A 56,538-nucleotide genomic window follows, 5' to 3' on the forward strand; every position below is an offset into this window, starting at 1 on the left:
GCATACCGGGGACATCGGCAACATCGATGAATACGGCTACCTGAGGGTGACCGACCGGATCAAGGATGTGATCAAGACCGGCGGTGAGTGGATCTCCTCGCTCGCCCTGGAGGACATCATCGCCCTGCATCCGGCGGTCAGCGAAGTCGCGGTGATCGGCATCGCCGACACGAAATGGGGCGAGCGGCCGTTGCCGCTGGTGGTCAGGCAGCCTGGCAGTGAGGTGACCGAAGCGGAGATCATCGAACTGGTCGCTGCGCGAAGCCGCTCAGGGGACATCTCACGGTATGCGATTCCGGAACGGGTCAGTTTCGTGGAATCGATCGAGCGGACCAGCGTGGGCAAGATCAACAAGAAGAAGCTGCGTGGGTTGCATGACCCAGCGACTGGCTCGGGCCGTGGGTGATCTCCGCTTGATCGCCGAGATCAGTGTTCGCACGGCGAGGCATGAAGCGGCGCCCCGGGACGATGATCTCCCGGGGCACCACTGCTCTGCAGCAGACCTGGTTCAGTTCTGCCAGGACCGGTCACCCTCAGTCGATGCAGGGTCCCTTCGCAGCGATCTCCGTGCCGGATCCCTTCGCACCGATGCTGACCGGGCCCTGGCATGCATCAAAGCTGTACTTGATCAGCTTCCAAGCCCCACTCAACCATCGGTATGTCCACGACTCGGAAGCACCGCTCGGCAAGGTATTGGAGATCGAGATGACCTCGCCCTCCACACCGCGTGCAGGCAATGGAACAGGCGGGCCCGCCGCACCGGCCGGCTTCAGGCTACCAGCAGACTGATAGCTGTGCGAGATGGCCAGTTCGCCCGTCTGCAACGCCGGCGCGTAGGCGGGCGAATTCCGTTTGATCCAATCGACGATGTAGCCGGCTTCCAGCGAATCCGACGCGTACGTGGCCTTCGCAACTACAGTGGCGGTCGTGGTACCCGCGATCGGTCCTGCATTGACGCTTCCACCGGGGACTCCACTCAGTGCCAGCACCAATGGCAGCGCCGCGCCCAACAGCGAGAACTTCATACCCTGCTCCTTGTGTGTATGCAGCTTTCTCAACGGGCCGTCTATGACCCGCGGGCAGTGTAGGCATTGCGGACAGGCTGGGCATCGGCGCAGTCATGCCCATTTCTCATATCCATCAGGCTTCGAGCGCGAGCTGCCCTGCTGAAGGTCGCAGCGCCGATTGTGTTGAACGCGGCGCTCAGATCCGCGTCGTTGCCATGAACCGTTCGCGGTCCTGCTGCGTACGGCGGCGGATCTCCTCCAGCGCCTGGCTTTCGGTCGCCTGCAGCATGGCTTCAAACAGGCGCTGGAAGTGATGGCGCATCGCATTGCGCGCGGCCACCGGATCACGCGCGCGCAGGGCTTCGAAGATCGCCATGTGCTCGTCCGCACGGCTGGCGCCATCATCATGGCAGACCCGGGCATAGACCTCGGTCACCCGCGGCAGTTCGCTGCGCATGCGCCAGATCTGCTGCACGAAGAATTCCACCACCGGGTTGCCGGAAAGCCGTGCGATGGCCAGGTGGAAACGGCGGTCGTACTCGCCGGCTTCCGCGTCACTCAGGTCGCGACGGCACAGCGCTTCGGCCAACGCCTGCAGCTCGGCAATGCCGGCATCATCCAGATTGCTGGCAGCCAGAGCGGCGGCCTCGGCCTCGAATACCGCGCGGGCGGCGGTGAGGTCGAAGGCGCTGACATCCGGCAGCCCGCCGGACGCCTGCGTCGGGCGCGGTTTCACATGCACGCCCGAGCCGATGCGGATGGCGATCCAGCCCTGCGCTTCCAGTGCGATCTCGGCTTCGCGGATGGTGACCCGGCTGACACCGAACCGTTCGGCCAGCTCACGCTCGCCCGGCAGCCGCGAGCCCGGCGGAAATTCGCCGTCCTCGATCAGCTTGCGGAGCTTGGCAGCGATGGTCTGGTAAAGGCGGTTGGCGGACATGCGGCTGACCCTTGGCGATTCCTTCCGGGTCCCTGCCCTGCCACCGCGGCCGGCAAGGGTCCGGTTGGAGCGACGGCGCGACCACTGGCCGCGCCGCCCTGTTCAGAACTTGTATCGTACACCGAAATACGCACGCCGCCCGTAGGTCACCACTTCGCGGAAGTTCCCATAAAGCGGCTGGTAGGCCACGCGCGGCTCGTTGGTCAGGTTCATCAGCTCCAGCGACAGCGACAACTGCTTGTTCACCCGGTAGCGCAGGCGCAGGTCCACGCTGGTGTTGTCATCGTAGTAGCGGTTCTGCTGCGCGGTGTTGCCGGTGAAGTCCTGGTAGTAGTGCGAGCGGAACTTGCCGATGGCCTGGATGTTGAAGCGCCCGACGTCCCAGTAGATCGAGCCGGACAGCACGTGCCGCGAGAAACCACTCAGGCCAGCCGGTGGCACGATGGCCGGAATGATCGTGCCATCGCTGGCCAGCTGCTCGCCCAGTCGCGAGTCCTGGGTCTGATAGTCGGCATCGGCGTAGTTGTAGCTCAGCTTGAAACCCAGCCCGTCGAACGGCTTGGGCAGGAACGACAGTCGATGGGTAGCGGTCAGCTCGAAGCCGGTCAGCGTGCTGTTCTCGTCGGTGGTTACCTGCTGCCGCACCGGCACGGTCACGCTCTGGCCGTCGATGGTGTAGGTCTCCGGCACCAGCGCAGTGGCGGTGCCGCCGTTGAACTGCTTCCAGTACACCGCGCCGGCCAGCATCGTGTCCGGGTTCGGGTACCACTCCAGGGAAAGGTCGCCGTTCCAGGACATCAGCGGCTGCGCGGCGGGGTTGCCGCTGGCGCTGATGTCATCCAGCGCGTCGGCCAGGTTGCCGTAGGTGGCATCACTGCTCACGTTGATGGTGCGCCCGGCACCCAGCGCGGCAATGTCCGGCCGTGACATCGCGCGATATGCACCGACCCGCAGCAACACGTCCGGGCGCAGCTCGAAGGCCGCGTTGAGGCTGGGCAGCAGCTTGTCGTTGCCCGCCTTGAACACCTGCGTGCTGTACTCGCCGGTGGGTTGCAGGCGGATCGTCCCGTCACCGTTGTCCTCGATGCGCAGCCCGGTACGCACGCCTTCAGAACGAACATCGGTCTTGACCCAGCGCAGGCCGAGGTTGCCGGTCACCGGCAAGCCGAACAGGGTGCTGCTGAACTCACCCATCAGATAGAGCGCGCGTGTCTTCTCGGTGATATCGACATTGTTCGGATCCTGGAAACCCGGATCCAGCCCGCTGTCGAGGCTGCCGCGGAACGACTGGTACAGGCAGTTCGGATCGAAGTACGCCCACGAGGAGATCGTGTTGCCGCTGGCGGCATCCATGAAGTCATCCTGCGGGAAGGCTGCACGGCAGGCCTGGTTGGCGGCGATGATCCTCGCTTTGTCGGCCGCCACGCGCTGGTCGTAGTCGGTTACCAGGGTGTTGTCGCGCAGGCGGTAGTCGGCCTGGCTGGCGCGCACGCCGCCCTTGATGCGGGTGAAGAAACCGGACTCCGGCATGAAGCTGGCATCGAAGCGGCCGGCCTTGATCCTGTGGTCATTCTCGGTGGCGCTGGAGGTCACCCGCGCCGCGCCGGTGTAGGCGTCCCAGTTGTTGGGGTCGAAGTTCGGCGCCAGGGCAACACTGGGCACTTCGCCGTGCCAGTCCCAGTCATAGTCCACGTAGCCGGTGGCACCACTGCTGATACCGGGCACGACGGCATTGTTGACGTCGCGCTGGTTGGCGCGCAGGCGCGTCATGCGCTCGCTGTCGAGGCGATTGGTGTGCGAGTAGGAAAGATCGGTAGACAGCTCCCAGGCCGGGGTCGGGCGCAGGATCAGGTTCAGGCCACCCCCGGTGTATTCCTCGCCACGCCAGTAGCGGTTGGAGGTGGAATCAATCGAGGTGCTGCCGTGCAGGTGACGCACGATACCGTCTTCGTCAACCTCGCGCTGGGTGATGCCGCGTCGTGCGTTGGACAGGCTCAGATCGCTGCGGTTCTCATACCAATTGCGCTCGGTGTGCTCGAAATCGAGGTTCACTTCAACCACATCATTTGGCCGCCACTGCAGCGCGGCGAACTCGCTCTGCCGGTCGTTACGCTCCTGCTTGAGCCGGTAGATGCGGCTGCTCGGCACCAGGTAGTACGGCGCGCCGTTGGCGATGGCCTGCGCGGACACTTCGTTGCAGTTGGCATTGCCCACGTTCTGCGTGCCATCGCAGGCATACCAGGTGGAACCGCTGGTAATGCTCTCTTCCGGATCGGTGCCGTCCAGGCGCTGGAAGCCCAGCGAGATGCCCAGCTTCTGCCCGTTGCCGAACTCGAACTGATCGATGTAGCTGGCGGTGCCGCGATAGCCGATGCCGTCCTTGTCACGGTACTTGCTGTCGTACTCCGCCCAGCTGCCGCGCAGGTCCAGCTGCACTGCACGCTTGCCGTACTCCAGTGGGCGCACTGTTTCCAGGCCGATGGTGCCGGCCACGCCGCCTTCGATGATGTCGGCGCGCTGGGTCTTGTAGATGGCCACCGTGTTGATCAGCTCGGCCGGGAACATGTTGAAGTTCACCGAGCGGTCGCCGCTGCCGTTGGTGATCTCGCGGCCATTGAAGTTGGTGCTGCTGAGGAAGGCACCGAGGCCCCGGATCGAGATTTCCGAGGCGCCGGTCTTGTCGCGGGTCGAGGCGGCACCGGTCAGGGTCTCGATGGCATCGGCCAGCGACGGCGCCGGCAGGTCGCCGATGTCGTCGGCGGAGAGCACATCGGCAATGACCGTATCGTCGCGCTTCTTGTTGATCGAACTCTGCATGGACTCGCGGATGCCGGTGACCTGCACCTGGTCCAGCGTGGTGGGATCCTGCCCCGCCCCGTCCTGGCCGGACTGCGCCTGGGCAGTGGGCATGCCCGCCAATGCGGCGAGCAGCGCCACGATCAGCGGTGTGGGGGACAACGAGATGCTGTGCACTGCTCCGGCGGGTCGCCGCATGGTTTCCTCCTCCCAAAGGATCGCCTGCATGCCAGGCGTGGGACGCAGCTTCGGCACGGAGACATGAAAATGTCAACCAACTGGTATGCAATTATTCAAATGCCTTTGTTTCATACCACTTGGCCGCCATTTAATGTGCTTGTGCAGCATGACTTTGCGCCAAAGCTGGCTTACAAAGGACCCCGAAGTGGTATGCAAGTTCACCCTGAAACGACGGCACGGCCGCCTCTGGAAGGATTTCATGCGCATTCGCTCGCTCGTGCGACACCCACTCAACAATTCGTCACTGTTCTGCCTGGCCACTGGTCTGGCAATGTGCCTGACCACTTCAGCGGCAAGTGCAGCCAGCTGGCTCGTCCACGATGTCGCTGAGTTCACTACCGCCGCCTCGGCGCTGCAGCCCGGCGATGAGATCGTGTTGGCTGACGGCACCTGGACCGACGCGCGGTTGCTGCTGAAAGGCCAGGGCACGGCAGCCGCGCCGATCGTGTTGCGCGCGCAGACCGCCGGCAAGGTCGTCCTCAGCGGACGTTCGGACCTGCGCCTGGCGGGTAGCTACCTGCAGGTGTCCAACCTGGTGTTCCGCAACGGCTATACGCCGGGTGATGCGGTGGTGGCGTTCCGCGAATCCAGCAAGGCGGTGGCCCGCCACAGCCGGGTGACCGGCCTGGTGATCGATGACTACACCAACCCCGATGCCAGCGACCAGGACTACTGGGTATCGCTGTATGGCAGCAACAACCGGTTGGATCACAGCCAGCTGCGCGGCAAGACCAACGCCGGGCCCACGGTAGTGGTGGTGCGCGATGCAACCCAAGGCCTGGACAACCAGCACCGCATCGACCACAACTGGTTCGGGCCGCGCCCGGCACTGGGCGTCAACGGTGGCGAAACGATACGCGTCGGCACCAGCGACACCTCGTTGAGCGATTCCAACAGTACGGTGGAGAACAACTGGTTCGAAGGCTGCGACGGCGAGACCGAGATCATCAGCAACAAGTCCGGCGGCAATACCTACCGCGGCAACGTGTTCTACCGTTCGGCCGGCGCGCTCACGCTGCGCCATGGCAACGGCAACCGGGTGATCGACAACGTGTTCCTGGGCGACGACAAGGCCGGCACCGGCGGCGTGCGCATCATCAATGCCGACCAGACCGTCAGCAACAATTACTTCGAACGACTGGCCGGCTCCAGCAACCGTTCTGCGCTGGCGGTGATGGACGCGCAGGCCGATCCGCCGCTGTCCGGCTATGCGCCGGTGGTGAATGCCACGATCAGCCGCAATACCTTCGTGGACGTGGCGAAGATCAGTTTCGGCGTCGGCCATGATGAAGCCAAGGGCATCGTGGTCGCCGCCAGCAACAGCCGCTTCAGCGCCAACCTGATCGTCAACCGCACCAGCAGGAACCCGCCGAATGCCGCCAGTTCGCTGGCCGGCATCGACTTCAGTGGCAACGTGCAGTCACCGGCAGCCAGCACCGTATTCCCGGGCGGCGTAGAGGGGCGTGGCGTCAGCCTGCAGCAGGCTGCCAGCGGATTGTGGGTGGCCGCGCCTGCCCTGCCCGCCGTGGGCGCCGATCCTGCCCTGGCGATGACCGCGCGCGAGGCGACCGGCATCGACTGGTATCCAAAGGTGGGCGAAGTTGCCCTGTCACGCACTCGCAATGGAGTTGATCGATGAGGTTGCAGCCGCTGTTCGTCTCCCTGGCCCTGGCCACCCCCTTTGCCCTGCTGCCGGCCGCGCCGCTGTTCGCAGCCCCCGCTGCCGCAGCGAGGCAGGCCGACACCGCGCCGGTGCTGGTGACCGCAGCGCAGTGGCAGCGGATGGCCAGCGAAGGCGGCCGCTACCCGTGGTTCGCCAAGGAACAGGCGCGCACGGAAAAATCGCTGAAGAAGATGATGAAGGCCGGCATCGACGTGCCGGTACCGAAGGACAAGGGCGGCGGCCGCACCCATGAACAGCACAAGCGCAACTACCAGGCCCTGATGGCGGCCGGCACCCTGTACCGGCTGACCGGCGACAAGGTCTATGTCGACTACGCGCGCGACATGCTGCTGCAGTACGCCAGGCTCTACCCCACCCTGGGCCCGCATCCCGAAGGCCGCGGACAGATTCCAGGCCGCGTGTTCTGGCAGGTGCTCAACGATTCGGTGTGGCTGGTCAACGCCATCCAGGGCTACGACGCGATCCGCGACGCGCTGTCCGCCGAGGACCGCGACACCATCGAATCGAAGGTGTTCCGGCCGATGGCTGAGTTCCTCGTCAGCGAGCCGAAGAACTACGACCAGATCCACAACCACGCCACCTGGGCGGTGGCCGCCACTGGCATGACCGGCTACGTGCTGCGCGACCCTGAGCTGGTGGAGAAATCGTTGCGCGGCAGCCAGAAGAACGATCAGTTCGGCTTCCTTCGCCAGATCGACCTGCTGTTCTCGCCCGATGGCTATTACGAGGAAGGCCCGTACTACCAGCGCTACGCACTGGCACCGTTCCTGCTGTTCGCCAACGCCATCGAACGCAACGAGCCGCAGCGCAGGATCTTCGCGCGCCGCGACGGCGTGCTGCTGAAGGCGGTGGATGTGCTGGTGCAGTCCAGCTATGACGGCCTGTTCTTCCCGATCAACGATGCCATCCTGGACAAGGGCATCGATACCGAGGAACTGGTGGCCGGTATCGGCATTGCCTATGCGCGCACCGCTGACGACCGCCTGTTGTCGGTGGCCCAGCAGCAGAAACGCCTGCTGTTGTCCCCCGAGGGACTACAGGTGGCGCAAGCACTGGCCGCCAACAAGGCCAAGCCCTTCGATTACCGTCCGATGCTGCTGCGCGATGGCCCGGACGGCGACCGCGGTGGCCTGGCGATCCTGCGCATGAACGGCGAACGCGGCCAGGCGCTGGTGCAGAAGGACACGATGCAGGGCATGGGCCATGGCCACTTCGACAAACTCAACTGGCTGTTCTACGACAACGGCAATCCGGTGGTGACTGACTACGGCGCTGCCCGCTTCCTCAACGTGGAAGCCAAGCGGGGTGGCATCTACCTGGCCGAGAACCGCAGCTGGGCCAAACAGACCGTGGCCCACAACACCCTGGTGGTGGACGAACAGAGCCACTTCAAGGGCGACTGGAAGCGCGGCGAGGAGCATGCCCCGCAGGTGCGCTTCTTCCAGGCCGATGCCGATACCCAGGTTGCCTCGGCGACCATGCGCGATGCCTACCCCGGCGTGGTGTTCACCCGCACCCAGGCGCTGCTGCGCCACCCCGACCTGGGCCTGCCGGTGGTGCTGGACCTGCTGCAGGTGCACGGCGACAAGGCCGCGCGCTACGACCTGCCGCTGCACTTCAACGGCCACATCGTCACCACCGGTTTCGAGGCAGAACACTTCCCCACCCAGCGCCCGGTGCTGGGCAAGGACAACGGCTACCAGCACCTGTGGCTGGATGCACGCAGCACGCCCGGCAGCGAACCGCGTTCCCTGGCGTGGCTGCTGGATGGGCGCTTCTACACCTACCGATTCGGCAGCAGTGCGCCTGCGCAGGCACTGCTGGTGGAAAGCGGTGCCAACGATCCGGAATTCAACCTGCGCCGTGAACCGGCCCTGCTGCAACGCGTGGACGGCCAGAAGGACGTGACCTTCTTCAGCGTGCTGGAGCCGCATGGCGAGTACAACGGCACTGCCGAGTACGTGCACGGCGCCGACAGCCGCATCAAGGACATCGTGCGCACCCGCGGCGGCGATGCCGAGGTGATCGAGCTGCGCCTGGCCAGCGGTGCACGCATCGCCCTCGGCGTGGCTGACGACAGCAGCGCCAAGGGCGAGCACAGCGTGACCGTGGACGGCCATGCCTACCGCTGGAGCGGCAGCCATGCGCGCATGGACCGCAGCAAGGGTGACGGAAAATGAACGGCCCTGCCGTGGTGGCCAACCTGCGCAAGGTGCCGGTGCGTTCAGCAGTGCGCTGGTTGATCGTGGGCCTGATCGCCGTCGCTACGGTCATCAACTACATCGACCGCAATGCACTGGCGGTGATGTGGCCGGAAATCGCCAGGGAAGTAGGCGCGACCAAGGACGACTATGCCCTGCTGGTAACGGTGTTCATGCTGTTCTACGCCGCCGGCCAGTTCCTGTTCGGCCGCCTGTTCGACATGATCGGCACGCGCCTGGGGTTCGCCCTGTCGATCAGCGTGTGGTCGATCTCGATCGCGCTGCACTCGATCACCCATTCGATGCTCTCCTTCAGCCTGGTAAGGGCGATGCTCGGCATCAGCGAAGCGGGTGCGTGGCCCGGCGCGGTCAAGGCCAATGCCGAGTGGTTCCCTGCGCGCGAACGCGCGTTGGCGCAGGGCGTGTTCAACGCGGGTGCGTCGATCGGCGCGATCGTCTCCGCACCCGCCATCGCCGGCCTCTATCTGTGGCTGGGCTGGCGCGGCACCTTCGTGCTGGTCGGTGCGATCGGCTTCCTGTGGCTGCTGCCGTGGCTGTTTGTCTACCGCGCCGGGCCGGACAAGCATCCGTGGGTGAGCGATGCCGAGCGCCGGCTGATCCAGCAAGACCAGGCCGGGCAGCAGACAGAGGCGGCGCCCAAAGCCAGCGTGCGCGAGCTGCTGGCCCATCGCCAGAGCTGGGGCATGCTCGCCTGCCGCTTCCTGCTGGATCCTATCTGGTGGCTGTTCGTGTCCTGGCTGCCGATCTATCTCGCTGAAACCTTCGGCTTCGACATCAAGCAGATCGGCCTTTTCGCCTGGGTACCCTTCGTCGGCGCGATGCTGGGCAGCCTCAGTGGCGGCTGGCTGTCGGGTCGCATGATCCGCGCCGGACACAGCGTGGACCGCGCCCGCAAGCTGGCCATCACCCTGGGGTGCGTGATCATGGCCCCTGCCCTGCTGGGTGCTGTGCTGGCCAACCAGCCGCTGCTGGCGGTGCTGGCGATCGCTGCGGTGCTGTTCGGCTTCCAGGTAGCCATCGGCAACATCCAGACCCTGCCCGGCGACCTGTTCGACGGCCGTTCGGTGGGCACGCTGGCAGGCCTGGGTGGCCTGGCGGCGGTCGCCGGCACCTTGATCACCACCTGGCTGGTGCCGGTACTGACCCGCCATTCCTACGCCCCGATCTTCATCCTCGTTGCCGCGCTGGTGCCGCTGTCGCTGGCTGCGCTGTGGTGGTGGACCGGACCTATCCAGAAGCTCGACCGTCGCGGCGGCTGAGCCTGGGTCTCCTTCTTTTCCAAGTACATCCATTCCCCCGCAAACCAAGGAGTTTTCCGCATGTCGTTCCAGGACAAGGTGGCCATTGTCACCGGTGGTGGCCGCGATATCGGCCGCGCCGTTTCGATCAAACTGGCTGCCGCCGGTGCACGCGTCTGCATCAACTACGCCCATGATGAAGCCAGTGCCCAGGAAACGCTGGCACAGATCCAGGCGGCCGGTGGCCAGGCCATCGTGCATCGCGCCGACGTCACCGATGCCGCCGCCGTGGCCGGCCTGGTCGCTGCGGTACAGGCCGCGTTCGGCGAGCGTATCGACCTGCTGGTGAACGTGGCCGGTGGCATGGTGCAGCGTCGGCCGCTGGCTGACATCGACCCGGCGTTCTTCCACGCCGTGATGGACCTGAATCTGACCTCGACCTACCTGACCACGCACGCGGTGGTGCCGCACATGCGTGACGGCGCGGCCATCGTCAACTTCGCCTCGCAGGCAGGTCGTGATGGCGGCGGCCCGGGGGCATCGATCTACGCCACCGCCAAGGCGGCAGTGATGACCTTCACCCGTGCCATGGCCAAGGAGCTGGGGCCGAAGGGCATCCGCGTGAATGCACTGTGCTGCGGCATGATCGCCACTCGCTTCCATGATGAGTTCACCAAGCCGGAAGTGCGCACGGCCGTTGCCGGCGCTACCCCGCTGCGCCGCCAAGGGACACCGGACGAAGCCGCCGACGCTGCGGTATTCCTGGCCTCGGATGCGGCGGCGTTCATCACCGGTGCGAATCTGGACGTCAACGGCGGCACCTACTTCTCCTGACTGGAATCCTGACCATGCAGCGCTGGACGCTCCTGCTTTCATTGACGATCTGTTCCGCCGCGGCCGCGCCTGGCGCGTTGGCCGCACCGGTCTGGGTCACCGCGTGGACCGCCTCGCCGGCACCGGACCGCAAGGATGGCATCGCCGAGGCCCCCGTACAGTTCGCCGCGCAGACCGTGCGCCAGGACATGCGCATCGGCAGCCGTGGCGATGCGTTGCGGCTGCGCATCAGCAACGAACTCGGCACGGCGCCGTTACGGGTCGAGGACCTGCGCGCAGGAGTGAAAAACGGCACGTCCGCCCCTCTGCCGGTAACGGTGGATGGCCGCGCGGTCATCGAGGTGCCGGTGGGTGCCGCGCTGCTGAGCGACCCGGTACCGATGCCGGTGACGCCGCTGCAGGAGATCAGCGTGACGGCCTATTTTCCGCAGCCGACCCGCCCGGCGGTGCGCCGCACCGAAGTGCGGGTAGCGGACGGCAGGCAGACATCGGTTGCCGACAGCGTGCGGCTGAGCTACCAGCAGAACGTGTTCTCGGCCGTGATGGTGCAGCGCGCTGATCGTCCCCAGGTGATCGTGGCACTCGGTGATTCCATCACGGAAGGTGCCACTGCCCGTCGCGGCACCTTCAACCAGTGGCCGGAGCGATTGGCGCAGCGCCTGCAGCAGGCCTGCCCGAACCGGTTCGTGGTACTCAATCAGGGCATCAGCGGCAACAAGCTGCTCGACCATGGCCGCAGCCACAGCGCCCTGTCACGATTGGATCGCGATGTGATTGCGGTGGCCGATGCCGATCAGGTCATCCTGTTCGAGGGCATCAATGACATCCGCCACGGTGGTGGTACGCAGCCGCTGCCTGGACGCAGTGCGGCGGACATGCTGCTGGGCTATCAGCAGGTTGCAGCGCGACTGCATGCGCACGGCATCCGCGCCTGGCTGGGTACGTTGACCCCATTCGGTGGTTCCGAGCGCTACGAGCCCGTGTCCGCAGCGACCCGCACCTCGATCAACCAGTGGGCACGCGGTGGGAAGACCGGGTTCGATGGCATCATCGATTTCGATGCCGCGCTGCGTGACCCGAAGGCCGTGGAATCGTTGCCCAACGACATCACCCGCGACCACCTGCACCCCAATGACGAAGGCTACCGGCGCATGGCCGATGCCATCGATCTGCGCATGCTGGGCTGCACCCCCACCGAATGAGAGAGAACCGATGAGCCGCGTCGTTTGTTTCGGTGAACTGCTGCTGCGCCTTGGCGCACCCGGTCGTGAACTGCTGCTGCAGACACCGCAGCTGCAGGTCCACGTGGGGGGCGCCGAGGCCAATGTGGCGGTCTCACTGGCCTGTTTCGGCCACGATGTGCAGATGGTCAGTACGGTGCCCGGCAACGCGCTGGGCCGGCATGCCGTGGCCGAGCTGCGGCGGCATGGTGTGGGCGTGGCAGGTGTGCGTGAAGTCGACCGAGACCGCATGGGCCTGTATTTCCTGGCCACCGGCGCGCTGCAGCGCGCCAGTGAAGTGGTGTATGACCGGGCAGGTTCGGCATTCGCCAACACTGCACTTGCCGACCATGACTGGCCAACGCTGTTGCGTGATGCGCAGTGGCTGCACCTTTCCGGCGTCAGTCCCGCGCTGGGCGCCAATGTGGCCGAATCCGTCTTGAGCGCTGCACGGGCCGCACGCAGGTCAGGCGTGCGTGTGTCCTTCGACGGCAACTACCGACCTTCGCTCTGGCAGCGTTGGGGCGGCAACGCCGCCGCCATCCTGCGGGAGCTGTTCGCAGAGGCGGATATCGTCTTTGCCGACCATCGCGATATCGAACTGGTGCTGGGACTGCGCTTCGCCGAGGACAGCCCCATCGCGCGGACCGAGGCGGCTGCAGCGGCAGCGTTCGCGGCGCTCCCGCACCTGCAGTGGCTGGCCTGCACCCAGCGCGACGTAGTGAGTGCAGACCATCACATCCTGGGCGCGCTGCTGTTGGGACGCGACGGTACCCGTGCGCAGGCCCCCTCGCGGCCATTGCCCGGTATCGTTGATCGCATCGGCGGCGGCGATGCATTCGCGGCAGGCATCCTGCACGGGCTGGCGTCCGGGTTCGATGCAGAGAGCACCGTGCGCTTCGGTCTGGCGGCAGGTGCGCTGAAGCACTCCATTCCCGGAGACTTCAGTCCCGTGCGCGAGGCCGAGGTCTGGGCGCTGCTGGAGAGTGACCAGTTCGACGTCCGGCGCTGATCTCGCTCCGCCGTACATGCCGCTCGGCCTGGCCAGCGGCACACGCACGCCGACCATGTACTTCAGCAGCGCCATGCCAAGCAATGCACCGGGCGTCAGCATTCAACGACGAAAGGCTCCTGCCCGCGATGGCGGCCTGGCAGGACGGGGTGGCGGGATGTTCATGCGATCCTCTCCTGCGGAATTCAGCCCTGCACGAGGCCCTGCGCGCACTTACAACATCAACAGCCACGCTTCCAGCGCCCGGGTGTCGCGCATGTCGCCCATATAGCGATGATCGGGCACGTGCGGTTCATTCGAACCACGTACCCGCCCACGGAACACCTTCATCGGCACCGAGATCCTGGCCAGCCCGCTGGGCAACCGCTCCGGCCGCACGTCCATGTACAGACTGTCGGCGGAGGTCTCGACGCCCACCTGCACCGCGCCCAGCCGCTTCCAGAGGTCCAATGCATCCAGGCAGGCCGAGCCACAGGAAGCATCGGCCACAACCAGGACCCTGCCCTTGCGCACAGGTCCGGCCTGGCTTGCGGCGGATGCTGGATCTGCGCTGGCCTCGGATGGCTCGCGCCACAAAGCCTCACCCCGGCCGCGAGCCTGCGCCATGCCTGCCGTCACCGATTCCAGCATGCGACGCAGCTCAGGCGACGCGTCGGGCGCCTGTTCCAGCTTCTGCAGGAAGCCGCGAAGCCGGGCGATGTTGCCCTCCGAGGTCCGCCACTCTACCCAGCTGCGGTCGGGCAGCGCATCGACAGCGGCCCGGCCCCAGATCAATCGCGCCAGCTCGATGCTCCATTGCGAAGCACCGCCAGTGTTGCCACGCACGTCCAGCACCACCGTCGGTGCCTGCTGCAGCCCTTCGGCTTGCGGAGCAAGCTGTTCAAGCAGCGCGGTCAGTTCCTTGAAGTTCTGCTCCGCAGGGTCGGCATTGAAGCTGCTGGTGGTGATCCAGTAACTGCCATCGGGCATCGCGTGCCAGCCGTTGGGGGGACGGAAGCTGCGCCGGGCATCAGCCAAGCGCTCCTTGCGCTGTGCTGCCTGCAGCGGCTGCCACCGCAGTGCATAGGATGTCTCGCGTCCGCCCACCTGGAAAACGCAGGTACGCAATGCAGGCACGTAAGGATTGCCCTGTTCGAGCAGCACTTCACCGCCACCCTGGATGCGGCTGGCCTGCAGGTTCCAGCGCCCATTGAAGTCACCCACCCGGCGTGCAGCCAGCGTCTGCGCATCACTGCCATCACACGACAGCAATTGCGCGCCCAGCGGCGGATGGCCCGGACCACCATCCACGGTCATGACCACCTGCGCATCGCCGTCGAAGCCGGTCAGGAAGCCCGGCCACTGCGTTGGAAGATCGGGAGCATCGGCAAGCGCGTTGAGGCTGACATGCCCATCGTTGAAGGAGGCCGCATAGCCCTTCATCGCCCACCAGTAGCCCGGGTAGCTGGCGACCCGTTCCGCGCGCGAGCGTGCAAGCGCCAGGGCATCGTCCAGCTGTGCGCCGAAACCAGGATTGCGCAGGTCCACGGCGCCCGGATGGCTGCCGCGCATGGCGGCGTCGGCAGCGTCCAGATCCTTCAACAGCGTATCCGACCAGTCGATCGGCGCGCCTTGCGCGGTAGGTGCCGCAAGCACTGCACCGAGCAACAGCCATGCAATGACCATGGATTCCTCCCTTCCCCGGAACAAACGCCAGTCTCGCAGTTCTACTGCCTGGCGTACCGCGCCCGCCGCAACGGGCGCGGCCTTCCATCAATGCAGCGGCACCTTCAACACCGAAGGCGCATTGGCCGGCGAACTGAAAGTCACCGTGCCACCCAGCTGGCTGATGCCCGCGTACCGCAGGTCCACGGTGTCCACCACCAGGGTCAGGCGGCTGCCGGCCGGAAGGTTCCAGCTGCTGGCTTCCAACCGCAGGTCGATGGTCTTCGCCTGCCCCGGCGTGGCACCACGCAGCGTATAGGGCTTGTGGCTGATCAGCTGGCCGTTGCCCAGCACATCCTCGGCGTACAGGTAGGCGTACAGCGTGGTGTTGGCGCGGCTGGGCGTGACGGTCAAGCGTACCTCCGGCGTTCCATCCAGGCGCTGCGCACTCCACTGGATCGGCCCCTGCCAGACACCTGCGGCGTTGCGGCCCACGAAGGGCACATAGGCACCGGGCGGCAGGTTGATCATCTGCAATGCACCGGAGGCCATCGCCACGCCGGAATTGGCGGCGGTCAGCAGCCCGCTGCCGATCCGGTAACTCCAGCCGGTGCTGCTGCCGCTCGCGACGAGGCCGCCCGTGGGCAGCAGAAGTCCTTTGGGTGCGCTCAGCGCATAGCTGACAGCGCCGGCATTGGTCGCCTGCCAGTTCGGATAGGTACTCCAGCTGCCCTTCTGCGATTTCAGCTGTACTGCAGGCTGGCGGTCGATGCCATTGGCTTCACCCTTGAGGTAATGGTCGAACCAGTCGCCCACCGAATCGTAGACCTCGTTGGGAACACCCAGAGCGCCAAAGGCTTCGTTGAGCGCATGATCGCCGTGGCGCAACTGCAACTGCTTGGGGCCTTTCAACCGGGTGAAGAAATCGACCAGCTGGCCCGGCGGGAACAGGCTGTCGTTGAAGGCGTTGGCGAGGAACACCGCTGGCTGGTTGGCGTTGATCTCATCGATGCTGGACCCGGGGCTGCGCTGCGCCGCCACCGGCAACAGCGAATCCACCGCGCCCTGGTAGTTGCCGACCAGTACATTGCGATTGATGGTCGTCAGTTCCGGTCCCGGGCGGCCGGTGGCCAGGCCGGCTGCCACCAGCAAGGCGATGCCCTGCGCGCTGGGGGTGTCGTTGCTGTACAGCGAGGCCTGCAGATCGGCCCAGCCGCTCAGCGCCGCCACGGCCTTGATGCGTGGATCGCGCGCCGCCGCCAGCAGGCTGGTGCCTGCGCCGTAGGAGATGCCCGAAACGCCGATCCGGGCCGGATCGGCGCGGGTGTTGTCCAGCGCCCAATCAATCAGGGCGCTGACATCTTCGACCGTGGCTGGCCCTGCGATGTCGATGCTGCCGCCGGACTCCCAGAAACCCCGCGAGCTGTAGCTGATCACCACATAGCCGCGCCGCGCCAGCGACTGCGCCACCCCCACATACTCCACGCTGGGTACCGCCCAGCTGCTGGGCATCACCAGCAGTGGATAGCGCCCGCTGCCCGCGTCCTGCGGTTCGATGACAAAGGCCCCGAGAGGCGTTCCATCCCAGCTGGGAATGGTCCGGTGGGTGGTCTTGACCGTAGCGGCCCAGGCGGTGGGCGCCAGTCCGGTCAGCAGGATCAACAGCAGCAATACCTTGCGCATCGTCGTCTGTCCCCGTCGGTGGTGGTGCAACGGGTTGGACCGTACCAGTGCGAATGGTGGGTGGCACCTTGCGACGCAACATGACGTTCGCTGCATTGCCGGCCTATGGGATCGATGCTATGAGAGCTGGGCCCCAAGGATGAATGGACGTCATGAGGTCACGCTTCCTGCTCTTCGCTGTACTGGCGCTATGTGCGCAACGAACCGTGATGGCCAGCGAGCAGGCGTTCTCCGACGCGGCGGCCCGCGAGGTCTTCCGGCGCGCCGAACTGCTCTGCAATGGAGACCGGGGTCGATTGTGGGGTCAATCCCTGTGCGGGCCGATGATGCTGGTGGATCCAAAGAGCCGGCAGGTCATCGCCTCGCAGGCAGACGCGCATGGTGCGCTGAAGGAGCGCGGCAATGTGTTCGCAGGCCAGCTTCCGTCTGATGCGATCGTCGCCAACACCGCCGTGGACTGGTCCGGCACACGCTGGACGCAGCTGCTCTGGCCATTGCCGCAGGACGCGTCCCTACGCAGCACGCTGCTGGCTCACGAAATGTTCCATCGCCTGCAGCCGGCGCTGCCCATCATCGCACCGGCGGCAGGTGGAAACGAACACCTCGATACGCTTGAAGGACGCTACTGGCTGCAACTGGAATGGCGCGCGCTTGCGGACGCACTCGAATCCACCGATGCAGTAGCGCAGCACACTGCGATGACGGACGCACTCGCATTCCGCGCCGAGCGCTACCGCCGGTTCCCTGCGGCCGCGCAGGAAGAAGCGGCGCTGGAATTGAACGAGGGCCTGGCCGAGTACACCGGCGTGTTCGTCGGCAATCCGACGCCGTCGACACGTATCCAGGCGGCACTGCATGACCTTCGCGCACACGTGGGTGATCGCAGCTTCGTCCGCTCTTTCGCCTATGCCACCGGCCCGGCCTATGGCCTGCTGCTGGACCAGGCGGCACCTGGCTGGCGCGGCGACCTCGCCCACCAGGCTCGCGATCTCGGCACGCGTCTGGCCGAAGTGACGCAGGCCCCATTGCAGCTGGACGCGACCGCGCTGGGAGCGGCTGCCGCGCGCTATGACGGGCCGGAGCTGCACGAAGCCGAAACGCTGCGCGAGCAGCAGCGCCTTGCGCAGCTGGAACACAACCGTGCGCGCTTCGTGACAGGCCCGGTCGTGCGCCTGGATCTGCGCAACATGCGCATCCAGTTCGATCCCAACACCATGCAGCCGTTGCCAGGCCAAGGCATGGTGTATCCAGCAATGCGGCTGTCCGACATCTGGGGCAGCCTGGATGTCACCGACGGTGCGTTGCTGCACAGCGACTGGAAGGTCGTATTCGTGCAGGCCCCGGCAAGTGCTGAACCGCCACTGGAGGGGCCGGGGTGGTCGCTGAGCCTGAAGCCGGGATGGTCGCTGGTGCCGGGAACACGCAAGGGCGACTACGTGTTGAAGACGAACCCCTGACCATCGCTACAGGCAGCGCGATGTCCTAGCACGCCTGCGTTTCATCCACGCGCCGCATGATCTGACACATCTCCAGTGCTTGCGCGCTGTCACAGCTTCGTCGTTTCGCCATTGACCGAAAGACGACAGCTTGTGACGCTTACGACACCGCACGGCCTCCGCGGCCCTGTCATCGCGGTCACGTCCCACGCATTCCGCACTACCCGACTACGCAGTGTCCTCACATGACCTCGCTCCGGCCCGGTCGTGGCGGACGGCTGCGTCCTGAATCCTCTGCTGGAGAATCGCAATGCGCCTTGCAGGTTTTTTCTTCGCGTTCGTCCTCAGTACCTTCGCCGGTGCCGCCCAGGCCCAGGTCGTCACCCTCAACAAGGGCGGCTTCGTGCTCACCTACGACTGCAGCATCCACAGCGCCACCCGCTACGAGTACACGCTCACCGCCGACACCGGCTCCGCCGCGCGCCCGTCCAGCTTCTACAAAGACCCCGACCTGCCGGCCGGCTGCCTCGGCCAGAACAGCACCGCGTCGTATGCCAGCATCCGCAGCGGCTATGACCGCGGCCATCTGGTGACCTCCAACCACATGGACTACAACGCGACCTACATCCGTCGCGCCAACTACATGTCCAACATCGTTCCGCAGGTTTCCAGCTTCAACCAGGGCATCTGGGTGAAGGCCGAAAACGTGGCCGAGTGCTACCGCGACATCGCGCCGGTGGATGTCTACGGCGGCGTGGTCTACGGCGACGCGTCCAACGATTACTTCCTTGCCAGCCACGGCATTCCGACCCCGGAGTTCTTCTGGAAGACGATCATCACCCGCGATCCGAACACCGGCACCGCCAAGGCGATCAGCTGGATCATCCCGAATGAAGCGAACCTGGGCAGCCTGGACAGTTACCTGGTGACCATCGCCGACCTGGAGGAGCTGCTGGGCGCCAGCTATGTGGCGATCAATGCGCCCGCTTCGTTGAAGAACATGCTGCCGGCCACCACTTGGCCGCAGCCGGCGGGCTGTGATCTGAGCTGAGCTGCCAGGACGCCCGTGCGGTCGGGATTCCGGCCGCACAGGCGCACTTCGCCTGGACAGGCACGGCGCAGTTGGATTCAGTGCTCTGCCACCTGCACCACCACTTTGCCGAACGGCCCCTGCTGCAGTGCTGCCAGTGCCGCAGGCAGGCCGGCGAACGAATGCACGCTGTCGATGACAGGCTGCAGGCGCTCGCGTTCGATGAAGACGTTCATCGCCTCGAAGGCCTGGCGATGGCCAACCGAAACCCCCTTCAGCGTCGCGCGGCGCAGCATGAGAGGAACCGCCGGCATGTGCAGGTCGGGATCCTCGAGGAAGCCGATCTGCAGGATGTGCCCGCCCACTGCGAGCGCCTCCACGCTCTGGGCGAGGTTGCCGCCTCCCAGCAGCTCAAGCACATGATCGACGCCCTGCCCTCCGCTCAGCTCCATCGCTCGCGCGCCCCATGCAGGATGTTGCCGCGTGTTGATCGACGCCCATGCACCCAGCCGTTCTGCAAGGGCAAGCTTGCTGTCACTGCGTGAAGTCACGATTACCCGGGCTCCCAGCCGCTGGGCGAACTGCATCCCGAACAAGGAAACGCCACCGGTCCCCTGCACAAGCACGGTCTGGCCAGGAGCGAGTTGGCCGGCCTCGACCAGTGCAAACCAGGCCGTCAGCGCCGCCACCGGCAACGTGCTGGCCTGCAGGTCAGACAACGAGGGGGGCGTAGCGACTGCCACGTCCTCCGGCAGCACCACATACTCCGCCAGCACGCCCGGCAGCGGACCGCCCAGGGACAGTCCGTGCTGCAGCATCTCGGGCGGAGGCGCGCCATCGAGCCACTGCGTCCAGAAATTGCCCATCACCCGCTGGCCAACGCTGAAGCGTCGCGCTGGGCTTCCGGTTTCGACAATGACGCCGGCCATGTCCGAAGCGGGAACAAACGGGTGTGGCAGCGGACCGGACAACAGTCCGCCGTCGATCACCAGGCGATCGCGGTAGTTGAGCGACACGGCACCGACCTTGACCAGTACCTCACCAGGGCCTGGCCTGGGAATGGGGCGCCGTACGCAGCGCAGGTGAGCAAGGCCCGGGGCATCGAGCTCCCAGACCTTCATGGTCGAAACAGACATGGGAAATCACTCATTGGCGCGCGGAAGTGCGCCAGGAAAGTCTATTGACGCAAGGAGGTGTTCAGTGACGGGATATTGTCGATAAACTGAATCCATAAATTCCCCAATTGACGCATATGACCAGCTACAGTGCGGCGCGCCTGCAGGGCATCAGTGTGTTCGTCCAGGCCGTGGACGCCGGCAGCTTCACCGCAGCCGGCCTGCGCATGGGGCTGAGCAAATCGGCCGTTGGCAAGAGTGTGGCCACGCTGGAGCGGCGACTGGGCACCCGGTTGCTGGATCGCACCACGCGCAGGCTGGCGCTCACTGTCGAGGGCGCCGAGTTCTACCAGGTCTGCCGGCGCATCCTGGCCGAACTGGACGAAGCCGAATCCAACGCAGCGTCGCGGCGGCAAGAGGTTTCCGGCCTGTTGCGGGTCAGCCTGCCGGTAGCGTTCGGGCAGCGCTGGGTGATGCCGGTACTGATCGGACTGGCGCAACGCCATTCGCGGCTGCAGCTCGATGTCAGCTTCACCGACCGCAGGGTTGATCTGCTCGAGGAAAACGTCGATCTGGCCGTCCGCCTGGGGCCGCTTGACGACAGCAGCTCGCTCTCTGCCCGGGCGCTCGGCCGCCAGCATGCCGTGATATGCGCTGCACCCGGATACCTGGCGGCACGTGGCGTCCCGGTGCGCGCCGAGGATCTTGCCGGACACGACTGCATCACCTTCGGCCGGCAGGGGCACGCGCTGCCCTGGACGGTGCCGGACGGCTCCGGCGGGCTTGTCCAGCACCGCATTGAAGGGCGCCACCGCATCAGTGACGGCGATGCGCTGCGTAGCGCATTGCTGGCCGGGCTGGGCATTGCAGAAGCGACCACCTGGCTGGTGGGGGACGCGCTGCGCAGCGGCGCACTGGTGGCCGTATTCCCTGCCTCGGGTAGCGCGGGCGCGCCCCTGCATGCGCTCTGGCCTACCACCCGCGACCTTGCTCCCAAGGTGCGTGCCGCAGTGGATGCGCTGGTCGAGGCGTTCGTTCCGTCTCCACCGTGGGAAAATACCCGCTGATCGCCCCCATGGCTGTTGTTTCAAGGAGCTGTAGATGTCCCGTTTCCCCTTCGATGCCGTGCTGTTCGACTGCGATGGCGTACTCGTTGATTCCGAGCCGCTGGTCGCCCGCGTGCTTTCGGAAATGCTGACCGAGCGCGGCTGGCCGCTGACCCCGGCGCAGGCCGGTGAGGTGTTCCTGGGCCAGTCCGTGGCCCATCTGGCCGGCCTGATCGAAGAACGCACCGGCAAGCCGTTCACCGAGGAATGGCTGGAAGAGTTCCGCCAGCAGCGCAACCGCGCGTTGGAACGTGACCTGGTTGCCATCCAGGGTGCGCCCGAGGCGGTGCGTGCGATCGCGGTGCTCACCGGCGGCCGGATTGCCTGCGCGTCCGGCGCCGATCTGCACAAGGTGAAGCTGCAGCTGGGCAAGGTCGGCATCCTTGATGCCTTCGGGGCCCACGTGTTCAGCGGCCAGGACATGCCGCACACCAAGCCGCATCCGGATGTCTATCTGGCCGCCGCCGCTGCGCTGGGCGTGGACCCGAAGCGTTGCGCGGTGATCGAGGACACTGTTACCGGTGCAACGGCCGGTGTGGCCGCTGGCGCAACCGTGTTCGGCTTCAGTGAAGGCGGTCCGCACCACAGTACGCCGGAGGCCCTGCGTGCGGCGGGTGCACAGGTGATCTTCCAGCGCATGGAAGACCTGCCCGCCCTGCTTGCCGCCCATGCGGTCGACGCGGTCGCCTGACCTTGCCTCAGCCCGTAGCGCCGAGTGCGGCGCTGCGGCGCCTTCCGGCGTAGTGCAGCACGAACAGGTAAAGGCCGGTGAACAGTTGCAGGAACAGGGGTGGCAACGGCGAGTAGGTGAGCCACGCCGCAGGCTCGCCCTGTCCCATCGCGCGCACTACGAAGTTGGCGATCACCGCCAGGGTGAACACGATCGAGGTCCAACGGTGCACGGGCCGTGCCCAGCCACCGCGGCTCATTGCCGGCGCCTCGTCTCGGAGCGGGCTTCGATCATCTTCCAGCCATTGCCTGATGGATCGCGGAATCCGGCGTCCACGGCGCCATAGCGCTCGATCGGCTCCTGGGTGAATTCCACGCCCAGCGCCAGCCATTGCGTGTAGCACGCCTGGCAGTCATCCACGGCCAGCACCAGCGGCGGCATTGCGCCCTTGGCCACCAGCTGCTGCAGCGAAAGCGCGGTGGCCGCATCGTGGGTGGGCGGGCCAGGCACGAACAGGCCCAGCTGGAAACCGTCCTGGCCCGGGCTGCGTACCGTCAGCCAGCGGTAGCTGCCGTTGCGTACATCGGTATGCACTTCGAAGCCGAGCTTGCCGACATAGAACGCGAGCGCCTCATCCTGGTCGCGCACATACAGGCCGACCGTGTTCACAGTGTTCGTCATGGGACCTCCCTCAGGTGGGGTCCACGTTAGCAACCGCCTCGCGGCGACGCTTCTCCAAAACTGCGATCTTAAGGTCCGGTCGCTGTGCGGCACGTGCGTGGCATTCCGGCACGCTGGCCGACGCCGCCTGGCCTGCACGCTCACGCTCACGCACATTGCCCGGGCTGTCACCGGTGATGTCACGGAAGATGCGGCCAAAGGTGCCCAGGCTGCTCCACCCGGTCTGCACGGCGATTTCGGTGACCGGCATGTCGGTGTCACGCAACATCGCCACGGCCCGTTCGATGCGGCGGCTGAGAAGATACCGGTGCGGCGGCAACCCGAATGCCTGCTTGAACGAGCGGGCGAAGTGCGCCGGCGACACCGCACTGACCTCGGCCAGGCGTGTGACTGGCCATTCCTCATGGCTGGCCCGGTCCATCCGGTCCTTGGCACGCAGCAGTCGTCGCAGCAGTTCGGGGCTCTGGTTCACGGCGTCACCGCTTGCGCCAGATGATGGCGTGCTGCGTGCCGTGCCTCGGCGGCCTGTTCGACCACCCAGTCACGGAATGCGATGACCTTGGCGCTCCCACTCCGCGCCGAGGGCGCCACGAACCAGAAGCTGCGACCGTCGCTGGCGACACCCGGATGCGCCTGCACCAGGCGCCCGCTCTCCAGCTCGGCCTGGAACAGGATCGGCGAACCGATGGCGATGCCCTGCCCTGCGATCGCGGCACCGACATCCAGATGCTCGACGGCGAAGGGCGTGACCAGACTCCCTGGTGCCGGCGGTGGAAGGTGCCCGTGCGCGGCGAACCACAGGGCCCACCAGTCCGGCCGACCGAGCAGGGGAATCTCCAGCGCGGTGCTGCCCAGCCCACGGGCCGCCGGCAGCAGCGCCGGCGCACACAACGGCATGAAAACGCTGGGGAACAAGGGCGTGGCCTGCAGCCCAGGCCACTCGCCATGCCCGTTGCGGATGGCGGCATCGAAGTGGCCGGCGGCAAGATCCTGCGGCTCTGCCGACAGATCCAGTTCCAGCAGGAGCAGCCGATGGCGGGCGCGGAACGTACCCAGCCGCGGCGTCAACCAACTGGTGCCCAGCGTTGGCAGTACGGACAGGCGCAGTCGCTCCGCATCCATGCCAGCGGCGCGCATGAAGCTGGCGCGTAGTGCGTCGAATGCCCGGGTGGCTTCCTGCGCGACGCTGGCACCCACCACCGTCAGTTCCACGTGCTGTGCGTGGCGCAGGAACAGGCAGGTACCGGTCTGGGCCTCCAGCCGCCGCACGTGATAGCTCACCGATGCCGCAGTGGTGTCGAGCTCCTCGGCGGCACGCGCGAAGCTGCCCAGCCGCGCCGCCGCCTCGAAGGCGCGGATGGCGGCAAGCGATGGCAGCTGGCGTTGGGTGACCATAAGTGTGGCTTAGCCTGAGCCCCGATATCTGCGTGGTCAATCCCCTTCGTACCCGCAACGATGGAGGCACCTTCGGTAGGGGATCACGCATATGGATCGACGGCAGTTCCTGGTCACCCTGGCCGCCACGGCCGCGTCCACCACCCTGCCCTCCGGGTGGGCCCTGGCCAGTCACAGCGAAGACTGGAAATGGTTGCAGGGCACCTGGCAGGTCCGGCACCAACGCCTGAAGGAGCGGCTGGTGGGCGATACCCGCTGGGAAGCCTTCACCGGCGCCAGCGCGGTCTGGCTCACCCTGGGCGGGCTCGGCACCATCGATGACAACGTCATGGCACTGCCTTCGGATCCCTACAGGGGCCTGGGCGTGCGTGCCTTTGATCCGGTGTCTTCCACGTGGTCGATCTGGTGGATCGATGGCCGCAATCCTGCCCATATCGAAGCCCCCGTACGCGGCGGTTTCAAGGGCGATGCCGGCAGCTTCCGCGGCACCGACCGGATCGACGGACGCCCCATCGACGTGTGGTTCCGGTGGCACGCCATCCATGGCGAGGAGCCGTGGTGGGAACAGGCATTCTCCGACGACGCCGGTGCGCACTGGGAGGTGAACTGGCGCAACTGGTTCCGCCGCACGGCTGCGGCCCCCTCGCCGCTTCCGAAGCTGCCGGATGCACCGGGCGATTTTGATTTCCTGGTGGGCCATTGGAACGTGCGCCATCGTCGCCTGCGCGCCCGGCTGGCAGGCAGCGATGCGTGGGACGCGTTCAACGGCACCCTGCACAACTGGCCGGTACTGGGAGGATTCGGCAACGTAGGTGACAATCTGATGGACGTGCCAGGAGCGCCGCTGCGCGGCATGGGCATCCGCGCCTGGAATGCGGCTGAGCGGCACTGGCTGAGCTGGTGGCTGGATGGCCGGGAACCGACCCGGATCGGTGCGCCGCTGCGCGGTGGTTTCGAGGCCGGTGTCGGTCGCTTCTTCGGCGAAGACCAGCACGACGGACGAGCGATCCAGACGCGGGTGATCTGGTCACGCATTACCCCGCGTTCGGCGCGCTGGGAACAGGCGGCCTCGACCGATGGTGGACGCAGCTGGGAAACCAACTGGGTCAGCGACTTCGAGCGACAGGCATGAAGGCGCTGCTGGCCGTGATGCTGCTGGTGTCTGCGTCGCCCTGCGCGTCTCCATCCAGGGTGCTGCAGATCGTCGGCCCGGCCGAGCGCTTTGCTCCGGGCATTGCATCCACGCAGTACGATGAGATTCGACTGACCTTGAGCCCGGACGGAAAGACCGCGCTGTGGTTCAGCCGCAACCGGCCCGGCGGTCCGGGCGGGTATGACATATGGGTTTCGCGCCACAACGGCCAGCGCTGGCGGCCGGCGACGCCGGTGCCGTTCAACACGCCGGGACGTGACTTCGATCCCGCCTTTTCCGCCGATGGCCGCGCGGTGTATTTCTGCTCGGATCGAGCAGGCGGCCAAGGCGGCGACGATCTGTATCGGGTCAGCGTCGGGAGCGACGGCCGATTCGGGGAACCGGTCAATCTTGGCCCCGCAGTGAACAGCGCGGCCGATGAGTTCGCGCCGATGCTCTCACCAGACGCAGCCACGCTGCTGTTCTCCAGCAATCGTGCAGGCGGTGCGGGTGGCCATGACCTCTACGTCGCAGCGATGGTCCGTGGCGTGGCGCAGCCCGCGCGGCCGCTGCCCGGAGACCTCAATACCTCGGCGCAGGAGTTCGATGCCACCTTCCTCGGGGATGGCCGTACTGTGGTCTTTGCCCGCGCTCTCGACTTCGGCAGCGCACCGGTGAGCCAGTTCATTGCCTACGAACGTGGAGGCCGTTATGACGCGGGCCATGTATTGCCCTCGCCCTTGAACGAGGCGTCCAGCGACAGCTACGGCGCGATACTGGATGGCTCGCAACCCGGCACGTTGACCTATTCGGCGCGGCGTGCGGACGGTGCAGGGTTGGACCTGTACCGCATCCGCTACCGGATGAAGCGCCCTTGAAGGCGGATGTTGTCGATTCCCGGCGCCCCGGTTCGTCGAGAGGATGAATACCCCAGGAGAAAATGCAGATGCCCTCCCATCAGTCCCTTGCCTGCGCCTGCGGCCAGGTCCGCCTGACCGCCACGGGCCAACCCATTGCCACCGTCGAATGCTGCTGCGAAAGCTGCCGCAAGGCCGGCTCCATGCTGCAGTCGCTGCCCCGAGCACCCGAAGTACTGGGCCCGCATGGCCAGACGCTTTTCGTAATGCACCGCAAGGATCGCGTCAGCATCGATGCCGGACATTCCATGCTGCGTGCGTTGCGCTTGTCCAGCAGGGGCGGCAGCCGCCGCGTCCTGGCGGGCTGCTGCAATACGCCGCTGTTCCTGGAGTTCATGGGCGGCCATTGGCTGAGCCTGTATGGCCTGTTGTGGCCCGTATCGGCAAGACCCGTCGTGGAGATGCGGACGATGGTCAGTGATCTTCCTGATGCGTCTGTCCTTCCGGACGATGTGCCGAACCTGCAGACCCGGTCGCTGCGGTTCCATGCACGGTTGATGAAGGCGTGGATCGCCATGGGCTTCCGCAGCCCACGCATCGAAGTCGCGGGAGATAGCCATGTCTGAGCCGGAGCGGATCGAGATCGAGAGCATCACCACGCCCGGGCACATCCAGCGCGTGGATCGTGCCAAGTATCTCGCCATGCGCCATGCCTTGCTGCAGACCCTGCCTGCGAAACCGCCAGGGTTGACCGTTGCGCAGGCCAAGCAGGCGCTGCTGCCGCACCTGCCCACCGCCCTGTTCCCGGCAGGCGCCACCGCCGGCTGGTGGTTGAAGGCCGTGCAGCTGGACCTGGAAGCCAAGGGTGTGATCGAGCGCGTCACGGGCAAGCCGTTGCGCCTGTTCAAGCACCTGGCGGCCGGCTGATCAGCGCTGCGCAGGCAGCTCCAGCCGGTGCTTGCGGCACAGGCGATACACCGTCACCCGCGAGATCTGCATCTGCCGCGCGCACTCGGAAACGTTGTAGCCGGTCTGGCGCAGGGTCTGCAGCAGCACATCGCGCTCGGCCTGGCCCCGCGCATCGTGCAGCATCGCCCCAGGCAGGACCGCCACCGATGCGCCCAGCTCCAGGTCACGCTCGCTGATCAGCTCGCCCTCGGCCATGATCGCTGCACGCTGCACACGGTTCAGCAGTTCGCGTACGTTGCCGGGCCATTCGAAACGCCGCATGGCCTGCAGTGCGGCCGGCGCAAAGCCGCGTGCACGCACGCTGTGGCGCTGCCGGAAACAGCGCAGGAAGTGTTCGGCCAGCAGCTGCACATCGGCACCGCGCTCACGCAATGGTGGCATGAGCAGGCGCAGCACGTTCAGACGGTAGTAGAGATCGCTGCGGAACCGGCCCTGCGCCACCGCGTGTTCCAGTTCCACGTGGGTGGCAGCCAGCACTCTCACATCCGCCCGCAACGGCTGGCTGCTGCCGACGCGCTCGAAGGTGCCTTCCTGCAGTACACGCAACAGGCTGGTCTGTGCCTCCGACGGCAGGTCACCGACTTCGTCCAGAAACACCGTGCCGCCGTGCGCGGATTCGAACACGCCGATCTGCCGCTTGTCGGCACCGGTGAACGAGCCACGTTCGTGGCCGAACAGCTCCGACTGCACCAGGTTGGCCGGAATCGCACCACAGTTCACCGCAATGAAAGGCCTCCCAGCACGCCCCGACAACGCATGCAGCGCATGTGCGGCCAGTTCCTTGCCTGTACCGGTTTCGCCGGTGACCAGCACCGGCAGCTCCACCGGCGCGAACTTGTGCAGCACCGTGCGCACCGCATGCAGCGCAGCGCTTTCACCAATCAATGCGTGCGGTCCCTGCCCGCTGCAGGTTGCGTCGACAGGCGGATCATCTGCGTCGAACTGCTGGCGCATTGCGCAGACCAGATCCTGCAGGCCGAACGGCAGCGTGAAGCGGGCACGGCATCGCTGCAGCAACGGCAGCCAGGCCGCTGAAGCAGGTCCGGCACCCGGTGGCAGTACCGCCAGCCAGGGTAGATGCTGGTGCTGCTCGATCCACGGTACCAGCAGCTGCAGCGCGACCGCATCGAGGTGGCGCAGATCGAGCACGGCGAGCAAGCGATCGCGCCCGCGCAGGCCAATCGCCATGGCGGGATCGGGACGGATGCTGCGCACATACCAGCCTGCTGCCGCCAGCGCACTGCGCTCGTTCGCCAACGGCTCGCCAAACCAGAGCACGCAACGTGACGTTGAAGCCTCCGGGACCGCTGCCATGCTTCCCCCAGCATCCGGACACCGTCGGCGGACTGTCAGGCAATCACCGGCGTGCCGCCCCCCCCGCCGGGACCTCTACGGCCACCGGGGCGGCCTTTGTTGGGCGGATCCTAGCGCTTCCCTAAACGGCGGCGCAATGAGCAGTGCGTCAAGAAATTCCTGGCTGAAGCGGCACCGTTGCAGACCGCGACGCCACCTGTAACACGGATGCGACAGTCGCCCGCGGCCCTTGCCCTGCGGTGCCTGGGGCTTCGAAATCCCAACAATTCCACGACGTGCCTGTAACAGCGTGGCAGCAGCCCGGTCAGGTGCGGCACGGTGCCGACATTGGCCGGTGGGCACTTCGAAGTTGGCACGGTTGATGCGTGGTTCCGCCGCACCCATCGCGGGAGATCGGCATGGACGGCTCCACCCTGATTCGCGGCCTGGCCGCAGCACTGGCAGTGGCCCTGCTGTCGGTTGGCGCGGGCGCATCCGCATCCGGCGCCCGCCAAGGCGTGAAGGCACAACCGGGCGAGATCGTCCTGCTGCGGGATGTATCTGCACGCCCGGCATATCGCATGGCACCGCCGGGCATGGCGCTGATTGCCGACCCGAAGCCGCAGCGCGAGATCGCCACCGCATTGGGTGCCGGCGGCACAACAACCGGCATGGACGAGTTGAGCGATGAGGACTATGCCGGCATGGGCGCCGGCCAGGCCGCGTCCATCGCGGCGCCGGGTGGTACCACCGTTGAACGGGTCACCCAGCAGGCCCTGGGCGGCACGCTGGGCCGCAGTGGCGACGGCATGGTCGGCAGCAATCTGGGGGGAGCCATGAGTGGACCGCTCGGTGCGGTCGGCAGCAGCACCCGCGGTATCGCCGATACCGTGCGCGGCGCACTGGCCCAGTTCCCGCTGCAGGGCACGGCCCCGGCAGGTGGAAAATGAAGGCGCTGCACGGGTTGCTTCTGCTGCTCGCTGCCGCGCCCTGGGCGACCCGGGCCGATGACTACAGCGGCATGCTCGCCTATCTCGACGTGGCCCGCATCGACGGCCACGCACTTGCCGGAACGAATGGCGCCATCGCCGTGAACCAGGCCGCCGGCGACCTCAACGTGCAGGCCAACCTACGGGGTATCGCCAAGGGTGATCGCGCCGACGTCGCGATCAATGCGCGGCAACTGCAGCAGGGCAACCGCATGCTGTCCGGGCCGCTGCAGGCCACTGCATTCATTGGCGGTGACGCACTGGCCGGTGCCAGTGGCATCGCATCCATCAACCAGGCCAGCGGCATCGCCAACACGACGCTCAACGTCGTCAGCGCGACGCTGGCCCGACAGGGCATACGCGAAACCGACGATACGGCCTTGGCCGCCGAGGGTTCCGTGTTGGCAGGGGGGCGGGACGACACCGGTCACGGCGTCGCGACGGGCACCCGCAGCGCAGGTGTAGCCAGCACCGCACTGCGGGGATTCGACGGGGTCCTGCAACTCAATCAGATCGCGGGCAACGGCAACGACACGGCCAACGTATTGGGCCTGGTCGTGCAGGACCGCCCGTGACAACCACCCAACCGATGCACCACCTGATGAGAGAGAGGGCACCATGAAAGCGACCGTCAAACAGACCATGCTCGCCATGGCGATTGCCACTGCCTCGACCGCCGCTGCGGCCAATGGCTGGGACAACCAGAACGCCAACGCGAACATCAATCACAACCACACCGTCAGCGAAACCCGCAACGACACCCACAACCACACCGACAACGACGTACGCAACCGCACCGTCAATGTCAATGTGCAGAAACACAGCAACATCCAGGCCGACGAACGCAAGGAAAAGAACAACCACGGCGTCGACGTGAACCTGGAGAAGGACCTGCGGCTGAGCACCGACATCAATTTCTCCGGTGACCCGAACATCACCGGCGACATCGACCTCGACTCGGCGGCCATTGCCGTGATCGACAACCGCCAGTCGATCAGCAACAACGCCACCAGCAACAGCCTGGTCACCAACAGTGCTTCCATCGGTGACAGCGTGGGTGCCGGCGCCTCGGGCAATCTCGGCTTCAACGTTGTCTCCGGCGACAACAATGCGCAGGACAATGCCGCGTCGCTGTCCGCTGCCGACGCGTCCTTCAGCTTCGGCATGGCCGACGCCGAGGTGTTCGTCAACCAGGCCGGCTTCGGCAACGCCACCATGAACTCCGGGGTCACCAACGCCGCAGGTCTCGGCGGCAACGCCTTCGGTGGTGCCTCGGGCAACATCGGCGTGAACATCGCCTCGGGCAACAACAACGAGCAGAAGAACGCGCTCGCGGCCTCGGTAGCGACCACCGCGGTGGCGCAGTCGAGCATCAGCTCCAACCAGGTCTCCACCGGCAACACGGTCAGCAATGCCGGCTTCGTGCAGTCCTACACGGATACCGTGCAGGTCGGCATGCGTGGCGGCGTCAGCGGCCTGACGCTGGCCTATGGCGCGGGCACCTACCGCGGCACCGGCAACGCCTATCAGATGGCCAACTACTATCTGGATACATGGAATGGCGAGCTGCCACATCCGGGTGGCAACAGCACCGGCCACATCGACCTGGACAACGAGATCCAGAACGCCACGATGAACCCCAACCGGCCGGGAGTGGGCGGCCTGGGCTTCGATACGCGTGAGAGTGGCACCAGCCAGTTCGTCGAACTGGGCGTGGCCGATCTGTACGCCAGCCTCAGCGGCACGGTCAGCACCACGCGCTGGGTGAACGTCAACGCCACCAACACCTCGGCGTTGTCCGGCAGTGCCTTCTCCGGCGCCTCCGGCAACATCGGCGTGAACGTTGCTGCGGGCACCGGCAACCTGCAGGCCAACAGCCTGGCCCTGGCCGTCGCCCAGCCCAGCACCGGCGGCGGTGGCGGCAGCGGCGAGTAAGCGCAACACCCCGGCCGTCCGCCAATGGCCGGGTCCCCGGGAGCCCCTGTTCCTCCTCCCCCTTGGGACAGGGGCTCCCCCCTGCTGCCGGAGAACGTGATGATCCGTTGCCGCCTCTCGATGCGCCTGCTGGCGATGCTGTTGCTGCTGGGTACTGCCTCCGCGTGGGCGGGCGAGGTGCGCTTCAGCGGCGTATTGCCCAATGGCGCGTTGCTGCAGCAGAAGGTGGAGAGCATGCAGGAGCGGCGCTACCGCAACGTGGTGCGGCAGCACACCGATTACAGCTGCGGGGCCGCCGCGCTGGCCACCATCCTGCGCCACGCCTACCACCTTGATACCGACGAGGCGACGGTGATCGAGGGAATGATGGGGGTCTCCGATCCCGCTCTGGTAGCCGAGCGCGGCTTCTCGCTGCTCGACATCAAGCGCTACGTGGAATCGCTGGGCATGCGTGGTCGGGGCTACCGCATCGATGAAACACGACTGCGCACCCTTCGCGTGCCAGGGCTGGTGTTGATGGACGTGCGCGGTTTCCGCCATTTCGTGGTGCTCAAGCAGGTGCGCAACGGCATCGTGGAAGTGGCCGACCCGATCCTGGGCAACCGCAGCCTGGCCCTTCCGGAGTTCCTGGCCGCCTGGCCATCGCGCGCGGTCTTCGTGGTGATCGGCAGCGACTTCGATCGCAACACCGCTCTTCTGCAACCCAGCGAACGGCCAAGCGCCCGCGCGCTCTACGCGCGGCAAGGGCCGATCACCGACGCCGAACTGGTCGACTTCGGCTTCAGCCACGCCGACCTGTTCTGAAGGAGGTTCGACCATGTTCCGCCAACCGATGATGATGGCTCTGCTGCTGGCCTTCCCTTCCCTGCCCCTGCAGGCGGCAGAGGGTGCTCCCGGTCGCGGCCTGAAGGAAATTCCGGACCCGGAACTGAGCCTGATGCGGGGGCGCTACACCGTGGGTGGCAACAACGTTGCCTGGTTCGGGGTCACCATGGTGTCGCAGTGGCAGGCCAGCAACGGCGCGACGCTGCAGGGCAGCCTCACCCTGGGCATGGACTTTCGTGGTGGTGGTGCGCCGAAGCTGAGTTTCCAGCCCAGCGTGCATGTCACGGCAGCCGATGCGCCGCTGCCCGATACCCACGGACGCAGCATCGACAGCAGCGGCCTGGCCAACGCCAGCGGCCTGGTGCAGAGCGTGCAGGTGGCCGGCGATGGCAATGTCGCGCGCAACGTCACCACGCTGACCGTCCGCGAGGGTGGCGTGCCAGCCGTTCTCTCTGATGGCGCAGGCAACGTCACCGCGCAGCAGGCCGGCGCCAGCGCGACCACCGTGCTGGAAGGCAACCAGGCACGCCTGCTGCTGCAGGTGGATGGCCAGGGGCTGGTGCAGCAGTGGATCCGCAATGGCAGCGTCGGCCAGGGTATCGCCCTCGCCGGTGACGGCCAGATCGCCAGTAACCAGCTGCGGCTGGAGCTGGTGCGCAACGCCGTGGGCAGCAACCTGCCGTTGAGCCAGAACGTGGCCCAGGCGATTGCGTTGAACCGCGGCATGGGGCCAGGCCAGTAACAGGGCGTGGCATTGGGGGAAACGCTCCACAACGCAGGACACCAACATGCACACCCTGATGAGGATCACCCCGTTGGCGCTGGCGGCGCTGGCGGGAACCGCCCTTGCCGCACCGCCGACGTCCGACGATGGCGCTGACGTGCAGGCCCTGGCCAACCAGCTGGAACAGCTGAAGGCCAACTACGCACAGGAAGTGCGGCGGTTGCGCGAACTGGACATGCAGGTCCAGGCCATGCAGGCGCGCTTGAGCGGGCGGGTTGGCCCGGTCACAGCCCCACCGGCCGCGCCATTGGCGCAGGCGGCCGCCGCCGCGGTCCCTCCGAGCAGCGAGGGCTACGCCAGTACCGCCGCCGAGGCACAACAGGCCAAGCAGGAGTCGCGGCGCAGCGTGGACGACGTGAAGCAACAGCAATCGGCCCTGTTCTCCCGCCGCTTCACCATCGAGAACAGCCTCACCTACGCCCGCTACGACCGCAAGCAGCTCACCCTCAACGGCTTCCTCGCGCTGGACGCCATTTTCCTCGGCAATATCGCCATCGAGAACGTGGAGTCCGACTCGCTGACCTACAACGTGGCGGCCCGCTGGGGTGTCAGCCCGAACCTGACGCTCAACCTGGACGTGCCCTACCTGGCCCGGCGCACCGTATACCAGAAGGGCGGCGCCGGCGGAGCAGCGGCCGCCATTGCACAGGAAGAGACCAACGGCAACGGCCTGGGTGATATCGGCCTCAGTGCGAACTACCGGTTGTTCGGCGAACGCGGCTGGCGCCCTGAGACCGTGCTTACCGCCGGCGTCACCGCCCCCACCGGGCGCGCACCCTACGGCCTGGACTGGAAGGTGATCGAGCGCGATGACGACGACTACATCCGCTTCGCCGTGCCGCGCGAGCAACCCACTGGCAATGGCGTATGGCAGGCCAACCTGGGCCTGTCGATGGTGAAGACCGCCGACCCGGCCATCCTGTTTGCCAACATCGGCTACGTGCACTCCATCCCGCGCGGGTTCAACGACATCGACAGTAATCCGGACACGGTGAACCCGGGCGATGTGAAGCTGGGCGGCTCGGTGTACTTCGGCGCAGGCGTGGCCTTCGCATTCAACGAGCGGACCAGCCTGAGCCTGTCCTTCAGTGACCGCATCAGCGCCCGCGCTTCCACCCGCTTCCAGGGCGGCAAGTGGATGAAGGTAATCGGCAGTGATGCCAACGCGGCATCACTTAACCTGGGCGTGACCTATGCGCTGAACCAGCACACCACGCTGGTGACGCTGCTGGGCATCGGGTTGACCCCGGATGCGCCGGACTTCACGTTGGCGTTCAAGATTCCGTACATGTTGTAGCCAGCTGGAGTCCTATTGCACGTGCGGCAGGCAGATCTGCGCAGAAGTGACAACTCCACATCCACATTCTGGCTGGGTTCCAGCGAGTGGAATGTACTTGTGGCCATGAACGTTGCCGCATCGGCCACAGCTATGTCTTGCATCCGTGCGAGTTACGAACCAGCCGTTGTTCAGCGCATCGGCGATGGTTTGGTCATGGGGCACGCTCGGGTAGGCATTCTCATATGTCGAGAGGACCATGCGACCTGGGCCCCGCACATTTGGTGTCGCTCCGAACTGGATGCATCCGCCGTGGTGTGGAGCGACTACTGCAGTTACACCAACGAAAACTCCTGGGGCAAATGAGCCGTAGTCGGCATCACCACACAACACGGCGGCGGAATGTGCAGAATCAACCCTGAGTGCCAGCGAGCTGTTGTTCTTCAGGTAGCTCTGGGTGTTCGGTGAGCCGGCGGAGGGCGAACAGGACCATATTCCGATGCTCGCCCCTTGAATGTGGACACTCCCTTCAGGCCAGACGAAAAGTGAACCATTACTCGCTAGCGTCCGCAGGAAATGAATGTGGCTTCCCCAGTACAGAACACCCTCTGGCAGACGGACAATCCACTTCCTTTGCAGGGCACTATCGCGATACTTCGGGGCTGTTTTCCAGTACTTTTCTGTTGAGTCCCAGGCTGCCCGACCGGACTCCACAGCAAACAGCCAATGGTCCTGATCCAGATGAGAGAGCACGACTGGTTCAGCATGATTGAACGCAAGCGGATTGAAATTGACAAGCAGTGGTTTGGTTCTGGCCTTGAGCCCAATCGGGCGGCCGAAATCAAAGAAGAGGCGAGGATGTTCGTTGCAATCGACAACCGCGTTGAAGTTTGCCTGGCCTACATCATAGATCGCGATGCCATGGGGTGCTCCCGCTTCTGCATTCTTCAGCAGTTTTCTGATGCCAGCCTCACTTGCAGGCTTGCCGACGGAAAACCTGCCTATTGTTCCGCAGACCTCAACATCTTGAGGCGACATCTTCTCAATCGTCATGAACAGCTGCTCTCGCTCGCCGTCACCACGATCGTCCAGAACGGCCGTTGACACCGGGATCGCCCCGATGGAGGGAGTATCGGAGAGTGTGATCAGCTGGATCGTCTCATACAGAGGCTGGTCGGATGGCCCCCTCCCCTCTTCCGCATATGCCAGCAGGAAATCAAGGGAGGGGAGATCCGCCCCTGACTCCAGATAGTTCTTCGCTCCATCTACCGGAATCGCATCAATGAGCAACGGCGCCCCTCGATCTTCTTCGCCTTCCTCTGGCTCGTTCAACGGTTCAATAAGCGCGTAGTACTGCGCACTACGCCCTTCGGATATGTGGCGTTGCATGCTCTGCACCCTCCTTGGCTAGACCCGACACAGCGTCGGCTGGGACGTCATTGCCCCTCCACCGATTAGGCCCGGAGTCGGCGGCAGAATCAACGACCGGACTATTACAGAGGTTCCACGGTGCCCATTCACCCACCGGCACCACAGCCGCCCCCGGCCACTGCTATATTCAGTCCAGCTCGGCAGGCATGGTGCCTGCCCTCGAATCACAGGGAGTTGGTCATGGGTCTGGTACAGGCGGTGAAGGGTGCGGTTGGCGGTGTGCTGGCCGACCAGTGGAAGGACTTCTACACCGTGCCGGCGGGCCTGCCGTCCACGGCGGCCCTGTTCGCTGCGGTGCCGCAGGGCACCAATGCCGGCCGCGGCTCCAACACCAGCGGCTCGTCCAACATCATCACCAATGGCTCGAAGATCATCGTGCCGGAGGGCTATGGCCTGCTGCTGTTCCAGGACGGCGCGATCACCGCGTTCGTCGCCGAACCGGGCGGCTACGAGTGGCGCTCTGACGACCTGAACTCGCAGTCGATCTTCGCCGGCGACGGCCTGGTCAGCACCTTCATCAAGCAGAGCTGGGAGCGCTTCAAGTTCGGCGGCCAGCCGGGCTCGCAGCAGGCAGCCTACTTCGTCTCGCTGAAGGAACTGCCGGATAACCGCTTCGGCACCCAATCGGAAATCTACTGGGACGACGGCTTCCTCAATACCCAGGTCGGCGCGGTCACCCGTGGTTCGTACACGCTGAAGATCGTCGACCCGATCCTGTTCGTGAAGAACTTCGTACCGGCCAGCTACCTGCAGCCGGGACAGGTGTTCGACTTCACCGATCTGGACAACGCCGCGGCCAGCCAGCTGTTCAATGAAGTGGTCGGTTCGCTGGCGCCGGCCTTCAGCCTGTATACCAACGACCCGAGCAAGGGCAACCGCATCACCAAGCTGCAGCAGGACTCGCTGGGCTTCGCGCAGAGCCTGTCGGCTGCGGTCGAACAGGGTTACCAGTGGAAGTCCGACCGTGGCCTGGCCATCGTCAGGACCGCTATCGTCTCGATTGAATACGACGCCAATACCCGCGAACTGCTGAAGACTGTGCAGCGCGCCGATGCGTTGTCCGGTTCGCGCGGCAATTCCAACCTGCAGGCCAGTGTCGCCCAGGGCATCCAGTCGGCCGGCGAGAACGGCGGCGCGGCCGGCCTGGTCGGCGTCGGCATGGCCTCGGGCATGTTCGGAGTGGGTGGCATGCAGCAGCCGGTCACTCCGGCCGCGGATGACCCGGTCGCCAAGCTGAAGAAGGCCAAGGAAATGCTGGACCTGGGCCTGATCACCCAGAGCGACTATGACGCCCTGAAAGCCAAGGCACTGGGCCTGTAACAGCAGGACGCACAACGAACATGTCCGATCCCCGAAACGGCCCACCGCCGCTGCCCGGATCCGCGCCCGCGACGCCGCCGCCCTTGCCGGCGGCGTCGTTGGATGGGCCCGGTTCGCCGCAGGACGTCCCTCCCCTGCCCGGCAGCTTCCCGCTGGACACCTCGAAACTGCCACAGGCCATCCGCGATGAAGTGGAAGCGCCCGATCCTGTGGCCATCCATACTTCGGCCAGCGAGCTGAAGGACGGCCTCAACCGCTGCCCGAAGTGCGGCGCCACCGACATCCGGCCCAAGGCCGGTACCGATATCCTGGTCTGCCTGTACTGCCGTCACGAATGGCATGGCGCACGCGTCGAGGAGGAGTTCGGGCTGGGCGAGGCCATCGACCAGCTGCGCGGCACCGTCATCGCCTCCGGCGCACGCGACATCGATGCCGACACCTCGGCGTTGATGACGTTCAAGTGCACGGGCTGTGGCGCAGAAGTCACGGTCAACACCGAAAGCACGATGACGGCGCGCTGCCACTGGTGCCGCCACGTCTTCGGCGTCAACGAGCAGATTGCCAATGGCGCGGTACCCGATGCGGTGCTGCCCTTCCACATCAAGAAGGACGATGCGGTCGCGCGCATCCGCCAGTTCGTCGACAAGCGCCGGATGTTCGCGCTGAAGGCGTTCAAGGACCAGTTCACCCCTGAAAACGTGGTGGGCGTGTTCCTGCCCTACATGATCGTCGACAGCAATGTCAGCGCTGCGGTGGCCGGCAAAGGCGAGATCAAGACCCGTGAATACACGGTCGGCAGCGAGAAGAACAAGCGCACCCTCTACGACGCCGATGTCTACCAGGTCGAACGCCAGGTCGATTTCACCGTCGACGATCTTCCGCTGGAATCCTCGGCCGAGCGCGGCAACCTGGATACCCGCGCCAACACCAACAACATCATCAACACCATCCTGCCGTTCGATACCAAGAACGCGGTGAAATGGAACGCCTCCTACCTGGCCGGCTTCACTTCGGAGAAGCGCAACCTGGATGTGGAAAAGCTGCGGCCGCGGCTGGAAGACCAGCTGCTGTCGATTGCCCGCGCACAGGTGGAAGGCTCGGTGAAGCGCTACAACCGCGGCGTGCGCTGGGAGCAGGAACAGCTGGAGGTGCATGGCACCCGCTGGGTGTCGATGTACCTGCCGGTCTGGCTGTACTCGTACCATCAGCCTGGCAAGAACGGCGGCATGCTGCACTACATCGCGGTGAACGGCCGTACCGGCGAAACCATGGGCAGCGTGCCCGTGCAGCAATGGAAGATGCTGCTGGCGGCCCTTGCCACCGGCACCGTCATTGAAGCCCTCGCAATTGCCTTCCTGGTGGCATCGACATGAGCGACGACAGTGGCCTCTGGCTGTTGGCGGCAGGTCCGGCCGGCGCAACCGCGCTGTACTGGGCGCTGTACCGCTATTACCGCAACACCGACAAATCGCATTCCTTCGAGCACGAGACCGAAATCGAGGCGCAGCCCGTGACCGGTTCAGACCAGCAGGTGGGCCGGGTCACCGGCACCGAGGAAAAGCGCATACGCGGTGACAACGTGTACGAGTACCGGAAACGGGTGGCAAGGGTGAAACCCGACCAGTAGAGCCAGGCCATGCCTGGCTGATCGACAACGCCGCAACGACGACGGTGAACAGCTTCAGCCGGGCAGATGTGTACGCGCCTGCGACTGTGGCCTGCTTCGCAGATCAGCTCTGTTTGCCATGCCTATACTACCGCCACTTCCACCCCTGCCATCGTTGCACCTGCCGGTGGAAGCGGCGGGGCTGGATGTCCCCGTCGGGCCGGCCGCCACGCTGCCGCCGGTCCTGCCAGTGATTTGTAACCCAACGCGGTTCAACCAATCACCAGGGGGAAGGCTATGCGCTACACACGTCGTGATTTTCTTGCCACCACCGCCAGCGCTTCATTGGCGTCACTGGTGGCGCCCGGGGCCTGGGCCAGCGGTGCTGAGCCGGCCGGCAAGGCCGCACAGGCACGCTACCACCGCTACAACGTCACCAGCCCCGAAGGCCAGCGCATGCTGGCCAGCTACGCGCGTGGCATCAAGGCCATGCTGGCATTGCCGGCAGACGATCCACGCAACTGGTTCCGCAACGCTTTCGTGCATCTGATGGACTGCCCGCACGGCAACTGGTGGTTCTATGTCTGGCACCGGGGCTATGTCGGCTACTTCGAACAGACCATCCGTATGCTCAGCGGTGATCCGCAGTTCGCCATGCCCTACTGGGACTGGACCGAGCTGCCACGGATTCCCCCGGCGATGTTCGACGGCGTATTGACGCCCACTGACAGCGCCTATGCGCCGTATACGCGCAACCTGGCGGTCTTCACCCGGTTCATGCGCCCGGCGTTGCAGCGCTACTGGGACACGCTGGATGCAGGCCAACGCGGCCAGCTCAAGTTCCGCGGCTACCTCACTGCAGACGATGTCTGGAACGATGTGACCGGCTACAGCGTCGCGGAAAAGACCGGCATCTCGGGCAATGCGGCCTATGCGATCACCTGCGGCGCCCGCTACCTCTGGCGCGAGAATCCCGGCTTCGATGCAAAGACCGCTTCGGCCGTGTCTCCCGACACCATCCACGCGGGGCTGTCGCCGGTCGAGTTCTACAACGACGATGTCAGCCGCAGCTTCACCAGCTCGCGTACGGCCTCGCACGTGGTGCAGCCTGACGGCGCCACGAAATTCTCGGTACTGGAAGGATTCCCGCACAACAAGGTGCACAACTGCATCGGTGGCGTCGGCGCGGTCGATCCCGGCCCCTACGGCAACATGACCAACTTCCTGTCACCACTCGATCCGATCTTCTACCTGCACCACGCCAACATGGACCGCCTGTGGGATGTGTGGAACCAGCTGCAGCAATCCCGCGGCAAGCCGATCATGCCCGTCAACGTCGACCAGCGGCGCCAGTTCATGAACGAACCGTTCCGGTTCTTCGTCGATGCACAGGGCAAGCCCGTTGGCGAGCGTCCGGCCAGCGCGTTCTTCTCCACCACGGCCTTCGACTACGACTACGTCTACGCGCGCCGCAACGACATGCTGGAGGCGGTCACGCTGCCAGCAGCTGCCGGTGCGGTGCGGCTGGTGCGCGGCACACGCTCCGATGGCGCCGTCCGCGTGGCTGTCCCCAATGAGGCGGTGCGCGCGCACCTGACCACATCGGGCCCGCGCCAGTTGATTGCCGAAGTGACCCTGGAGCGACCACGCGGTTTGAACAATACGCGCGAGTTCGACGTGCTGATCAACGCACCGGCGGGCACCGCCTCCGTGGCGGCCGACAGTCCGTACTACGCCGGTACCGTATCGTTCTTCGGGCCGACCATGGCCGGGATGGATCACAGCCACCCAACCACGTTCGCGGTGCCGCTGCCGCAGAAACTGGGGGCCCTGCAGGCACTGAATGCCGCCGATGGGGGAACGATCACGCTGGAGATCCGCCTGGTCGCATCGTCCGGCCAGGCACCGCAGACATTCCCGGTACTGGATGCCGCCATCCTGGTAGCACCGCAGCAGCCGTGATGACGCACGGCAGGTGCCGGGCTGTCCGGCACCTGCCTTCAGCCTGGCAGTCTTCAGCCGGCCTGCCCCAGCCGCACCTTCAACTGCTGGATCTCCTGCTCGCTCACTCCGATCGACTTCAGGTACCCTTCCGCACCACCATACTGGCTGTGCAACGCCGCCAGGAACTGCTCCATGTTGTCCGGTGCGGTACCGGCCATACCGGCCATCTTGCGGGCGATCTCGGGGTTCTGCTTGACCAGCGCCATGATCTGCGCGTTCATCGCGCTGTCCTTTGGCTGCCCTTCCAGGTAGTGCGCGGAGATCGCGTAGTTGTGCACGATCTCGGACTTCGGCACGCCGGCCAGATCCAGCAGCAGGCCAGCGATGATGCCGGTGCGATCCTTGCCGGCCGTGCAATGGAACAGCACGGCACCGTCCTGCTGCGCGGCGATGCGCTGGAACACCTGCTTGAACTGCGGCTGGCTGTGGCCCAGCCACTGCACATAGGCTTCGCCCAGCGAATCCGGGAAACTGGTCATCATCTTCTGCAGGTCCATCTTCTCGGTGCCCATCAGCGAAATGCGCTGGTAGGCAAAGCGATCATCCCTGGCCAGCAGGTCCGGCGACTGCGCCTCTTCATCGGCGGTACGCAGGTCGATATCCAGCTTCACGCCGGCCGCGGCCAGGGCATCACGGTCGGCATCGGTGAGGCGGCCGAGGTCTGCGGTGCGCACGAACGCATCGGCCGGAATCGGACCGTGGCGGCCCTGCAGGCCGGCGAAGGTACGCACGTTCCAGGCGCCCTGCAGCGGGATCACGCGCTGCGCATCGGCAGCGACGGGCTTCACGTTCGCAACGGCCGTCGGCTTCGCGGCGGCGACCTGCGGCGCATCAGCGGCAGCAGCCGTCGCAGCCATCGGCAGGCTGAGCATCAGGGCCAGGACAAGTTCGGTAGAGCGGTGCTTCATGGAATTCTCCGTTCGAATCAGAAGTTGACGGCCATTTCCAGGCCGAAGGTACGCGGGTCGTTGAAGATGCCGCTCTGGCCCAGCGCCGCGCTGTTGATCTTGTAGAACAGGTGCTGCTCATCGAGCAGGTTGCGTGCCCACAACGAGAACGACATGGTGGTGCCAGTGCTGTTGACCGGCACATCCACCAGCGCCACCCGTGCGTTCACTACGAATGAGCTGTCGGTCAGCATCTGGTCGTACTCGCTGGTGTAGTAGCCATCGGACCAGTTGCCGTCCACATGGAGCTTCAGTGCCGAGAGGTTCGCGAACGGCACCAGGTAGTCGACCGACAGGCTTCCGGCGTTCTTCGGCGCCAGCAGCGGCTGGACCGTTACCTGCACCCCTGCACCGAACGGGTCCGTCGCGGTCTGCGCGTCGATCTTCGTATAGGCGTAGTTGAGGCCGAGAGTGAGGTTGTCCACCGGCATCACGTTGAACTCCAGCTCCGCGCCGCGCGACTTGCCATCGCTCAATGCATTGGTGGTGACCATGGTGGTGCGGGTCTCGCCACTGTTCGGGTCGAACGGCAGCGAGAAGTCCATTTGTTTGTGCGCGATGGTCGAATCGAACACCGCCAGGTTCAGGCGCGCGCGGTTGTCCCAGAACTGCGATTTGAAGCCCAGCTCATAGGCCGTCACTTCTTCAGGACCGAACGCGCTGTAGTTGGTCGAGCGCGAGTTGGCACCGCCGGCCTTGAAGCCGGTGCTGTACTTGGCATAGACCATCGCGTGCTCGCCGAGGTCGTAGGCGATATTGACCATCGGGTCGAAACGGCTCCAGCGATCCTTGACCGCAAGGTTGGTCGCCGCACCATTGACGATGTACAGGCTGCCCTTCTTGTCATCGCGGGTATAACGGCCACCCGCTGTCAGGTGCAGCCGCTGCATCGCTTCCGGGGTCCACGTGGCCTGGCCGAAGACGCCCAGGCTGTCGGTCCAGGCCTTGCTGGCGCGGTCGATGCGTACCCGCGAGAGATCCAGCGGGTCGGTCGCCGGATTCACGGTGTAGCTGTTGCCACCCGGCCCCCAGACCAGCATGTTCGGGGTCTGCGCATTGTCACCGGCGGTCTCGTGGTAGTAGAACGCGCCACCGAGGAACTGCACCTGCGAGGTATTGCCGATCAGCTGGAATTCCTGGCTGTACTGGTGCTGGTAGACCTGCGCCAGGCTGTAACGACCGAACGGCGTCCCTGCACCACCGTAAGCGGAAATCGCATCGACCAGGCCCATGTCGAACTGGCCCTGGGTGAGTTCACGGTATGAGCTGATCGACTTCAGCTCCAGGTTGTCATTCAGCGTCCACGACAGGTTCAACAGATGGCCGCTGGTACGCCCGATGTTGTCTTCCTGCGGTCCACCGAGGATCGCGCTGTCGCGGCGATCCAGGCTGGCACCGGCCTTCTGCAACGGGCTGAGGTACGCGCCCGGCACCAGCACCTGGGTGTGGTACGGCGTGGTGGCGTCGTAGGAGCGATCGAACGCGTACAGCAGCGAGAAGTCATCGCTCGGCTGCCACAGCGCGCTCAGGCGGGCGCCGCGCTTGTCGTAACTGTTGAAGTCGCGCTCGCCGCGCATCGGGTTGTCGGTGGTGCCGCCACGCTTGGCCTGCACGGCGTCGATCTTGAAGCTGACATCGCCCACCCTGGGCAGATCCAGGTGCAGCGCACTGTTGTAGCCGCTGAAGTTGGACACGCCCGCGCTGACGTTGCCGCCAAACTCGCCGGTCGGCGCCTTGGTCACGATGCTCACTGCGCCGCCTTCGGTATTGCGGCCGAACAGCGTGCCCTGCGGGCCCTTCAACACTTCAATACGCTCCACGTCGTAGAGCATGCTGCCCAGGCCCTGTGCGCGGCCCATGAACACCCCGTCGACGTAGATACCGACGCCGGCGTCGCGGGCCGGCTGGTTGGCGTCGCCGGAGGCGCCGATGCCACGGATGCCGATGTTCAGCGCCGAACTGCGGGTAGCGAACGGCGTGACCCGCAGCGACGGGATGGAGCCATCGGACAGGCTGCCCAGCGAAATCGCGCTGCGGTCCTTCAGCGCTTCGGCATCGACCACCGATACCGAGATCGGGGTCTCCTGCAGGTTGGTGGCGCGTTTCTGCGCGGTCACCATCACCTGGTCGAGGGCAACGACAGTGCGCGCGGCCTCGGAGGATGCCTCGGCGTCGGCACTGGGACTGTCTTCGGCATGGGCCAGCGCCGGCAGTGCGGCGGCAATGGCGAGGGTGAGCAGCGGGCGGTGCAGCAGGGCGTGGCGCATCGGACTCATTCGCGGAAGGAGAAGGCCGGCGCAGTCTGGGAGGCGGGAATTACAAATGAATGACCGTTCATTCACACCTTTTGTGACGTACTATCCCGCCTCTGGACGCCCCGACTTCACGCAATGACGCCGAAACCCGCCGTAGTACCTGCCACCGAAGGCCCCGCTGCCGCCCATGCCGAGGCCCAACGCCGACGCATCCTCGATGCCGCCCAGAAATGCTTCATTACCCGTGGTTTCCATGCCGGATCGATCGGCGATATCGCTGCCGAGGCCGAGATCAGCCAGGGGCTGATGTACCGCTATTTCGCCAACAAGCGCGCCCTGATCCTGGCCCTGATCGAGCGCCAGCTGCGCCACGACCAGGCCTCGATCAGCGAGATGCCGGTGGCGTCCGATCTGATTGATGGGCTGCTGGAGTGCTACCAGCAATGGGCACGCGGCGAGGTGCTGCCGATTCACGGCAATGCCATTGCCAGCGTAGCGCTGTATGCGGAAATCAACGCCGAGGCACACCGCGACCCCGTGCTGGCCGAGGTGCTGCGTACCCATGACAAGCAGACCAGCGCCGCGATCCATGCCTGGCTGCGCCAGCGTGACGTCAATCTGGGCCGCGCCGTGGACGAAGAGCGGATTGCCAGCCGAACCCTGCTGCTGCGGCTGCTGGTGGAAGGTCTGGCGATGCGCGCCGTGCGCGATCCCGACCTGCCGCCGGAACGGGTGCGGGCGCTGCTGGCCGATACGATTGGTCGTGTGATGGAGTAGTGCCGGTCGCTGGCCGGCATCTGCAGTACCCCGGCGTCACGAAGTTGCCGGCCAGCGGCCGGCACTACCCAGCCTATGCGGCCCACCATTGCGGCTGCTGGCGGAACGCCCCGTGATGCGTGCGTTGCGCGTTGCGTCGCCTGCCGGCCAATCGACCGGTAGTGCCGGCCGCTGGCCGGCATCTGCAATGACCCGGATGTCATGAGGTTGCCGGCAAGCGGCCGGCACTACCCCGTCGTTACCCCGTCGTTCGACACGCGCTGCATGTCCGCGACCGCCGTCACGTTTTGGCTCGACCCACGTGCGGCCCACCGAAGCGCTGATGCCAACGCGTCACACCGGCATCACCCGACGCTGGCGATACATAACGCGGTACGCACTAGCGTAGTGCCCGACAGCCGCCGAAGCCGCCCTCGCCACCCTGCCCTGAAAAGCGCCATGGACGAAGCCGAACGACTGCTTGAACTCGACCGCCTGCACCTGCTCGACACGCCGCCAGAGCCTGTTTTCGATGCGATCGTCGCCGCCGCCCGTGCCGCCACCGGCATGACCATGGGGCTGATCTCGGTAGTGGCCGACGAGCGGCAGTGGTTCAAGGCCAACATCGGGCTGGAAGGCGTCAGCGAGACCGCACGCGAGATTTCGTTCTGCACCCATGCCATCCAGCAGGACACGCTGTTCGAGATTCCCGACGCGCGCCAGGACCCGCGCTTCGCCAGCAATCCGCTGGTCACCGCTGGTCCACGCATCCGCCATTACGCAGGCATCTCACTCGGCTCGGCGCACGGCGCACGCATCGGAACACTGTGCCTGCTCGACCCGATGCCGGGCGTTCTGTCTCCCTCGCAGCGCGAATTGATGGTGCATCTGGCCCGGGTCACCACCCAGGTGCTGGAGCAGCGCAGCACGCTGATGGCCCAGGTCGGCCAGGCCAAGGCCCTGCATCGTGAGCTGAAGCGCAGCGAGGACTTCCTGGAGCGCACGAACCGCGCGGCCCGGGTGGGTGGCTGGGAAATGGACCTGGTCAGCAACGAGGTCCGCTGGACCCGCGAAACCAAGCAGATCCACGGCGTGCGCAGCAACTTCGAACCGACGCTCGAAACTGCGCTCTCGTTCTATCGCGAGGACAGCCGAAACATCATCCGCACGGCGGTGCAGCGTTGCATCGATGAAGGCACGTCGTGGGAGGTGCAGCTGCCGATGACCACCGCCGACGGACGAGCCATCTGGACCCGCGTGGTTGGAGGCCGGCAGCAGGTCGATGGCCGGCCGCGGCTGGTCGGGGCCATACAGGACATCACCGAGGAGCGCGCCGCGCTGGATGCACTGGAAGCAAGCGAAACCCGCTACCGGCGGTTGTTCCACTACAGCCTTGGCCTGATCTGCACCCACACGCTGGAGGGCGTGCTGACCTCTGTGAACCCAGCGGCCGTGCAGTCACTGGGCTTCGATGAGAGCTACATGATCGGGCGCAGCTTGTGCGACCTGATGCCGCCGGAGAAGCGGGCCGCGTTCAAGGCGTATCTGGAACGCATCGCAGTCAACCACACCGATGCCGGCGTCATCGAGCTGATCGCCGCCGATGGTACCCGGCATTTCTGGGCGTATCACAACGTGCTCGACAACGAGGCCACCCCACCCTACGTGCTCGGCCATGCGCAGGACGTCACCGCACTGCGGATGCAGGAACAGCAGTTGCGCGAGATGTCCTTCAAGGATCCCCTCACCCAGAGCTACAACCGCCGCTTCCTGCCCCGCCTGGACGAACTGATCGACCAGCCTTGGGCCTGCCTGATGTTCGATCTGGATCATTTCAAGCAGATCAACGACACCCAGGGCCATGCACGGGGTGACACGGTGCTGGTCGAGTTCGCCGCCTTCCTGCGCGCTCCACTGGGGTCAATGGAAAGCGTAGTGCGTATGGGTGGCGACGAGTTCATGGTGGTGCTGACTGCACCGGAACCGGGACGGCTGGCCGCGCTGGAGCAGTGGTATGCGCAGCATGCCGGGCAGTCACCCACGCCCTTCTCGCTGGGCGCGACCCACCACGCACCCGGCGAGACGGTGGCCGACACCCTGCAGCGCGCCGACAGCCGTCTGTATCGCGAGCGTGCACGCGTGCGCACGCATCCGCGCCCCTCATCCTGAGGCTGCTCCTGTGGAGCCAAAGGCAACGGCTCCTGCCGTTGCCTTCGGCTCCACAAATGCCCGCACCGGGCCTGCGCCTACTCCGCTGCCAGCGCCTGGATCGGATCCAGTTGTGCCGCGCTGCGCGCCGGGAAGTAGCCGAAGCCAAGCCCGATCGCAGACGAGCACGCCAGCGCGGCAAGCACCGGGCCCGCCGTGAACAGGAACGGCACACCCAGCGACAGCAGGCTGGACAGCGCACCCACCCCGAACGCGAACAGCACCCCCAGCACGCCACCGAACAGGCAGATCAGCACGGCCTCGATCAGGAACTGGCGCAGGATGTCGCCCTGCCGCGCGCCCACCGCCAGCCGCACGCCGATCTCGCGCACGCGCTCCTTCACCGAGACCAGCATGATGTTCATCACCCCCACCCCGCCGACCACCAGCGCCACTGCTGCGATGGCCGAAACCAACGCTGCCATGGTCTGGCTGGACTTCATCACCGCCTTGCGGATCTGGTCGGCGTTGTAGATGAAGAAGTCACGACGGCCATGCAACCGCTCCAGTTCGGCCCCCAGCGAGGCCTCGGCGGCGTTGGTGGGCACGTCGTCGCGCACACGCACCGTGATGCTCTCCAGGCGCTCGCTGCCCAGCAGCCGCGAGGCCGCCGAGGTATACGGCACGTAGACCGTCGGGGTTGCACCGCCAGCGAACGCATTGGCCCCGACCACACCGATCACCTCCACCGGCATGCCGCCCAGCAGCACCGTGCTGCCAATCGGGTTGCCGCTGAACAGCGCTTTGGCGGCCTTCTGGTCGACCACACCCACTGCGCGATGCGCATCCACTTCGGCGTCGGTGAAGAAGCGGCCGGCCTTCAGCCGCAGCCCACGCACGCGCGGCATGTCGGCGCCTACGCCCAGCACCTGGGTGTTGGCGCGCCGGTTGCCCTGCAGCGCTGCCACCGATCCGCTCAGGTTCGGGCTTACGCTGTCCACGTAACTCAACGCCGCAAGATGGTCCGCATCGCCCACCACCAGCGTCTCGATCTCCGCCGAGCGCGGGTCACCGAAATCCGAGCCCGGGAAGATCTCCAGCGTACTGGCGCCCAGTTCGTTGATCTGTGATTCAACCTGCGCCTGTGCACCCTTGCCCAGCGCAACCACGGTCACCACGGCCGCTACGCCGATGATGATCCCAAGCATGGTCAGCAGCGTGCGCAGGCGATGGGCCAGCATCGAGCGCACGGCCATGCGCGCGGCTTCGCGAATCGCATCCATGCGTGCGCGGCGCTCGGTGACCGGCGATACGCCGCGTTCGGTCCCGGGTGTTTCAGCCACAGCACGCGATCCCCGCTCGCCGCGGTCGGTCACCACCCGGCCGTCGGCGATCTCGATCACCCGCGCCGCGTTGGCGGCAATCGCCGCATCGTGTGTCACCAGGATCACCGTGTGGCCCTGTGCATGCAGGCGCTTCAGCTCGGCCATCACCTGCTGACCACTGGCGTGATCGAGCGCGCCGGTGGGTTCATCGGCCAGCACGATCGCGCCGCCGTTCATCAGCGAACGGGCAATGGACACGCGCTGCTGCTGGCCGCCGGAAAGCTGGCTCGGCCGGTTCGCCATGCGTTCGCCCAGCCCCAGCGTTTCCAGCAGCGTGCGTGCACGGGCAGTGCGCACGTCCGCCTCCACGCCGGCATAGACTGCCGGCAGCGCCACGTTCTCGGTGGCACTCAGGTTCTCCATCAGGTTGTAGCGCTGGAAGATGAAGCCGAAATGCTCGCGGCGCAGGCGTGCCAGCGCGTCCGGCGCCATCTGCTCGGTGGCCTCGCCGTTCACCCGATAGCTGCCCTCGGTCGGCCGGTCCAGGCAGCCAAGGATGTTCATCAGCGTGGACTTGCCCGAGCCCGAGGGGCCGATGATGGCGATGAACTCGCCGGCATCGATGCGCAGCGAAACGTCCTTCAGCACCACCACCTCGCCGGCGGCGGAGCGATAGGCGCGCGATACGCCATGCAGTTCCAGCAGTGCGTCGGCCATGCTCACATCCCCAGCAGGCTGGTTGGTTCGAATTCGCCGCCGCTGGGCGCCTGGCCGACCACCACGTTCTCGCCCTCGCGCAGGCCGGACAGGATCTGCACGGCGGTGGCGGTGCGCAGGCCGGTCGTCACCGCACGCTGCTGGGGGCGGCCCTTGGTGTCCACCACGCGCACGGTTCCACGGCTGCCGTCCTTGCCATCCGAATCGACCAGCGCCGTCAATGGCACCTGCAGCGCGTTGGCGACCCGCGCCAGCTGCAGGGTCACCTTCACCGTCATCGAGGGCTTCAGCTTCAGGCCGGGATTGGCCACGTCGAACAGGCCGGCGTAGTACACCGCCTTCGGCGTCTGCGCAGAGCCACCCGCATTGCCGGTGGCGACGTCGGCAATCGAGGACGGCGCCGGTTCCAGCTGCTGCAGGTGGGATTCATAGCGGCGGCCGCTCGGCCCCAATGTCGAGAACCACAGCGGTTGTCCCGGTGCCACCAGCTCGACATCAGCCTCGGCGATCTCGGCGCGCACGGTCATCGTATCCATCTGCGCCAGCATTACGATGGTCGGCGTGGTCTGCATCGAGTTCAACGTCTGCCCGGCCTTGGTAACGATGGCCACGATGTAACCGTCGCTGGGCGAAACAATGCGGGTATAGCCCAGGTTGATCCGTGCGGTTTCGACCTGGGTCACGGCCTGGTCGATCTGCGCCTGCAGCGCGGCCACCTCTGAGCGTGCCGCATCGCGCGCCACGCGTGCGGCTTCGAAACCTTCCTGTGACACCAGGCGCGACGCCACCAGCTGCGACTGCCGCTGGTAAGCACGACTGGCCTGCGCATAGCGGGCCTGGCTGGCGGCATGCTGGGCGCGCAGCGTGTTGGTGGCCGCCTCGGCACTGCGCAGCGCGATACGCTGCGGCTGCGAATCGACCTCGGCGATCAGGTCACCGGCCTGTACGCGCTGGCCCAGCACCACATGCAGGCGCTTGACCTGGCCGGACACCTGCGCACCCACCGCCACCAGCTCCTTGGGATGGACCCGGCCGACCGCCTGTACGGTCTTCTCCAGATCCGCCACCCTTGCCGGTGCGGTGATCAGCGCGGCATCATCGCCGCCGGCAAACGCCCACCATCCAGCGCCGGCGGCCAATGTGGCCACCGTAGCGGCAATGATCCAGGTCCTGCGGTTGCTCATCGAAACGCCCGGCTGCGTGCAGTCGCCCAGTGCGACCGCCGAAACCGCAGTCTGGAAGCCGCGGATGGACGTTTCTTGGAGCCACTGTGGAGATTGCATGGAGGCGCGGCAGCCGTTCAGGCACCAGCCCCGCGCCTGAATGCTGCGGCCTGCGTCCACGCAATCTCGACACAATCTCGACCGAGTCTCCATCAACGGTCGCTAGCCTCGTCGGCCTCGCCGACTGCCCGCCTGCCGTGTCCCTTTCCCATCCAGACCTGCCACCCATCGATGTGCGCCGTGCCTACCTGGCGTGGTGTGCGCCTTCGCCGTGGTTGATCGCCGTCGTGTTGGCATCGACCACCAGCTGGATGCTGGCCGCGCCGGATCCGTTACCCCCGCTGCTGGCGGGCTTCGGGGCGGCCGCCCTGGTAGGGTTCCGCAGCGATGGGCCCGGTGGCACTGGCCGTTCCGGCGCACTCGCGTCGCTGGCGCTGATTGGTCTGGCGGTCTGGGCGGCAACGCACCCGGTCGCCGACGCCACCCTGCATCTGCTGCTCGCCCTAGCCACTCTCGTGGTCGTCGCCCTGCTGGCACTGCGCCTGCGTGCCATCCTGGGCATGGCCTTGCGGCTGCAGGCCCGGGTAGATGCCACTCCCATGGCATCGCGTTGGAGCAAGCTGCCGGCGGCGGTGTCCACCCTGATGCTGCAGCAGCTGCGCGGCGCAGATGCAGTGGAACCGAGTCTGCGGCGCACGCTGGTGCTGGCCACCCTGGCCTGGGCTGCCAACGAGGAGGCGCAGGACATGCAGTGCCGACGATGACCCTGCCCCAGATCCCGCTCTTGCCCGCCCTTGCCCCGAACCCGCAGCACGCAATGAAACACGATCTCCGTACCCGACAGGCACCCTTGGTGCTGATTGCCGAAGATGAGGGCGAAATCGCCGACATCCTCAGTGCCTACCTGGCCCGTTCCGGCCTGCGCAGCGCCCGCGCCGCCGACGGTGAGGCGGCACTCGCCAGCCACCGCCAACTGCGTCCGGACCTGGTGCTTCTGGATGTGCAGATGCCAAAACTGGATGGCTGGCAGGTGCTGAGCGAACTGCGACGGATCGGCAACACCCCGGTCATCATGCTCACTGCCCTCGACCAGGACGTGGACAAGCTGACCGGCCTGCGCGTGGGCGCCGACGACTACGTGGCCAAGCCGTTCAATCCGGCCGAGATCGTCGCCCGCATCCAGGCCGTGCTGCGCCGGAGTTCCCGGCCCCTGGTCGAAGCGCCCAACGGACTGATCCGCCAAGGGCCCTTCGAGATCGACCTGCGCAGCCACGAGGTGACCGTGCGCCATGGCGAGCAGGTGCACGAGCTGAACTTCACCCTCACCGAGTTCCGGCTGCTGGTGCATATGGCACGCGCGCCGCGGCAGGTGCATGCGCGGGTGGATCTGCTGCATGCCTGCCTGCCCGAAGGCGATGCGCAGGAACGCACCGTCGACAGCCATGTCAGCAAACTGCGGCGCAAGCTGGAGGATGTCGGCGTGATCGGCATTCCCGCCACCATCCGCGGCGTCGGCTACCGCTTCCTGGACTGAATGATGAACCCCAAAGGCAAGAGCATCGGACGCCAGATCACGCTGTCCATCACGGTGGCCTCGCTGTGTTCGACAGTGCTGTCGATCAGCGGCTTCTACCTGTTCTATTACCTGATGGAGGTGTTCTACCCGCGCTGGTATGACGAGCCGGAAACGATCATGCCGTCCGGGCTGGAATGGCTGTGGATCGGATTGACCGCCACCGTGGTCGTCATCTTCGCCAAGCTGGTCGCCTCGCGCCTGACCCGGCGCATCATCACGCCGTTGAACTCGGTGGCCGAAAGCCTGCGCCGGGTCGCCAGTGGCGATCTGGAAGCGCGTGCACGCGGTGGTGATACCACGATGGCCGAAGCGGCCACGCTGGTCAGCGATTTCAACTCCATGGCAGAACGGCTGAGCCGGATGTCCGAGAACCGGGTGTTCTGGAACGCGGCGATCGCGCATGAACTGCGCACGCCGATGACCATCCTGCGCGGCCGCCTGCAGGGCATCGCCGAAGGCGTGTTCGAGCCGGGGCCTGAGCAGTTCAACAGCATGCTCACCCAGCTGGAAGGCCTGACCCGCATCATCGAGGACCTGCGCGTGGTCAGCCTGGCCGAGAGTGGCCACCTGGATCTGCGCCTGCAGCGCAGCGATGTCAGTGTGCAGGTGGCCGCGGTGGTTGAAGCGATGTCCGAGGCACTGACCGAGAGTGGTTTCTCGGTGACATTGGACGCACGACCTTCGCTGGCCGACTGCGATCCTGCACGCATCCGCCAGGCAGTACTGGCACTGTTGGAGAATGCACGACGCCATGCCATTCCCTGCCCGCTGCGGGTGTACGTGACGCTGGCAGAAGGCCATTGCACCGTCACGGTGGAAGATGGCGGCCCCGGTGTGCCGGACGACCTTCGCGACAGCATCTTCGAAGCCTTCCAGCGCACGGATGTCTCGCGTTCGCGGCAGAGTGGTGGCTCCGGGCTTGGCCTGGCCGTGGTGCGTGCGATTGCCGTGGCCCATCACGGAACAGCGCTATGCCGGGCCACCGAACGTGGTGGCAGTGCCTTCGAAATCCGCTGGCCGGTGCATGCCCGCCGTTGAGGCGGTAGACACTGCCCTGGTAGCGGCCCACCTTGGTGGACATTCGCATCGCTGAACGGCGCCGGTTTCTCCACGCAATCTCCATCGTCCCTCCATGCCTTCTCCAAAGGGCTGCAGATACTGGGCGCGATCCGGGAGATGGCAGGCATCCGTCCGCTGCCCTGACTCCGACCCACCCAGGCATCCCCATGAAACCCCCACACGATCCGGCGGCCGCCGCCGGCAGCATCGGCCAGCAGAACGCGGCCGCCACTCTCAAGGCCATCCTGCGAACCTATCCGTGGCAGCTCACCGGCACCTTTTCGCTGGTGGCGCTGGAAAATGCGCTGCTGCTGGCGTATCCGCTGTTTGCCGGCTTCGCGGTGGATGCGATCATCCGCGGCAACATCGGCCACGCCATCTCCTACGCCGGCGTGGTACTGCTGTTCTGGCTGGTCGGTGCTGCCCGCCGTGCGGTCGATACGCGTACCTTCACCCGCATCTATGCCGACCTGGCGGTGAACGTGGTGCAGGCGCAGCGCAGGCTGGGCCACGCCACCTCCACCTCGGCCGCACGCGTTGTGCTGGCCCGTGAGTTCGTCGACTTCTTCGAAAAGCACGTACCGATCATCGCCACCGCGCTGGTATCAATGTTTGGTGCGGCAGCGATGCTGCTGGCGATCGAACCGCTGGTGGGCGCTGCAAGCCTGGTCGCACTGCTGGGTGCATTGTTGCTGCTGCCGTCGTTCGCACGCCGCAACGAGCAGCTGCATGGGCGACTGAACAACCGGCTGGAGCATGAGATCCGCCTGGTCGACCGGGTCAGTCCTTCGGTGCTGCGTCGCCACTACACCACGCTGTCGCGGCTGCGCATCCTGCTCTCCGATCGCGAAGCCGGTGCCTTCGTGGTTGTTGGCGCAGCGGCAGCGGTGCTGTTCGCGCTGACGATCGGCCGTCTCGCCACCACCGACGGTGTGACGCCGGGTCATGTGTACGCGGTGATGACCTATCTGTGGACGTTCGTCGGCAGCCTGGATGATGCACCGTCGATGGTGGATCAGCTGGCGCGGTTGAAGGACATCGGCCGGCGAGTCAGCCCGGGCATGGAAGATGCGGAGCACAAGGATGCCGCGTGACCGGTAGATGCCCACCTTGGTGGGCAACGATGTATAGCGGCGCCAACCAAGGTTGGCGACTGAAGGACATCGGCCGCCGCGTCAGCCCCGGCATGGAGGATGCTGAGCGCAAGGACGCCGCTTGACCGGTAGACGCCCACCTTGGTGGGCAACGATGTATCGCGGCGCCAACCAAGGTTGGCGACTACCGGGGCAACGGTGCCAACCAAGGTTGGCGACTACGTTGCCGTGCGCCCGCACATCGCCAATGCACCGATGATCAACGCTTCCATGCTGCGGTCGAACTCGGCCTCCTGCGCCTTCCGATCCAGCGGGCGTCGCGTGGTATCTACCACCGCATGCCGCGAATACACGGTGTCGGCCAACGCCACGGCGTGATAGGCCACGGTCGACAGCAGCCACGCCGCCTGCTCGAGCGGCAGATCATGCACGCGGCTGAATTCGGCATGGTGGCGCTGGATGCGCGCCAGCATCTCCGGTGTCTTCGCGCCGTGGCTGACCAGGAACGGCGCCAGGCCCGGATTCCCGTCCACCAGCGTCCGCAGTGAACGTTGGAACGCACGCAGATCCTCCTCGATGCTGCGCCGGCCAGCGGCATCCAGTGCCGGTGCCTGCCAACGCTCGAAGATCGCCTCGGCCACCAGCTCGCGCAGTGTCGCCAGATTCGCCACATGCTTGTACAGCGCGATGTGGCTGACCCCCAGCGCCGCCGCCACGCCCACGAAGCTCAGCCCCGGCAGCGTCATGGCAATGCCGGCGTCGGCGATGCGCTCGCGGGTGATGGTGGGCGGTCGCCCACGGGCAGCGGTCTTTTTCGGTGCAGCCATGCGGTAACGGTTCCTGCGCGGTGCGCGGGCAAGGGCTGTCATGGTGGTCCGCAGCGACGCCGTGGTCAACGCGTCGCTGCGGTCCGTGGACAGGCCCCGGTTGCGGCACGATCAATTTAGTTTACTATGATGTAACTAATTCGCATTTGCAGTGTCCAGGATCGTTGTCGATGTCCGCGTCCCCCACTTCAATCACCCCGGCCGGGCCGCTGCGCGGCGCCGACCATGATCGCGGCCTGCAGGCGCTGCAGGTCCAGGTGGTCGCGGTTGCACAGCCGTGCGCCAGCCTGCTGCGCCTCGTGGTCCAGCTGCCGGAACATGCAGAACTCGCGCCCTGGCAGCGTGCCAACACCGCCGTGCGCATCCAGCTCGGCGCCACGTTCGGCGATGTGTCACGGATCTACACCGTGCGCAGCCTCGATCCCAACACCCGCCAGTTCACCCTGGACGTAGTGCTGCACGAGGCGCCGGGGCCGATGCTGGCCTGGGTACGTGCGCTGCGCCCCGGTGATGCCTTCGATCTGACCGGACCGCGCCCCCATCTGCAGGTACCGCAGCGCGAGGGCACCTGCGCCCTCCTGTTCGCCGACCCAAGCGCCATCCCTGCCCTGTTTGCATTGCTGCAGCAGTGGCCGGCCGACCTGCGCGCAGAGGCCTGGATCGCCTCGGATGATGCATTCCCGGTAGACGAACTGCCCGCCATTGAAGGTGTCCGCGTGCTCCGCCTCGCCACCGGTGACGCGCCGTTGCTGCAGCAGGCGCGCCAACTGCGGCCGGAACCCGGCAGCACGGTCTGGGCGGCCGGCGAGCGCGAGGAAATGCGTGCCCTGCGCCGCCACTTCATCGAAACGGTCGGCCTGCCACGCAGCGACGTTGCCGTGGCCGGCTACTGGAAACGTGGCGAGACCACCACCGAGACCGACCAGCGTCGCCGCCGCAACTACGAGCGCGTGCTGGCACGCGGCGGTGGCCTGCAGGACCTCGACGACCTCGCCGACGATATCTGATCCACCCCGCAGTATCCGCGCCCCGCGCTTCGTTCCACCCAGCCACAGATCGCCCACGCACCTCGCGTGCAGCACTGCCACACCGGCAGTGCCGTGCCCTCTGCCAGCCATTCCACAGCCCGCGTCGTCCTGCCCCTGCAGGTCACAGACGGCGCCGTGCTGGCCGATCGCACGACCCACCACACGAGAACCGCCATGTCCCTCCCCCTGCGAACCCTGCCCCTCCCACGCCGCTCGGCGCTGTCCCTGGCCGCCCATGCAGCGTTGCTGCCCACCCTGTTGATCGCCATCGCCGCGCACGCCAACGATGCACCCGATGGCGCCCGCCAGTTGCCCACGGTGAACGTGCGCGCCGACAAGTCCGCTCCCACCGATGCCTATGCGGGTGGCCAGGTCACGCGCGGCAGCCGCGTCGGCCTGCTCGGCGAGCGCGACTTCATGGACACGCCGTTCAACACCACCCGCTACACCGCCGAATTCATCGACAACATCCAGGCCCCGGACCTGGTGCGGGTCATCGCACTGACCGACCCCAGCGTCTACAACAGTGGCTCCAGTGGTGGCATCACCGACTACTTCAACATCCGCGGTTTCGGTGTCGCCTCGTCGGATATCGGCTTTGGTGGCCTGTACGGGCTGATCCCCTACTACCGCGTCACTCCCGAACTGGCCGAGAGCATCGAAGTGCTGAAGGGCCCGTCCGCGCTGCTCAACGGCATGCCGCCCGGTGGCTCGGTGGGCGGTGCGGTTAACGTGGTACCCAAGCGTGCAGGCGACACGCCGCTGACCCGCTTCACCGCCAGCTACGGCAGCGACGCGCAGTGGGGCGGTCACCTGGATGTCGGCCGCCGCTTCGGCGCGGACAAGCAGTTCGGCGTACGCCTCAATGCCGTGCATCGCGACGGCGACACCGCCACCGACCACCAGCAGCACAAGACGCAGCTCGCATCGCTCGGCCTGGACTGGCGTGGTGAGCGCTCGCAGGTGTCGCTGGACCTGTTCAGCAGCCGCGACCATGTGGATGGCCTCAACCGTGGCGTCTCGCTGGCGCCCGGCCTGGCCGTGCCCCGCCCGCCGAAAGCAAGCACCCTGTTTGCACCGGACTGGACCTTCAGCACCGTCAAGGACCAGGCCGCCGCACTGCGCTGGTCGTTCGACATCAATGACTACCTGCAGGCGCATGCCAGCTACGGCCACGGCCATACCGATTTCGACTCCATCGCCAGTGTC

At 66.0% G+C, this 56,538-nt stretch carries 50 protein-coding genes (2 of these 50 only partly in view); 33 read left to right on the forward strand and 17 right to left on the reverse strand.

Translation table 11 applies throughout. The features are described 5' to 3' along the window. Positions 1 to 406, forward strand: partial view of a fatty acid--CoA ligase gene (locus ACZLIB_RS12125; protein ID WP_478467705.1) — the end only. The gene continues 1,241 nt to the left of window position 1, outside the view; only the last 406 of its 1,647 coding nucleotides appear in the window; its start codon lies off the left edge, out of view; it ends in the stop codon at positions 404 to 406. Between the two features lie 127 nt (positions 407 to 533). Here ACZLIB_RS12125 and ACZLIB_RS12130 read toward each other — a convergent pair whose 3' ends face one another. The 3 genes from ACZLIB_RS12130 to ACZLIB_RS12140 all read right to left on the reverse strand — a co-directional run bounded on the left by ACZLIB_RS12130 (position 534) and on the right by ACZLIB_RS12140 (position 4,941). Next, positions 534 to 1,025, reverse strand: coding sequence for a hypothetical protein (locus tag ACZLIB_RS12130; protein WP_478467706.1), 492 nt, complete (start codon positions 1,023 to 1,025; stop codon positions 534 to 536). 178 nt (positions 1,026 to 1,203) lie between these two features. Next, positions 1,204 to 1,947, reverse strand: coding sequence for a FadR/GntR family transcriptional regulator (locus ACZLIB_RS12135; RefSeq protein WP_032127248.1), 744 nt, complete (start codon positions 1,945 to 1,947; stop codon positions 1,204 to 1,206). Between the two features lie 102 nt (positions 1,948 to 2,049). Continuing rightward, positions 2,050 to 4,941, reverse strand: coding sequence for a TonB-dependent receptor (locus ACZLIB_RS12140; RefSeq protein ID WP_478467707.1), 2,892 nt, complete (start codon positions 4,939 to 4,941; stop codon positions 2,050 to 2,052). 241 nt (positions 4,942 to 5,182) lie between these two features. Here ACZLIB_RS12140 and ACZLIB_RS12145 point away from each other — a divergent pair, with 241 nt between their 5' ends. The 6 genes from ACZLIB_RS12145 to ACZLIB_RS12170 are packed head-to-tail and all read left to right on the forward strand — an operon-like array spanning position 5,183 to position 13,193. Then, positions 5,183 to 6,622: a polysaccharide lyase 6 family protein gene (locus tag ACZLIB_RS12145; RefSeq protein ID WP_478467708.1), complete on the forward strand. Its 1,440-nt coding sequence runs from the start codon at positions 5,183 to 5,185 to the stop codon at positions 6,620 to 6,622. Beyond that, positions 6,619 to 8,847 carry an oligoalginate lyase gene (locus tag ACZLIB_RS12150; protein WP_478467710.1) on the forward strand — a complete coding sequence of 743 codons (2,229 nt, stop codon included), beginning with the start codon at positions 6,619 to 6,621 and terminating at the stop codon, positions 8,845 to 8,847. The genes ACZLIB_RS12145 and ACZLIB_RS12150 overlap by 4 nt, the downstream gene beginning before the upstream one ends. Further along, a complete protein-coding gene (locus ACZLIB_RS12155) occupies positions 8,844 to 10,148 on the forward strand; it encodes an MFS transporter (protein ID WP_049461096.1) in 1,305 nt (434 codons plus the stop codon). The genes ACZLIB_RS12150 and ACZLIB_RS12155 overlap by 4 nt, the downstream gene beginning before the upstream one ends. Before the next feature lie 60 nt (positions 10,149 to 10,208). Next, positions 10,209 to 10,961 carry an SDR family NAD(P)-dependent oxidoreductase gene (locus tag ACZLIB_RS12160; protein ID WP_032127243.1) on the forward strand — a complete coding sequence of 251 codons (753 nt, stop codon included), beginning with the start codon at positions 10,209 to 10,211 and terminating at the stop codon, positions 10,959 to 10,961. 14 nt (positions 10,962 to 10,975) lie between these two features. After that, entirely contained in the window at positions 10,976 to 12,163 is a 1,188-nt protein-coding gene (locus ACZLIB_RS12165) for a GDSL-type esterase/lipase family protein (RefSeq protein WP_329892913.1), read from the forward strand. A gap of 10 nt (positions 12,164 to 12,173) precedes the next feature. Next, positions 12,174 to 13,193 (forward strand): sugar kinase, encoded by a 1,020-nt coding sequence (locus ACZLIB_RS12170; RefSeq protein WP_423173748.1) that lies wholly within the window; start codon positions 12,174 to 12,176, stop codon positions 13,191 to 13,193. 213 nt (positions 13,194 to 13,406) lie between these two features. Here ACZLIB_RS12170 and ACZLIB_RS12175 read toward each other — a convergent pair whose 3' ends face one another. Together ACZLIB_RS12175 and ACZLIB_RS12180 are read right to left on the reverse strand one after the other, a co-directional pair. Continuing rightward, positions 13,407 to 14,858 carry a S41 family peptidase gene (locus ACZLIB_RS12175; protein ID WP_478467713.1) on the reverse strand — a complete coding sequence of 484 codons (1,452 nt, stop codon included), beginning with the start codon at positions 14,856 to 14,858 and terminating at the stop codon, positions 13,407 to 13,409. Positions 14,859 to 14,945: 87 nt separating this feature from the next. Beyond that, a complete protein-coding gene (locus ACZLIB_RS12180; protein ID WP_121503340.1) occupies positions 14,946 to 16,520 on the reverse strand; it encodes a S15 peptidase family protein in 1,575 nt (524 codons plus the stop codon). 152 nt (positions 16,521 to 16,672) lie between these two features. On the opposite strand from ACZLIB_RS12180, the gene ACZLIB_RS12185 reads away from it, so the two are divergent. Both ACZLIB_RS12185 and ACZLIB_RS12190 read left to right on the forward strand, forming a co-directional pair. Then, entirely contained in the window at positions 16,673 to 17,977 is a 1,305-nt protein-coding gene (locus tag ACZLIB_RS12185; RefSeq protein ID WP_478467715.1) for a hypothetical protein, read from the forward strand. Between the two features lie 289 nt (positions 17,978 to 18,266). Beyond that, positions 18,267 to 19,007, forward strand: coding sequence for a DNA/RNA non-specific endonuclease (locus ACZLIB_RS12190; RefSeq protein WP_182266108.1), 741 nt, complete (start codon positions 18,267 to 18,269; stop codon positions 19,005 to 19,007). Positions 19,008 to 19,084: 77 nt separating this feature from the next. On the opposite strand, the gene ACZLIB_RS12195 is transcribed toward ACZLIB_RS12190, so the two are convergent. Then, on the reverse strand, positions 19,085 to 20,122 hold the full coding sequence (locus tag ACZLIB_RS12195; protein WP_369352550.1) for a zinc-dependent alcohol dehydrogenase family protein: 1,038 nt from the start codon (positions 20,120 to 20,122) through the stop codon (positions 19,085 to 19,087). A 116-nt stretch (positions 20,123 to 20,238) separates the two neighbouring features. Between ACZLIB_RS12195 and ACZLIB_RS12200 the strand changes: the two genes are divergently transcribed. Next, positions 20,239 to 21,168 (forward strand): LysR family transcriptional regulator, encoded by a 930-nt coding sequence (locus ACZLIB_RS12200; protein ID WP_049401502.1) that lies wholly within the window; start codon positions 20,239 to 20,241, stop codon positions 21,166 to 21,168. Positions 21,169 to 21,202: 34 nt separating this feature from the next. Then, positions 21,203 to 21,898, forward strand: a complete 696-nt coding sequence (locus ACZLIB_RS12205; RefSeq protein ID WP_049401501.1) for an HAD family hydrolase — start codon at positions 21,203 to 21,205, stop codon at positions 21,896 to 21,898. Between the two features lie 7 nt (positions 21,899 to 21,905). Here ACZLIB_RS12205 and ACZLIB_RS12210 read toward each other — a convergent pair whose 3' ends face one another. From ACZLIB_RS12210 to ACZLIB_RS12225, 4 genes are read right to left on the reverse strand one after another with little or no spacing between them, the layout of a single operon-like run. Further along, entirely contained in the window at positions 21,906 to 22,136 is a 231-nt protein-coding gene (locus ACZLIB_RS12210; RefSeq protein ID WP_049461076.1) for a hypothetical protein, read from the reverse strand. Continuing rightward, positions 22,133 to 22,558, reverse strand: coding sequence for a VOC family protein (locus ACZLIB_RS12215; protein WP_121503347.1), 426 nt, complete (start codon positions 22,556 to 22,558; stop codon positions 22,133 to 22,135). Before ACZLIB_RS12215 ends, ACZLIB_RS12210 begins: the two co-directional genes overlap by 4 nt. Positions 22,559 to 22,568: 10 nt before the next feature. Further along, the gene (locus ACZLIB_RS12220; RefSeq protein WP_285302054.1) at positions 22,569 to 23,030 is read right to left on the reverse strand and encodes a helix-turn-helix domain-containing protein; all 462 of its coding nucleotides are present in this window, start codon (positions 23,028 to 23,030) and stop codon (positions 22,569 to 22,571) included. After that, the gene (locus tag ACZLIB_RS12225) at positions 23,027 to 23,953 is read right to left on the reverse strand and encodes a LysR substrate-binding domain-containing protein (protein WP_478467717.1); all 927 of its coding nucleotides are present in this window, start codon (positions 23,951 to 23,953) and stop codon (positions 23,027 to 23,029) included. The genes ACZLIB_RS12220 and ACZLIB_RS12225 overlap by 4 nt, the downstream gene beginning before the upstream one ends. A 91-nt stretch (positions 23,954 to 24,044) precedes the next feature. On the opposite strand from ACZLIB_RS12225, the gene ACZLIB_RS12230 reads away from it, so the two are divergent. The 4 genes from ACZLIB_RS12230 to ACZLIB_RS12245 all read left to right on the forward strand — a co-directional run bounded on the left by ACZLIB_RS12230 (position 24,045) and on the right by ACZLIB_RS12245 (position 26,869). Continuing rightward, the gene (locus ACZLIB_RS12230) at positions 24,045 to 25,085 is read left to right on the forward strand and encodes a hypothetical protein (protein WP_049401496.1); all 1,041 of its coding nucleotides are present in this window, start codon (positions 24,045 to 24,047) and stop codon (positions 25,083 to 25,085) included. Beyond that, positions 25,082 to 25,963 (forward strand): TolB family protein, encoded by an 882-nt coding sequence (locus ACZLIB_RS12235; protein WP_478467719.1) that lies wholly within the window; start codon positions 25,082 to 25,084, stop codon positions 25,961 to 25,963. Before ACZLIB_RS12230 ends, ACZLIB_RS12235 begins: the two co-directional genes overlap by 4 nt. Before the next feature lie 62 nt (positions 25,964 to 26,025). Further along, on the forward strand, positions 26,026 to 26,568 hold the full coding sequence (locus ACZLIB_RS12240) for a GFA family protein (RefSeq protein ID WP_478467720.1): 543 nt from the start codon (positions 26,026 to 26,028) through the stop codon (positions 26,566 to 26,568). Further along, positions 26,561 to 26,869 (forward strand): DUF6958 family protein, encoded by a 309-nt coding sequence (locus ACZLIB_RS12245; protein WP_049401493.1) that lies wholly within the window; start codon positions 26,561 to 26,563, stop codon positions 26,867 to 26,869. The genes ACZLIB_RS12240 and ACZLIB_RS12245 overlap by 8 nt, the downstream gene beginning before the upstream one ends. On the opposite strand, the gene ACZLIB_RS12250 is transcribed toward ACZLIB_RS12245, so the two are convergent. Continuing rightward, entirely contained in the window at positions 26,870 to 28,225 is a 1,356-nt protein-coding gene (locus ACZLIB_RS12250) for a sigma 54-interacting transcriptional regulator (protein ID WP_279911845.1), read from the reverse strand. Between the two features lie 398 nt (positions 28,226 to 28,623). Here ACZLIB_RS12250 and ACZLIB_RS12255 point away from each other — a divergent pair, with 398 nt between their 5' ends. From ACZLIB_RS12255 to ACZLIB_RS12280, 6 genes are all read left to right on the forward strand, one after another. Beyond that, positions 28,624 to 29,154: a hypothetical protein gene (locus tag ACZLIB_RS12255; protein WP_164079503.1), complete on the forward strand. Its 531-nt coding sequence runs from the start codon at positions 28,624 to 28,626 to the stop codon at positions 29,152 to 29,154. After that, positions 29,151 to 29,768, forward strand: coding sequence for a hypothetical protein (locus tag ACZLIB_RS12260; protein WP_049401490.1), 618 nt, complete (start codon positions 29,151 to 29,153; stop codon positions 29,766 to 29,768). Before ACZLIB_RS12255 ends, ACZLIB_RS12260 begins: the two co-directional genes overlap by 4 nt. 43 nt (positions 29,769 to 29,811) lie before the next feature. Next, positions 29,812 to 31,128 (forward strand): hypothetical protein, encoded by a 1,317-nt coding sequence (locus ACZLIB_RS12265; protein WP_012511147.1) that lies wholly within the window; start codon positions 29,812 to 29,814, stop codon positions 31,126 to 31,128. A 99-nt stretch (positions 31,129 to 31,227) separates the two neighbouring features. Continuing rightward, entirely contained in the window at positions 31,228 to 31,932 is a 705-nt protein-coding gene (locus ACZLIB_RS12270; RefSeq protein WP_032127221.1) for a C39 family peptidase, read from the forward strand. A 13-nt stretch (positions 31,933 to 31,945) separates the two neighbouring features. Then, positions 31,946 to 32,695, forward strand: coding sequence for a hypothetical protein (locus ACZLIB_RS12275; RefSeq protein ID WP_478467722.1), 750 nt, complete (start codon positions 31,946 to 31,948; stop codon positions 32,693 to 32,695). 46 nt (positions 32,696 to 32,741) lie between these two features. Next, positions 32,742 to 34,034 carry a transporter gene (locus ACZLIB_RS12280; protein ID WP_032127219.1) on the forward strand — a complete coding sequence of 431 codons (1,293 nt, stop codon included), beginning with the start codon at positions 32,742 to 32,744 and terminating at the stop codon, positions 34,032 to 34,034. Between the two features lie 12 nt (positions 34,035 to 34,046). Here ACZLIB_RS12280 and ACZLIB_RS12285 read toward each other — a convergent pair whose 3' ends face one another. Continuing rightward, a complete protein-coding gene (locus tag ACZLIB_RS12285; protein ID WP_478467724.1) occupies positions 34,047 to 35,402 on the reverse strand; it encodes a ComEC/Rec2 family competence protein in 1,356 nt (451 codons plus the stop codon). A 222-nt stretch (positions 35,403 to 35,624) separates the two neighbouring features. Between ACZLIB_RS12285 and ACZLIB_RS12290 the strand changes: the two genes are divergently transcribed. The 4 genes from ACZLIB_RS12290 (at position 35,625) to ACZLIB_RS12305 (ending at position 40,332) form a co-directional block, all read left to right on the forward strand. Beyond that, positions 35,625 to 36,764: an SPFH domain-containing protein gene (locus tag ACZLIB_RS12290; protein ID WP_279911851.1), complete on the forward strand. Its 1,140-nt coding sequence runs from the start codon at positions 35,625 to 35,627 to the stop codon at positions 36,762 to 36,764. Positions 36,765 to 36,784: 20 nt separating this feature from the next. Beyond that, entirely contained in the window at positions 36,785 to 38,137 is a 1,353-nt protein-coding gene (locus ACZLIB_RS12295) for a TFIIB-type zinc ribbon-containing protein (RefSeq protein ID WP_478467726.1), read from the forward strand. Next, entirely contained in the window at positions 38,134 to 38,391 is a 258-nt protein-coding gene (locus tag ACZLIB_RS12300; protein ID WP_032127215.1) for a hypothetical protein, read from the forward strand. Before ACZLIB_RS12295 ends, ACZLIB_RS12300 begins: the two co-directional genes overlap by 4 nt. A 276-nt stretch (positions 38,392 to 38,667) precedes the next feature. Continuing rightward, positions 38,668 to 40,332 carry a tyrosinase family protein gene (locus ACZLIB_RS12305; protein ID WP_478467728.1) on the forward strand — a complete coding sequence of 555 codons (1,665 nt, stop codon included), beginning with the start codon at positions 38,668 to 38,670 and terminating at the stop codon, positions 40,330 to 40,332. 53 nt (positions 40,333 to 40,385) lie between these two features. Here ACZLIB_RS12305 and ACZLIB_RS12310 read toward each other — a convergent pair whose 3' ends face one another. Together ACZLIB_RS12310 and ACZLIB_RS12315 are read right to left on the reverse strand one after the other, a co-directional pair. Continuing rightward, positions 40,386 to 41,282, reverse strand: a complete 897-nt coding sequence (locus tag ACZLIB_RS12310) for a tyrosine-protein phosphatase (RefSeq protein WP_197615906.1) — start codon at positions 41,280 to 41,282, stop codon at positions 40,386 to 40,388. A gap of 17 nt (positions 41,283 to 41,299) precedes the next feature. Next, the gene (locus ACZLIB_RS12315; RefSeq protein WP_478467729.1) at positions 41,300 to 43,588 is read right to left on the reverse strand and encodes a TonB-dependent receptor; all 2,289 of its coding nucleotides are present in this window, start codon (positions 43,586 to 43,588) and stop codon (positions 41,300 to 41,302) included. 123 nt (positions 43,589 to 43,711) lie between these two features. Here ACZLIB_RS12315 and ACZLIB_RS12320 point away from each other — a divergent pair, with 123 nt between their 5' ends. Both ACZLIB_RS12320 and ACZLIB_RS12325 read left to right on the forward strand, forming a co-directional pair. Then, complete coding sequence (locus ACZLIB_RS12320; protein ID WP_478467730.1) at positions 43,712 to 44,353, forward strand: TetR/AcrR family transcriptional regulator; 642 nt, start codon at positions 43,712 to 43,714, stop codon at positions 44,351 to 44,353. 438 nt (positions 44,354 to 44,791) lie between these two features. Then, a complete protein-coding gene (locus tag ACZLIB_RS12325; protein WP_478467731.1) occupies positions 44,792 to 46,501 on the forward strand; it encodes a sensor domain-containing diguanylate cyclase in 1,710 nt (569 codons plus the stop codon). 77 nt (positions 46,502 to 46,578) lie between these two features. On the opposite strand, the gene ACZLIB_RS12330 is transcribed toward ACZLIB_RS12325, so the two are convergent. Then, the gene (locus tag ACZLIB_RS12330) at positions 46,579 to 48,522 is read right to left on the reverse strand and encodes a MacB family efflux pump subunit (RefSeq protein WP_164079492.1); all 1,944 of its coding nucleotides are present in this window, start codon (positions 48,520 to 48,522) and stop codon (positions 46,579 to 46,581) included. Positions 48,523 to 48,524: 2 nt separating this feature from the next. Next, positions 48,525 to 49,706, reverse strand: coding sequence for an efflux RND transporter periplasmic adaptor subunit (locus tag ACZLIB_RS12335; RefSeq protein WP_478467732.1), 1,182 nt, complete (start codon positions 49,704 to 49,706; stop codon positions 48,525 to 48,527). A gap of 236 nt (positions 49,707 to 49,942) precedes the next feature. Between ACZLIB_RS12335 and ACZLIB_RS12340 the strand changes: the two genes are divergently transcribed. The 4 genes from ACZLIB_RS12340 (at position 49,943) to ACZLIB_RS12355 (ending at position 53,474) form a co-directional block, all read left to right on the forward strand. Further along, positions 49,943 to 50,509, forward strand: a complete 567-nt coding sequence (locus ACZLIB_RS12340) for a hypothetical protein (protein WP_478467733.1) — start codon at positions 49,943 to 49,945, stop codon at positions 50,507 to 50,509. 53 nt (positions 50,510 to 50,562) lie between these two features. After that, complete coding sequence (locus tag ACZLIB_RS12345) at positions 50,563 to 51,279, forward strand: response regulator (protein ID WP_132810195.1); 717 nt, start codon at positions 50,563 to 50,565, stop codon at positions 51,277 to 51,279. A gap of 3 nt (positions 51,280 to 51,282) precedes the next feature. After that, positions 51,283 to 52,359 (forward strand): ATP-binding protein, encoded by a 1,077-nt coding sequence (locus ACZLIB_RS12350; RefSeq protein ID WP_478467734.1) that lies wholly within the window; start codon positions 51,283 to 51,285, stop codon positions 52,357 to 52,359. 188 nt (positions 52,360 to 52,547) lie between these two features. Continuing rightward, the gene (locus ACZLIB_RS12355) at positions 52,548 to 53,474 is read left to right on the forward strand and encodes an ABC transporter six-transmembrane domain-containing protein (RefSeq protein ID WP_478467735.1); all 927 of its coding nucleotides are present in this window, start codon (positions 52,548 to 52,550) and stop codon (positions 53,472 to 53,474) included. 218 nt (positions 53,475 to 53,692) lie between these two features. Here the strand turns inward: ACZLIB_RS12355 and ACZLIB_RS12360 are convergent, their stop codons facing one another. After that, positions 53,693 to 54,301, reverse strand: a complete 609-nt coding sequence (locus ACZLIB_RS12360) for a TetR/AcrR family transcriptional regulator (RefSeq protein ID WP_478467736.1) — start codon at positions 54,299 to 54,301, stop codon at positions 53,693 to 53,695. 170 nt (positions 54,302 to 54,471) lie between these two features. Between ACZLIB_RS12360 and ACZLIB_RS12365 the strand changes: the two genes are divergently transcribed. Together ACZLIB_RS12365 and ACZLIB_RS12370 are read left to right on the forward strand one after the other, a co-directional pair. Further along, positions 54,472 to 55,308, forward strand: a complete 837-nt coding sequence (locus ACZLIB_RS12365) for a siderophore-interacting protein (RefSeq protein ID WP_336683560.1) — start codon at positions 54,472 to 54,474, stop codon at positions 55,306 to 55,308. Between the two features lie 195 nt (positions 55,309 to 55,503). Further along, positions 55,504 to 56,538: the beginning of a TonB-dependent receptor gene (locus ACZLIB_RS12370; RefSeq protein WP_478467738.1), read on the forward strand. The gene runs 1,143 nt beyond the window's last position; 1,035 of the gene's 2,178 nt are visible here — the first part of the coding sequence; it begins with the start codon at positions 55,504 to 55,506; the stop codon falls past the right edge of the window.

It is taken from the genome of Stenotrophomonas sp. 220_Sma (genome assembly GCF_056487375.1).

Bases quoted from the DNA above. Each gene is read 5' to 3' on its own strand.
- ACZLIB_RS12130 (WP_478467706.1), bottom strand. From the start codon at position 1,025: ATGAAGTTCTCGCTGTTGGGCGCGGCGCTGCCATTGGTGCTGGCACTG.
- ACZLIB_RS12135 (WP_032127248.1), bottom strand. From the start codon at position 1,947: ATGTCCGCCAACCGCCTTTACCAGACCATCGCTGCCAAGCTCCGCAAG.
- ACZLIB_RS12140 (WP_478467707.1), bottom strand. From the start codon at position 4,941: ATGCGGCGACCCGCCGGAGCAGTGCACAGCATCTCGTTGTCCCCCACA.
- ACZLIB_RS12145 (WP_478467708.1), top strand. From the start codon at position 5,183: ATGCGCATTCGCTCGCTCGTGCGACACCCACTCAACAATTCGTCACTG.
- ACZLIB_RS12150 (WP_478467710.1), top strand. From the start codon at position 6,619: ATGAGGTTGCAGCCGCTGTTCGTCTCCCTGGCCCTGGCCACCCCCTTT.
- ACZLIB_RS12155 (WP_049461096.1), top strand. From the start codon at position 8,844: ATGAACGGCCCTGCCGTGGTGGCCAACCTGCGCAAGGTGCCGGTGCGT.
- ACZLIB_RS12160 (WP_032127243.1), top strand. From the start codon at position 10,209: ATGTCGTTCCAGGACAAGGTGGCCATTGTCACCGGTGGTGGCCGCGAT.
- ACZLIB_RS12165 (WP_329892913.1), top strand. From the start codon at position 10,976: ATGCAGCGCTGGACGCTCCTGCTTTCATTGACGATCTGTTCCGCCGCG.
- ACZLIB_RS12170 (WP_423173748.1), top strand. From the start codon at position 12,174: ATGAGCCGCGTCGTTTGTTTCGGTGAACTGCTGCTGCGCCTTGGCGCA.
- ACZLIB_RS12175 (WP_478467713.1), bottom strand. From the start codon at position 14,858: ATGGTCATTGCATGGCTGTTGCTCGGTGCAGTGCTTGCGGCACCTACC.
- ACZLIB_RS12180 (WP_121503340.1), bottom strand. From the start codon at position 16,520: ATGCGCAAGGTATTGCTGCTGTTGATCCTGCTGACCGGACTGGCGCCC.
- ACZLIB_RS12185 (WP_478467715.1), top strand. From the start codon at position 16,673: ATGAGGTCACGCTTCCTGCTCTTCGCTGTACTGGCGCTATGTGCGCAA.
- ACZLIB_RS12190 (WP_182266108.1), top strand. From the start codon at position 18,267: ATGCGCCTTGCAGGTTTTTTCTTCGCGTTCGTCCTCAGTACCTTCGCC.
- ACZLIB_RS12195 (WP_369352550.1), bottom strand. From the start codon at position 20,122: ATGTCTGTTTCGACCATGAAGGTCTGGGAGCTCGATGCCCCGGGCCTT.
- ACZLIB_RS12200 (WP_049401502.1), top strand. From the start codon at position 20,239: ATGACCAGCTACAGTGCGGCGCGCCTGCAGGGCATCAGTGTGTTCGTC.
- ACZLIB_RS12205 (WP_049401501.1), top strand. From the start codon at position 21,203: ATGTCCCGTTTCCCCTTCGATGCCGTGCTGTTCGACTGCGATGGCGTA.
- ACZLIB_RS12210 (WP_049461076.1), bottom strand. From the start codon at position 22,136: ATGAGCCGCGGTGGCTGGGCACGGCCCGTGCACCGTTGGACCTCGATC.
- ACZLIB_RS12215 (WP_121503347.1), bottom strand. From the start codon at position 22,558: ATGACGAACACTGTGAACACGGTCGGCCTGTATGTGCGCGACCAGGAT.
- ACZLIB_RS12225 (WP_478467717.1), bottom strand. From the start codon at position 23,953: ATGGTCACCCAACGCCAGCTGCCATCGCTTGCCGCCATCCGCGCCTTC.
- ACZLIB_RS12230 (WP_049401496.1), top strand. From the start codon at position 24,045: ATGGATCGACGGCAGTTCCTGGTCACCCTGGCCGCCACGGCCGCGTCC.
- ACZLIB_RS12235 (WP_478467719.1), top strand. From the start codon at position 25,082: ATGAAGGCGCTGCTGGCCGTGATGCTGCTGGTGTCTGCGTCGCCCTGC.
- ACZLIB_RS12240 (WP_478467720.1), top strand. From the start codon at position 26,026: ATGCAGATGCCCTCCCATCAGTCCCTTGCCTGCGCCTGCGGCCAGGTC.
- ACZLIB_RS12245 (WP_049401493.1), top strand. From the start codon at position 26,561: ATGTCTGAGCCGGAGCGGATCGAGATCGAGAGCATCACCACGCCCGGG.
- ACZLIB_RS12250 (WP_279911845.1), bottom strand. From the start codon at position 28,225: ATGGCAGCGGTCCCGGAGGCTTCAACGTCACGTTGCGTGCTCTGGTTT.
- ACZLIB_RS12255 (WP_164079503.1), top strand. From the start codon at position 28,624: ATGGACGGCTCCACCCTGATTCGCGGCCTGGCCGCAGCACTGGCAGTG.
- ACZLIB_RS12260 (WP_049401490.1), top strand. From the start codon at position 29,151: ATGAAGGCGCTGCACGGGTTGCTTCTGCTGCTCGCTGCCGCGCCCTGG.
- ACZLIB_RS12265 (WP_012511147.1), top strand. From the start codon at position 29,812: ATGAAAGCGACCGTCAAACAGACCATGCTCGCCATGGCGATTGCCACT.
- ACZLIB_RS12270 (WP_032127221.1), top strand. From the start codon at position 31,228: ATGATCCGTTGCCGCCTCTCGATGCGCCTGCTGGCGATGCTGTTGCTG.
- ACZLIB_RS12275 (WP_478467722.1), top strand. From the start codon at position 31,946: ATGTTCCGCCAACCGATGATGATGGCTCTGCTGCTGGCCTTCCCTTCC.
- ACZLIB_RS12280 (WP_032127219.1), top strand. From the start codon at position 32,742: ATGCACACCCTGATGAGGATCACCCCGTTGGCGCTGGCGGCGCTGGCG.
- ACZLIB_RS12285 (WP_478467724.1), bottom strand. From the start codon at position 35,402: ATGCAACGCCACATATCCGAAGGGCGTAGTGCGCAGTACTACGCGCTT.
- ACZLIB_RS12290 (WP_279911851.1), top strand. From the start codon at position 35,625: ATGGGTCTGGTACAGGCGGTGAAGGGTGCGGTTGGCGGTGTGCTGGCC.
- ACZLIB_RS12295 (WP_478467726.1), top strand. From the start codon at position 36,785: ATGTCCGATCCCCGAAACGGCCCACCGCCGCTGCCCGGATCCGCGCCC.
- ACZLIB_RS12300 (WP_032127215.1), top strand. From the start codon at position 38,134: ATGAGCGACGACAGTGGCCTCTGGCTGTTGGCGGCAGGTCCGGCCGGC.
- ACZLIB_RS12305 (WP_478467728.1), top strand. From the start codon at position 38,668: ATGCGCTACACACGTCGTGATTTTCTTGCCACCACCGCCAGCGCTTCA.
- ACZLIB_RS12310 (WP_197615906.1), bottom strand. From the start codon at position 41,282: ATGAAGCACCGCTCTACCGAACTTGTCCTGGCCCTGATGCTCAGCCTG.
- ACZLIB_RS12315 (WP_478467729.1), bottom strand. From the start codon at position 43,588: ATGCGCCACGCCCTGCTGCACCGCCCGCTGCTCACCCTCGCCATTGCC.
- ACZLIB_RS12320 (WP_478467730.1), top strand. From the start codon at position 43,712: ATGACGCCGAAACCCGCCGTAGTACCTGCCACCGAAGGCCCCGCTGCC.
- ACZLIB_RS12325 (WP_478467731.1), top strand. From the start codon at position 44,792: ATGGACGAAGCCGAACGACTGCTTGAACTCGACCGCCTGCACCTGCTC.
- ACZLIB_RS12330 (WP_164079492.1), bottom strand. From the start codon at position 48,522: ATGGCCGACGCACTGCTGGAACTGCATGGCGTATCGCGCGCCTATCGC.
- ACZLIB_RS12335 (WP_478467732.1), bottom strand. From the start codon at position 49,706: ATGAGCAACCGCAGGACCTGGATCATTGCCGCTACGGTGGCCACATTG.
- ACZLIB_RS12345 (WP_132810195.1), top strand. From the start codon at position 50,563: ATGAAACACGATCTCCGTACCCGACAGGCACCCTTGGTGCTGATTGCC.
- ACZLIB_RS12350 (WP_478467734.1), top strand. From the start codon at position 51,283: ATGAACCCCAAAGGCAAGAGCATCGGACGCCAGATCACGCTGTCCATC.
- ACZLIB_RS12355 (WP_478467735.1), top strand. From the start codon at position 52,548: ATGAAACCCCCACACGATCCGGCGGCCGCCGCCGGCAGCATCGGCCAG.
- ACZLIB_RS12360 (WP_478467736.1), bottom strand. From the start codon at position 54,301: ATGGCTGCACCGAAAAAGACCGCTGCCCGTGGGCGACCGCCCACCATC.
- ACZLIB_RS12365 (WP_336683560.1), top strand. From the start codon at position 54,472: ATGTCCGCGTCCCCCACTTCAATCACCCCGGCCGGGCCGCTGCGCGGC.